This is a genomic window from Kitasatospora sp. NPDC052896, from assembly GCF_044547075.1.
GTDB lineage: Bacteria > Actinomycetota > Actinomycetes > Streptomycetales > Streptomycetaceae > Kitasatospora.
The window spans coordinates 75,433-133,103 of the sequence record NZ_JBITZU010000020.1 but is presented as its reverse complement, the minus strand read 5'-3'; the positions used below and the strand labels follow the sequence as shown (position 1 = coordinate 133,103).

Sequence of the window (57,671 nt, the reverse complement as noted above, 5' to 3'; positions counted from 1 at the left end):
CTGTACGTGGCGCCGAACACCGGCGGGGAGAGCTTCGGGATCATCCTGGTCGAGGCGATGTCGGCGGCCGCGCCGGTGCTGGCCAGCGATCTGGACGCGTTCGCGCAGGTGCTGGACGGGGGGCAGGCGGGCGAGCTGTTCCCGGTGGAGGACGCGGACGCGCTGGCGGCGGCGGCGATCCGGCTGCTGGGCGATCCGCAGCGGTTGGCCGAGCTGCGGGTGGCGGCCGCCCGGCACGTGCGGCGGTTCGACTGGAAGACGGTGGGCGCGGACATCCTCGCGGTCTACGAGACGGTGACGGACGGCACGGGCGTGTCCGGTGGGGTCCGCGAGGACGAGCGGACCGGCTGGCGCGGCCGGTTGGGGCTGGCCCGCGACCAGTCGGGAGCCCGGTAGCGTAGCGCCCCGTGACTGACTGGATCTGGGCCGCCGTGGCCGTGGTGCTCTTCGCCGTCTACCTGAGCTGGACGGCGGGCCGGCTCGACCGGCTGCACGCGCGGATCGACACCGCGCGGGCCGCGCTGGACGCCCAACTGCTGCGCCGGGCCTCGGTCGCGCAGGAGTTGGCCACCTCCTCGGTGCTCGACCCGGCGACCTCGATCGTGCTGTACCAGGCCTCGCACGCGGCCCGGCAGGCGGACGAGGAGCAGCGTGAGGTGGCCGAGAGCGAGTTGAGCCAGGCGCTGCGGGCGGTCTTCGCCGAGCCGGAGCAGGTGGCGGTGGTGCGGGCGGCGCCGGGCGGGGAGGAGGCGTTGCGCGATCTCACCTCGGCGGTGCGCCGGGTGCCGATGGCGCGGCGGTTCCACAACGACGCGGTGCGGGCGGCCCGCGCGGTGCGGATCCACCGGCTGGTGCGGTACTTCCGGCTGGCCGGTCGGGCACCGTTCCCGATGGCCTTCGAGATGGACGACGAGCCGCCGGCGGCCCTGGTGCCGCAGGGTTCGCCTGCGTAGTTCCGTTGGTTTCCGGCCTCTTTGTCGATTCCGGGCGGCCGGTCTGGACCGGGTGGCGCAACAATCGCCCAGATGTACGGCCTACGATAGGGCGATAGCACCGGTTCGTCTTCGAGTGAGGTCTTACGTGTCCACCACCACTCCCGCTTCCGCCGACCAGCCGCAGATCGGAACCGCCCGGGTCAAGCGCGGCATGGCCGAGCAGCTCAAGGGCGGTGTGATCATGGACGTGGTCAACGCCGAGCAGGCCAAGATCGCCGAGGATGCCGGTGCCGTCGCCGTCATGGCGCTCGAGCGCGTGCCGGCCGACATCCGCAAGGACGGCGGCGTGGCCCGGATGTCCGACCCGGACATGATCGACGGCATCATCAACGCGGTCTCCATCCCGGTGATGGCGAAGTCCCGGATCGGCCACTTCGTCGAGGCCCAGGTCCTGCAGGCGCTCGGCGTCGACTACATCGACGAGTCCGAGGTGCTGACCCCGGCCGACGAGGTCAACCACTCCGACAAGTGGGCGTTCACCACCCCCTTCGTCTGTGGCGCCACTAACCTGGGCGAGGCCCTGCGCCGGATCGCCGAGGGCGCGGCCATGATCCGCTCCAAGGGCGAGGCCGGCACCGGCAACGTGGTCGAGGCGGTCCGCCACATGCGCCAGATCAACGCCGACATCCGCCGCCTGACCACGCTCGACGAGAACGAGCTGTACGTCGCGGCCAAGAACCTGCAGGCCCCGTACGAGCTGGTCAAGGAGGTCGCGCAGCTGGGCAAGCTCCCGGTCGTGCTGTTCTCCGCCGGCGGCGTGGCCACCCCGGCCGACGCGGCCCTGATGATGCAGCTCGGCGCCGAGGGCGTCTTCGTCGGCTCCGGCATCTTCAAGTCCGGCGACCCGGCCAAGCGTGCCGCCGCCGTGGTGAAGGCCACCACCTTCTTCGACGACCCGAAGGTGATCGCGGACGTCTCCCGCGGTCTGGGTGAGGCCATGGTCGGCATCAACTGCGACACCCTGCCCGAGACCGAGCGCTACGCCAACCGCGGCTGGTAGTTCGCGCCCTCCGGTCCGCCGCGTGCGTCTGCGCGGCGGACCGTCGTGCGTGTTCCCGCGCGGGTGTCCCCGCGACGCCTCCGAAGATCCGAAGAAGCCGTAAGAAGGTAGTCACCGTGTCCACTCCAGTCATCGGCGTTCTGGCCCTGCAGGGCGATGTCCGCGAGCACCTGATCGCGCTCGCCGAGGCGGACGCCCTGGCCCGCCCGGTCCGCCGCCCCGAGGAGCTGGCCGAGGTCGACGCCGTGGTGATCCCCGGTGGCGAGTCCACCACCATGTCCAACCTGGCGCTGGCCTTCGGCCTGATGGAGCCGCTGCGCGAGCGGGTGGCCGCCGGGATGCCGGTCTACGGCTCCTGCGCGGGCATGATCATGCTGGCCGACAAGATCCTGGACGGCCGGGAGGACCAGCAGACCGTCGGCGGCATCGACATGACGGTGCGCCGCAACGCCTTCGGGCGGCAGAACGAGTCCTTCGAGTCCGAGATCGCCTTCAAGGGGTTCGAGGGCGCGCCGGTGCACGGCGTCTTCATCCGCGCGCCCTGGGTCGAGTCGGTCGGCGCGGGCGTCGAGGTGCTGGCCGAGCTGCCGGCCGCGGACGGTGCGGAGAGCCGGATCGTGGCGGTTCGCCAGGGCAACCTGCTGGCGACCTCGTTCCACCCGGAGCTGACCGGCGACCACCGGGTGCACGAGTTCTTCGTGCGTCTCGTGGAGAGCGCCGCGCTCTGACCGATGCCGGGTGTCCTGCCCGACACCGGTAAGATCTCCGTTGTTTCATTTCCCTTTGGCGACGTAAAGGAGCTGGTGATGTCCGGCCACTCTAAGTGGGCTACCACCAAGCACAAGAAGGCCGTGATCGACGCCAAGCGCGGCAAGCTCTTCGCCAAGATGATCAAGAACATCGAGGTGGCGGCGCGGACCGGTGGCGGCGACCCGGCCGGCAACCCGACGCTCTACGACGCCATCCAGAAGGCCAAGAAGAGCTCGGTCCCGATCGACAACATCAACCGGGCCGTCAAGCGCGGCTCGGGCGCCGAGGCCGGCGGGGCCGACTACTCGACGATCATGTACGAGGGTTACGGCCCGAACGGTGTCGCGGTGCTGATCGAGTGCCTCACCGACAACCGCAACCGCGCCGCCTCCGACGTGCGCGTCGCGATGACCCGCAACGGTGGCTCGATGGCCGACCCGGGCTCGGTGTCGTACATGTTCTCCCGCAAGGGCGTCGTGATCGTCCCGAAGAGCGACGGCGTGGACGAGGACAAGGTCCTCGAGGTCGTGCTGGAGGCCGGGGCCGACGTCGAGGAGGTCAACGACCTGGGCGACTCGCTGGAGGTGATCTCCGAGGCCGCCAACATGGTCGCGGTGCGCACCGCGCTGGTCGACGGCGGGCTCGACTACGACTCGGCGGACGCCAACTTCGTGCCCAGCGTGCAGGTCGAGCTGGACGTGGACGGCGCGCGCAAGATCCTCAAGCTGATCGACGCGCTGGAGGACAGCGACGACGTGCAGAACGTCTTCGCCAACTTCGACATCTCCGACGAGGTCGGCGCGCAGCTCGACGCCGAGTGACACAGGCGCCGAACCGGCCCGGTGGTCCCGTGGGACCGCCGGGCCGGTGTCGTTGGTGCCGCTGTCGGACCCGACCGCTAGCCTCGGGACCGGCGGAATCCGCCTGAGGGCGCGATGAAGGGTGGGAGTGTGCGGGTACTGGGTGTGGACCCGGGGCTGACCAGGTGCGGCGTCGGCGTGGTCGACGGCGCGCCGGGCCGTCCGCTGCGGATGGCCGGGGTCGGCGTGGTGCGCACCCCCGCCGAGGAGGAGATCCCGCGCCGGCTGCTGGCGATCGAGGCCGGGCTGGAGCAGTGGATCGACACCCACCGCCCGGACGTGGTCGCCATCGAGCGGGTCTTCGCCCAGCACAACGTGCGGACCGTGATGGGCACCGCGCAGGCCAGCGCGGTCGCCATGCTCTGCGCCACCCGGCGCGGGATACCGGTGGTACTGCACACCCCCAGCGAGGTCAAGGCCGCCGTCACCGGCTCCGGCCGCGCCGACAAGGCGCAGGTCACCGCCATGGTCACCCGGCTGCTGCGGTTGACCGAGGCGCCGAAGCCGGCGGACGCCGCCGACGCGCTGGCGCTGGCCATCTGTCACATCTGGCGCGGTACGGCGACCGACAAGATCGCCGCCGCGCTGGCCCGTACCACCGCAAGTCCCGCCGCCCGCAAGGAGTACCGCCCGTGATCGCGTTCGTCCAGGGCCCGGTCGCCGCCCTCACCGCCGGCACCGCCGTCGTCGAGGTCGGCGGGGTCGGCCTCGCCGTGCAGTGCACCCCCACCACCCTGGCGGGGCTGCGGCTGGGCGAGCCGGCCCGGCTGGCCACCTCGATGGTGGTCCGCGAGGACTCGCTCACCCTCTACGGCTTCGCCGACGACGACGAGCGCGCCACCTTCGAGGTGCTGCAGGCCGCGCCGGGGGTCGGTCCCCGGCTCGCACAGGCGATCCTCGGCGTGCACAGCCCCGACGCGCTGCGCCTGGCGGTGGCCGGTGGCGACGAGAAGGCGCTGATCGCGGTGCCCGGGATCGGCAAGGCCAAGGCGCAGAAACTGCTGCTGGAGTACAAGGACAAGCTCGGCGCGCCGCTCGGCGCGGTGCCGGCCCAGAAGCCGCTGGCCGCCAGCGGTCCGGCGCCCTGGAGCGAGCAGTTGCACGCGGCGCTGGTCGGCCTCGGCTACGCTCCGCGCGAGGCCGACGAGGCGGTCGCGGCGGTCACGCCGGAGGCCGAGGCGCAGTCGAGCACCGACGTCGGTGCGCTGCTGCGGCTGGCGCTGCGCGGCCTCAACCGCACCCGGTAGCCACCCCACCCCGTCACTCCGACGCTTCATCACTTTGTCGATTTGGAGCCCGCCCTGATGACCCCGTACGACTCCGACCCCGCCGAGCGGCTGGTCGCTTCCGCCGCCGACGGTGAGGACCAGGCGGTCGAGGCGGCGCTGCGCCCCCGGCAGCTCGACGAGTTCATCGGCCAGGAGCGGGTCCGCGAACAGCTCTCGCTGGTGCTGCAGGCCGCCCGGCAGCGTGGTTCGTCCCCGGACCACGTGCTGCTCAGCGGCCCGCCCGGGCTCGGCAAGACCACGCTCTCGATGATCATCGCGGCCGAGCTGAACGCACCGATCCGGATCACCTCCGGCCCGGCCATCCAGCACGCCGGCGACCTGGCGGCGATCCTCTCCTCGCTCAGCGAGGGGGAGGTGCTCTTCCTCGACGAGATCCACCGGATGTCCCGGCCGGCCGAGGAGATGCTCTACATGGCGATGGAGGACTTCCGGGTCGACGTGATCGTCGGCAAGGGTCCGGGGGCCACCGCGATCCCGCTGGACCTGCCGCGGTTCACCCTGGTCGGTGCCACCACCCGGGCCGGGCTGCTGCCGCCGCCGCTGCGCGACCGGTTCGGATTCACCGGGCACATGGAGTTCTACGCCGCCGCCGAGCTGCAGCGGGTGGTGCACCGCTCGGCCGCGCTGCTGGACGTCGAGATCGACCCGGCCGGCGCCGCGGAGATCGCCGGGCGCTCGCGCGGCACGCCGCGGATCGCCAACCGGCTGCTGCGCCGGGTCCGGGACTACGCCCAGGTCCGGCACGACGGCCAGGTCACCCGGGAGATCGCCGCGCAGGCGCTCGAGGTCTACGAGGTGGACGAGCGCGGTCTGGACCGGCTGGACCGGGCGGTGCTGGGCGCGCTGCTGCGACTGTTCGGCGGCGGCCCGGTGGGGCTGTCCACCCTGGCGGTCGCGGTGGGGGAGGAGGCCGAGACGGTCGAGGAGGTCGCCGAGCCGTTCCTGGTCCGGGAGGGTCTGCTGGCCCGTACTCCGCGCGGGCGAATCGCCACCGCCGCGGCCTGGCAGCACCTCGGGCTGACCCCGCCGACGCAGCAGCCGGCCGGCCGGACCGCGCTGCCCGGGCAGCCGGAGTTGTTCACTCCGGCCGCGGTGCCGGAACGACCCGCCGCAGAGTGAGCATGCCAAGGACTCGCCACCTTCGGCGGCAGGATGCGATGCTTGGCGTTGTCCGATCAGAGCGGGTCTCCTAGACTTCGCCGGACCGTCCCGTATCACCCGGCGGGTCGACCATCTCCGCTAGGCCGCTCCCCGGTGGCTTGTAAAGGACGCAGTCAGCTGTGAATTTCATCATTCTTCTCCTCCCCATCGCCGCGATTTTCCTGATGTTCCGGTCGCAGAAGAAGCGGCAGCAGCAGCAGCAGTCGATGCAGTCGGCCATGGAACCGGGTTCGGCGGTGCGCACCATCGGGGGCATGTACGCGCTGGTCAAGTCCGTCAATGACGCCACCGTGGAGCTGGAGATCGCGCCGGGCGTGGTGACCTACTTCACCAAGAGCGCGATCGCCGCGGTGATCGACCCGCAGGAGTACGACGAGATCATCAACGGCCGCCCCGAGGAGGGTGAGCCGGAGCTCGCCGACGCCGAGCTCGGTGAGGACGAGGAGCCGACCGACGAGCCGGTCAGCTTCGAAAAGGGCGAGAGCGACAAGCCCGCCGACAAGTAATCACGGATCGGAACACCATCCGCCCCGCGCGAGCGGGGTCATCCGTAGTACGGACGGTCTGCAGCACCTCACGGTTGTCCGCGGTTTACACTGCCGCTTGCCCCACCGGGTAGGCGGCAGTCGGCCGACGGCATGGGACAGGGAGAAACGAGCAAGGTGGCAACACCCAAGTCGCGTCCGCGCGACGGTTACCCCGGACGGGCACTGGCCCTCATCCTGGTGGTCACCGTCGGCCTGGTCGCCCTCATGTTCGGGACGGGCCACACCACGCCTCGCCTCGGGATCGACCTCGCGGGCGGTACCAGCATCACGCTGACCGCCAAGTCGAAGGACAAGGCCGCGATCAACCAGTCCAACATGGACATCGCGGTCGGGATCATCCAGAAGCGTGTCAACGGTATGGGCGTCTCCGAGGCGGAGGTCCAGACCCAGGGCAGCGACAACATCATCGTCAACATCCCCAAGGGCGGGGACCAGCAGTCGGCGGCCAACCAGGTCGGTACGACTGCCCAGCTGTACTTCCGCCCGGTGTTGGCGACGGCTCCCACGGGCGTGACCGCTCCTCCCGCCTCCAGCAGCCCGAGCCCCTCCGGCAAGCCGTCCGGTTCCGCCTCGCCCAGTGGCTCGGCGTCCCCCTCGGCCTCCGCGAGCGGCAGCCCCAGCGCGAGCGCCAGTGCCTCCGCCAGTGCCTCGAATGCCGGGCGGGCCGTCTCGCAGGGCCTGCTGGCCGCTGACGCGAGCAGCCCGTCGGCCGCCGCGAGCATCCCGCCGTCGGCCTCGGCCTCGTCCTCCCCCAGCGGGAGCGCCGCGCCGAGCCCGTCCGCCAGTGCCTCCGCCCCGAGCGCCGCGGACCTCTCCAACGCGATGACCCAGGGCACCCCGCCGCCGGACGTCGCGGCCAAGTTCGCCGCGCTGGACTGCTCGAACGCGGCGCAGCGGATCGACTACCAGACGGCCCCCAACCAGGACGCCGTGGCCTGCAGCTACGACAAGGAGCAGGGCACCTGGTACAAGTTCGCGCTCGGCCCGGTCGCCATCAACGGCTCGGACGTCAACAAGGCCACCGCCGGCTTCGACACCCAGAACGCCTCCGGCTGGGAGGTCCAGCTGGGCTTCAACGACGCGGGTTCCAAGGCCTTCGCCGCCACCACCGGCCAGCTGGCCACCCAGCAGTCCCCGGCCAACCAGTTCGCCATCGTGCTGGACGGCCAGGTCGTCTCGCACCCGTACGTGTCGAGCGCGATCGCCGGCGGCAACGCGGTGATCTCCGGCAGCTTCAGCCAGGACGAGGCCACCAGCCTGGCCAACGTGCTCAGCTACGGCGCCCTGCCGCTCAGCTTCGACAAGAGCGACCAGACCACGGTCTCCCCGCAGCTCGGCGGTGACCAGCTGCACGCCGGTCTGCTCGCCGGCGCGATCGGCCTGCTGCTGGTGGTGCTCTACTCGCTGATCTACTACCGCGGCCTCGGTCTGGTCAGCATCGCCGGCCTGGTGGTCTCGGCGATCCTCACCTACACGATCATGTGCCTGCTCGGTGCGGGGATCGGCTTCGCGCTGAACCTCCCGGCGGTCTGCGGCGCGATCGTGGCGATCGGTATCACAGCGGACTCGTTCATCGTGTACTTCGAACGCATCCGCGACGAGGTCCGCGACGGTGCCCAGCTGCGTCCGGCCGTGCAGCGTGCCTGGCCGCGCGCCCGCCGCACCATCCTGGTCTCCGACTTCGTGTCGTTCCTCTGTGCCACCGTGCTGTACGTGGTATCGGTGGGCAAGGTGCAGGGCTTCGCCTTCACCCTCGGCCTGACCACCGTGCTCGACATCGTGGTGATCTTCCTCTTCACCAAGCCGATGATCACCCTGCTGGCCCGGCGGAAGTTCTTCGCCAGCGGTCACCCGTGGTCCGGCCTGGACCCGAAGCGCCTGGGCGCCCGCCCGCCGGTGCGCGGCCGTCGCCGCACCGCCGCCACCACCGCCGCCGTGAAGGAGGCCTGACGCCATGTCACGCTTCGGCAACCTCGGCCACCGTCTCTACCAGGGCGAGGTCAGCTTCGACTTCGTCAACCGGCGCAAGCTCTGGTACAGCATCTCCGCGGTCATCGCGGCAGCCGCCATCTTCGGGCTCAGCGTGATCGGGCTGCACCTGAGCATCGACTTCAAGGGCGGCTCGGTCTACACCGTGCAGAAGCCCGGGCTGACCGTCGCCCAGGCGCAGGACGAGGCCAACAAGATCACCGGTGACTCGACCGCGGTCGTGCAGTCGACCGCCGACGGCCAGATCCGGATCCAGGTCAGCTCGACGGAGAAGGTCAGCACCGACTCCTTCGTCAACCAGCTCGCCGCTGACCTGAAGATCCCGAGCAACGACGTCAACGCCCAGGTGGTCGGCCCGAGCTGGGGCCAGCAGATCTCCCAGAAGGCGCTGCTCGGTCTGATCATCTTCATGGTGCTGGTGACCGCCTACCTGGCGATCGCCTTCGAGTGGCGGATGGCACTGGCCGCGCTGGTCGCGCTGATCCACGACCTGGTGATCACCATCGGCGTCTACGCGCTGGTCGGGTTCCAGGTCTCGCCCGGTACGGTGATCGGCTTCCTGACCATCCTCGGGTACTCGCTCTACGACACGGTCGTCGTCTTCGACACCGTGAAGGAGAACACCAAGAACCTGGAGAAGCAGAACAAGCTGACCTACAGCGAGGCGGCCAACCACGGCCTGAACCAGACCCTGGTGCGGTCCATCAACACCACCGTGGTCGCCCTGCTGCCGGTCACCGCGCTGCTCTTCATCGGTGGCGGCATCCTCGGTGCCGGCGACCTGAACGACATCTCGCTGGCGCTCTTCGTCGGCCTCGCCGCCGGTGCCTACTCCTCCATCTGCGTCGCCACCCCGCTGCTCGCGCAGCTCAAGGAGCAGTCGCCGGAGATGCGGGCGCTGGCCAAGCGGGTCGCCCAGCGGCGGGCCGCGGACGCCAAGGCGGCGGACGCCGCCGGGCAGCGTGACGAGTCGGCCGAGGACGAGGCCGGCGACGTGATCGAGGACAGTGTCGCGGCCGGCCTGGTCGGCCAGCGCAACCAGCCGGTCGGACGGGCCCGCGGCAAGGGCCGCCCGTCCGGCAAGCGCTGAGAACCGAAGGAAACCCGTGAACACCACTGACACCGCCCTCGCCGAGCTGCTGAACAGCAGGATCCGGGACGTCCCGGACTACCCGAAGCCGGGTGTGCTGTTCAAGGACATCGCTCCGCTGCTCGCCGACCCCGAGGCCTTCTCGGCGCTCACCCGGGCGCTGGCGGACCGGGCGAAGGAGCTGGGCGCGACCAAGGTGGTCGGCCTGGAGGCGCGCGGCTTCGTGCTGGCCGCCCCGGCCGCCTTCGCGGCGGGCCTCGGCTTCGTGCCGATCCGCAAGAAGGGCAAGCTGCCCGGCGAGGTCTTCGCCCAGACGTACGACCTGGAGTACGGCACCGCCACCCTGGAGGTGCAGTGCGACGCCTTCGAGCCGGGCGAGCGCGTCCTGGTGGTCGACGACGTGCTGGCCACCGGCGGCACCATCGCCGCCTCGCTGGACCTGGTCCAGCGCACCGGTGCCCAGCTGGTCGGCGTGGTCGTGCTGATGGAGCTGGGCTTCCTGGACGGCCGGGAGCGGCTCGTCCCGCACCTGGCCGGGGCGCCGCTGGAGACCCTGGTGACGGTCTGAACCGGTTCTGAACCACCCGAGGGCGGTGGCCGCACGGCGGCCACCGCCCTCGGCGCGTCTCGACGGCCGGGCGGCCGAACACCGGCGCGCCATGCTCGGTACCATGAAGGTTCATCCGGTGCGTACCGAGGAGTGTCCTTGCCCGACGAGGTAGTGCCCACGGCCGAGGCCGGCGCCCCCAGCAACCAGCCAGTGCCCACGGGGGCCACGCCGGTACGCCCAGCCCCGCCCTCGTCCGGCCCCTCCCGCGCGCTGACGCCGGCCCGCTCCTCCACCGGCGCGGGCGGCGTGCGGGCCCGACTGGCCCGTTTCGGCGGCCAGCGCGGCACGGTGCTCAACCCCGTCCTGGAGCCGCTCTTCCGGACCATCCGGGCCGGTGACCCCAAGGCGGACCCGGCGCTGCTGCGCGACATCGAGCGGGCCTACGCGGTGGCCGAGCGCTGGCACCGCGGCCAGAAGCGCAAGAGCGGCGACCCGTACATCACCCACCCGCTGGCCGTGGCGACCATCCTGGCCGAGCTGGGGATGGACGCGCCGACCCTGATGGCCGGGCTGCTGCACGACACCGTCGAGGACACCGACTACGGCCTGGAGACCCTGCGCCAGGACTTCGGCGACTCGGTCGCGCTGCTGGTCGACGGCGTCACCAAGCTGGACAAGGTCAAGTTCGGCGAGGCCGCACAGGCCGAGACGGTCCGCAAGATGGTCGTCGCGATGGCCAAGGACCCGCGGGTCCTGGTGATCAAGCTCGCCGACCGCCTGCACAACATGCGCACCATGCGGTACCTCAAGCGGGAGAAGCAGGAGAAGAAGGCCCGCGAGACGCTGGAGATCTACGCCCCGCTGGCGCACCGGCTGGGCATGAACACCATCAAGTGGGAGCTGGAGGACCTGGCCTTCGCCATCCTCTACCCCAAGATGTACGACGAGATCGTCCGGCTGGTCGCCGAGCGCGCCCCCAAGCGGGACGAGTACCTGGCCACCGTGATCGACCAGGTGCAGGGCGACCTGCGCGGCGCCCGGATCTCGGCCTCGGTCACCGGCCGGCCGAAGCACTACTACTCCGTGTACCAGAAGATGATCGTGCGCGGGCGCGACTTCGCGGAGATCTACGACCTGGTGGGCATCCGGGTCCTGGTGGACACCGTCCGCGACTGCTACGCGGCGCTCGGCACCATCCACGCGCGGTGGAACCCGGTCCCCGGCCGGTTCAAGGACTACATCGCGATGCCCAAGTTCAACATGTACCAGTCGCTGCACACCACGGTGATCGGTCCCGGCGGCAAGCCGGTCGAGCTGCAGATCCGCACCTTCGACATGCACCGGCGGGCCGAGTACGGCATCGCCGCGCACTGGAAGTACAAGCAGCGCGCGGTGGCCGGCGCCTCCAAGGTCCGCACCGACACGCCCGCCCAGGTCCGCAAGGAGGACAAGGCCGGCGCGGTCAACGAGATGGCCTGGCTGCGGCAGCTGCTGGACTGGCAGAAGGAGACCGAGGACCCGAGCGAGTTCCTGGAGTCGCTGCGCTTCGACCTCTCCAACAACGAGGTCTTCGTCTTCACCCCGAAGGGCGACGTGATAGCGCTGCCCGCGGGTGCCACGCCGGTGGACTTCGCCTTCGCGGTGCACACCGAGGTCGGCTACCGCTGCATAGGGGCCCGGGTCAACGGCCGGTTGGTGCCGCTGGAGTCGACCCTGGAGAACGGCGACCTGGTCGAGGTCTTCACCTCCAAGGCCGAGGGCGCCGGGCCGTCCCGCGACTGGCTCGGCTTCGTCAAGTCGCCGCGGGCCCGCAACAAGATCAAGGCCTGGTTCTCCAAGGAGCGCCGCGAGGAGGCGATCGAGCAGGGCAAGGACGCCATCGCCCGGGCCATGCGCAAGCAGGGCCTGCCGATCCAGCGGATCCTCACCGGCGACTCGTTGGTCACCCTGGCGCACGAGATGCGCTACCCCGACATCTCCTCGCTCTACGCGGCGATCGGCGAGGGGCACGTCTCCGCGCAGTCCATCGTGCAGAAGCTGGTGCAGGCGCTCGGCGGCGAGGAGGAGGCGGCCGAGGACCTGCTGGACACCACCGCCCCGAGCCCCGAGGGGCGGGCAGCCCGTCGGCGCCGGGCCAAGGGCGACCCCGGGGTGATCGTCAAGGGCGTGGACGACGTCTGGGTCAAGCTGTCGCGCTGCTGCACCCCGGTGCCCGGTGACCCGATCGTCGGCTTCGTGACCCGTGGCAACGGCGTCTCGGTGCACCGCGCGGACTGCGTCAACGTGGACTCGCTGACCCAGCAGCCGGAGCGGATGATCGAGGTCGAGTGGGCGCCGACCCAGTCCTCGGTCTTCCTGGTGGCCATCCAGGTCGAGGCGCTGGACCGTTCCCGGCTGCTCTCCGACGTCACCCGGGTGCTCTCCGACCAGCACGTCAACATCCTCTCGGCGGCCGTGCAGACCTCCCGGGACCGGGTGGCGATGAGCCGGTTCACCTTCGAGATGGGCGACCCGAAGCACCTGGGGCACGTGCTCAAGGCGGTCCGCGGCGTGGAGGGCGTCTACGACGTCTACCGGGTCACCTCGGCCCGCAAGTAGCCCGGCGACGCCAAAGCCCCGGTTCCCCGTCCAGGAGGCGGGGAACCGGGGCTTCGGCGTCGCTCGGCGGCGGGGTCAGCCGCTGAACTCCTCCAGGCTCTTCAGCGCCTGGTCGAGCAGCGCCTGCCGGCCCGCGAGCTCGGCCTCCAGCTTGGCGGCCTTGGCCTCGTTGCCGGCGGCCCGGGCCTTGTCCGCCTCGGCGCGCAGCTTGTCCACCGCACTCTGCAGCAGCCCGGTCATGCCGGCGGCGCGAGCCTTGGCCTCCGGGTTGGAACGCTTCCACTCGGCCTCCTCGGCCTCGCGGATCGCCCGCTCGACCGTGTTCAGCCGGGCATCCAGCTTCGGCCGGGCGTCGCGCGGCACGTGGCCGATCGCCTCCCAGCGCTCGCTGACGTCGCGCAGCGCCGCCTTGGCCGCCTTGAGGTCGGTGACCGGGAGGATCGCCTCGGCCTCCAGCAGCAGCGCCTCCTTGAGCTTCTGGTTCTCGCTCTGCTCGGCGTCCCGCTCGCTGAAGATCGCGGAGCGGGCCTGGAAGAAGACGTCCTGCGCGCCGCGGAACCGGGCCCACAGCTCGTCCTCGGTGTCCCGCTGGGCGCGGCCGGCCGCCTTCCACTGCGCCATCAGGTCGCGGTAGCGGGCCGCCGTCTCACCCCACTCGGTGGACGACGACAGCGCCTCGGCCTCGGCGACCAGCCGCTCCTTGACCACCCGAGCCTGGTCGCGCTCGGCGTCCAGCGCGGCGAAGTGCGCCTTGCGGTGCTTCGAGAAGACCGACCGGGCGTGCGAGAACCGGTGCCACAGCTCGTCGTCGCTCTTGCGGTCCAGCCGGGGCAGCCCCTTCCAGGTGTCCACCAGGGCGCGCAGCCGGTCGCCGGCCTCCCGCCACTGGGTGGACTGGGCGAGTTGCTCGGCCTCCGAGACCAGCGCCTCCTTGGCGGTCCGGGTCTCGTCAGCGGCCTTCGCCCGGGCCGCCTTCCGCTCCACCTGCCGGGACTCGATCTCCCCGGCCAGCGTGTCCAGCCGCTTGGCCAGCGCGTCCAGATCACCGACCGCGTGGGCCTCGACGACCTGCGCACGCAGGTGGTCGAGGGCGGTCTGGGCATCCTTGGCGGCCAGGTCGGTCTTGCGTACCCGGTGCTCCAGCAGGCCGATCTCGGCCGCCAGGCCCTGGTACTTGCGCTCGAAGTAGGCGAGGGCCTCCTCGGGGGAGCCCGCCTGCCAGGAACCGACGACGCGTTCGCCCTCGGCGGTCCTGACGTACACGGTCCCCTGCTCGTCGACACGGCCCCACGGGTCGCTGCTCACAGCGCCTCCTCCACATGACGTCCCGCCCACCAGCAGGTGGCGCGGCTCCGTCGTCCACAGTTGATGTGCGACGGACCGATGAGTCCGCCGTCCCCGCCCGTCCGTTCTGCTCAGCTGCCGAGGGTGACGGCGAGCGGGTCAGGGCACCCTATACAACAGCAACATAGGCGACCAGGCCCGGTGCTGTCCGCATCCGGGCCGGGCCAATTCGCGCGGCGGTGCCGCGCGGGGTTCAGCTCTTGGCGGTGGTCACCGAGTTGAGCACGACGTTCGCGTTCGGCGCACCGTCGCCGGGCTGGTTGGCGTCGTTCTCGCCGCCGGCCGCGATGTTGTTCAGCACGTCCATGCCACCGGTGATCTTGCCGAACGGGGTGTAGTTCGGCGGCAGCGGGGAGTCCTTGTAGACCAGGAAGAACTGGCTGCCGTTGGTGTTCGGGCCGGAGTTGGCCATCGCCACGGTGCCGGCCGGGTAGGTGGCGCCGCTCAGGTTCTCGTCGGTGAACTTGTAGCCGGGGCCGCCGGTGCCGGTGCCGGTCGGGTCGCCGCACTGCAGCACGTAGATGCCCTGGGTGACCAGGCGGTGGCACTTGGTGTGGTCGAAGAAGTTCTGACCGGCCAGGAAGACGAAGGAGTTGACCGTGTGCGGCGCCTTGGCGGCGTCCAGCTGCAGGGTCACCGCGCCGCAGCTGGTGTTCAGGGTCGCGGTGTAGGTGGCGTTGGTGTCGATCGTCATGGCCGGCTCGGTCTTCCACTGCTTGCCGTTCGGCGAGCCGGGGGCCGGCGTGGTGCAGCCCTTGACGTTCACCGGGGAGGCGGCCGAGCTCGGCGTCGTGCTGGTCGGAGCGGCGGCCGCGGTGCCGCTGCTCTTGGAATCGGACTTGAAGACCCCGCCCGCCCACAATCCGCCACCGGCCACCAGCACCACGGCGACCGCTGCGGCGCTCACCTGGAGGTTGCGGCGCTTGGACTTGGCCGCGGCCTCGGCGCGAGCCTTCTGCTGCCGCTCGTACTTCTCGCGGGCGAGCTGCCGCCGCCGCTGTTCGCTGCTGACCACCGGGGTGTGTCTCCTCAATCGTGGGGGCCGGGAATGCTCGACGGATCATCGCATCCACCGCCGCCCAAGTGTAGGGACCCCGTAGGTAAGCACGCGGTGAGCGCGACCACGTGCCGGCCGGGTACGGCACGACGACTACTGGTTCGCAACCGGTGCCTTCCCGCCGGTAGGCTGCACCGAGGACCTCTCCGCCCCGACTCGAGACCAAGGACTGCCGTGTTCATCGCCGGATTTCCCGCCGGAGCCTGGGGCACCAACTGCTACCTGGTCGCACCGGCCCCCGGTGAGGAGTGCGTGATCGTCGATCCCGGCCACCAGGCCGCGGCCGGGGTCGAGGAACTGGTCCGCGAGCACCGGCTGAAGCCGGTCGCCGTGCTGCTCACCCACGGCCACATCGACCACGTCGCCTCGGTGGTGCCGGTCTGCGGGGCGCGCGGCGTCCCGGCCTGGATCCACCCCGAGGACCGGTACATGATGACCGACCCGGAGAAGGCGCTGGGCCGTTCGATCGGGCAGCAGCTGATGGGCGAGCTGACCGTCGGCGAGCCGGACGAGGTCCGCGAGCTGACCGATGGCAGTGTGCTGGAGCTGGCAGGTCTGCGCCTCACCGTCGACCACGCGCCAGGCCATACCAAGGGGTCGGTGACGTTCCGGACGCCCGCCGCGCAGGACCTGCCTCCCGTCCTGTTCTCGGGTGACCTGCTGTTCGCCGGCTCCATCGGGCGCACGGACCTCCCGGGTGGCGACCATGCCGACATCATGCGGTCGCTGACCCGGGTCTGCCTGCCCCTCGACGACGCCACCGTGGTGCTGTCCGGCCACGGCAACCAGACCACCATCGGCCGCGAGCGCGCCACCAACCCCTACCTCAGGCAAGCGGCGGGGGCCCTGGAGAACCCCGCGGCCGTGCGACGAGGAATGTGACGGAAGACGAAGTTGAGCACCTTCACCGCCCCCAAGGGCACCTACGACCTGCTCCCACCGAGCTCGGCGACCTTCCTGGCGATCCGCCGTGAGCTCTCCGAGCCGCTGCGCCGGGCCGGCTACGGCTACGTCGAGACGCCGGTGTTCGAGGACACCAAGCTCTTCTCCCGGGGCGTCGGCGAGTCCACCGACATCGTCACCAAGGAGATGTTCTCGCTCACCAAGCGCGGCAGCGAGGACCTCGCGCTGCGCCCCGAGGGAACCGCCTCGGTGCTGCGCGCCGCCCTCCAGGCCAACCTGCACAAGCAGGGCAACCTCCCGGTCAAGCTCTGGTACTCGGGCTCCTTCTACCGCTACGAGCGCCCGCAGAAGGGCCGTTACCGGCAGTTCGCCCAGGTCGGTGCCGAGGCGATCGGTGCCGAGGACCCGGCGCTGGACGCCGAGCTGATCATCCTGGCCGACGACGCGTTCCGCGCGCTCGGCCTGCGCGACTACCGGCTGCTGCTGAACAGCCTCGGCGACCAGCAGTGCCGCCCGGTCTACCGGGCCGCCCTGCAGGACTTCCTGCGCGGCCTGGACCTGGACGAGGACACCCGCCGCCGGGCCGAGATCAACCCGCTGCGGGTGCTGGACGACAAGCGCGAGTCGGTGCAGGCCCAGCTGGACGGCGCGCCGATGCTGCGCGACTTCCTGTGCGAGGACTGCAAGGCCTACGACGTGCAGGTCCGCCGATTGCTGACCGAGGCCGGGGTCGCCTTCACCGACGACCCCAAGCTGGTCCGCGGTCTCGACTACTACACCCGCACGACCTTCGAGTTCGTGCACAACGGCCTCGGCGCGCAGTCCGCGATCGGCGGCGGCGGCCGGTACGACGGCCTCTCCGAGATGCTCGGCGGCCCGTCGCTGCCGTCGGTCGGCTGGGGTCTCGGCGTGGACCGCACCTACCTCGCCATGGAGGCCGAGGGCATCGTGCTCGACCTGCCCGCCAGCACCGCGGTCTACGCGGTGGCGCTCGGCGAGGAGGCCAAGAACGTCCTGTTCGCGAAGGTGACCGAGCTGCGCCGGGCCGGCGTGCCGACCGACCTCGCGTTCGGTGTGAAGGGCATCAAGAACGCCATGAAGTCCGCCGACCGTTCCGGTGCCCGCTGGGCCCTGGTCGCCGGCGACCGCGACCTGGCCGAAGGCGTCGTCCAGTTGAAGGACATGACCAGCGGCGAGCAGACCCCGGTCGCCCTCGACGCACTCGTCACCACCCTGAAGGAGAAGCAGCAGTGATCCGCACGCACGACGCGGGCACGCTCCGCGCGGAGCAGGCCGGCACCACCGTCACCCTGGCCGGTTGGGTGGCCCGCCGCCGCGACCACGGCGGAGTGGCCTTCATCGACCTGCGGGACGCCTCCGGCACGGTCCAGATCGTGGTGCGCGACCTGGACTCGGTGCACGGGCTGCGCGCCGAGTACTGCGTCAAGGTGGTCGGCGACGTCCGGGTCCGGCCCGAGGGCAACGAGAACCCCGACATCCCGACCGGTGCCGTCGAGGTCGTGGTCAGCTCGATCGAGGTGCTCTCCGAGGCCGCGCCGCTGCCGTTCCAGGTCGCCGAGTACGAGCCGGGCACGGTCAACGAGGAGGTCCGGCTCCGCTACCGCTACCTGGACCTGCGCCGCGAGGGCCCGGCCCGCGCGCTGCGGCTGCGCTCCAAGGTCAACCACATCATCCGCAACGTGATGGAGGAGAACGGCTACCTCGACATCGAGACGCCGTACCTCACCCGCTCCACCCCCGAGGGCGCCCGCGACTTCCTGGTCCCGGTCCGCCTGCAGCCCGGCCACTGGTACGCCCTGCCGCAGTCGCCGCAGCTCTTCAAGCAGCTGCTGATGGTGGCCGGCATGGAGCGCTACTACCAGATCGCCCGCTGCTTCCGCGACGAGGACTTCCGCGCCGACCGGCAGCCGGAGTTCACCCAGCTGGACATCGAGGCCTCGTTCGTCGACCAGGAGGACATCCTGGCGCTCGGCGAGAAGGTCATCGGGGCCATCTGGCGCGAGGTGCACGGGTACCAGATCCCCAACCCGCTGCCCCGGATGACCTACGCGGACGCCATGAACCGCTACGGCTCCGACAAGCCGGACGTCCGCTTCGGCCAGGAACTCACCGACCTCACCGAGTACTTCAAGGGCACCGAGTTCCGGGTCTTCCAGGCGCCGTACGTCGGCGCGGTGGTGATGCCCGGCGGCGCCTCGCAGCCGCGCAAGGCGCTGGACGCCTGGCAGGACTGGGCCAAGGCGCGCGGCGCCCGCGGCCTGGCCTACGTGGTCATCGACGCCGACACCGGCGAGCTGCGCGGCCCGGTGGCCAAGAACCTGAGCGCGGAGCACCTGGCCGGCCTGGCCGCCGCGGCGGGGGCCAAGAACGGCGACGCGATCTTCTTCGCGGCCGGCAAGAAGACCGCCTCCCAGGAGCTGCTCGGCGCCGCCCGACTGGAGATCGGCCGCCGCTGCGACCTGATCGACGAGTCGCAGTGGGCCTTCCTCTGGGTGGTCGACTTCCCGATGTTCGAGCCGATCGAGGACGACAAGGGCGAGTTCCAGGGCTGGCACGCGGTGCACCACCCGTTCACCGCGCCCACCGCCGAGTCGTTGGCCACCTTCGACACCGACCCGGGCACCGCCCTCTCCAACGCCTACGACCTGGTGCTCAACGGCTCCGAGCTGGGCGGCGGTTCGATCCGCATCCACCAGCGTGAGGTGCAGAAGCGGGCGTTCGACGCGATCGGCCTCTCCGAGGAGGAGGCCGCCTCGCAGTTCGGCTTCCTGCTGGACGCCTTCAACTACGGCCCGCCGCCGCACGGTGGGGTCGCCTTCGGCCTGGACCGGATCGTCACCCTGCTCGGCGGCTACGACACCATCCGCGACGTCATCGCGTTCCCGAAGACGTCCACCGGTGGTGACCCGCTGACCGGCGCGCCGACCCCGATCACCCCGGCCCAGCGCCGCGAGGCGGGCGTCGACGCCAAGCCCAAGGCGGAGACCGAGGCCTGAGCCGACGTCAACGACGAGGCCGGCCGGTGCGCACCCGCGCACCGGCCGGCCTCGGTCGTGTCGGGACCTGCCCGGGCATGCCCCCGTTCGCCGCTGCCGGACTGCGCCGCTCGGTGCGCGGCCCTACGGTGAGGGATCAGCAGACCCCGCCCCGGGAGGCCCGCCGTGACCGACCAGCCCGTTCACCAGCCGCGGCTGAAGAAGGAGCCCTACGAGAAGGAGCTGCTGCGCCTGCAGGCCGAGCTGGTGAGGCTCCAGGCCTGGGTGCGCGCCGAGGGGGTCCGGCTGGTGGTGCTCTTCGAGGGCCGGGACGCCGCCGGCAAGGGCGGCGTGATCAGGCGGGTGACCGAGTACCTCAATCCCCGCTTCGCCCGGATCGCCGCACTGCCCGCCCCGACCGAGCGCCAGCGCGGCCAGTGGTACTTCCAGCGCTACGTCGAGCAGCTGCCGGCCGCCGGCGAGATCGTGCTCTTCGACCGCAGCTGGTACAACCGGGCCGGCGTCGAGCGGGTGATGGGCTTCTGCACCGACGAGGAGTACTGGCAGTTCCTGCACCAGTGCCCGACCTTCGAGCGGATGCTGATCGAGGCGGGCATCCTGGTGCGCAAGTACTGGTTCTCGGTCAGCGACACCGAGCAGGAGCGCCGGTTCCGGGCCCGGCTGAACGACCCGATGCGCCGCTGGAAGCTCTCCCCGATGGACACCGAGTCGATCACCCGCTGGGAGGACTACTCGCGGGCCAAGGACGAGATGTTCATCCACACCGACCTCCCGGAATCGCCGTGGCACGTGGTGGAGAGCGACGACAAGCGACGGGCCCGGATCAACATGATCGCCCACCTGCTCTCCACGGTCGGGTACCAGGACGTCGCCGTGCCTCCGGTCGACCTGCCACCGAGGCCGCCCTCCAAGGGCTACCAGCGCCCGCCGCGCGACCTGCAGAAGTACGTCCCGGACCACGCGGCGGAGCTGCGCGAGCCGGAGAACCACCGGAAGAAGCCGGCGGCCCACCGGAAGAAGTAGGGCTGTCCGACCCCTCGCATAGGCTGACGGGGTGGACGAACCGGACCTCTTCACCGCCGCCGCCGAGGAACGCCAGAGCAGGGAGCCCGGCCGGGCGCCGCTGGCCGTCCGGATGCGCCCGCGCACCCTGGACGAGGTGGCCGGCCAGCGCCGCCTGCTGCAGGCCGGCTCACCGTTGCGCCGGCTGGTGTCCGGGGCCCACGGGCCGGCCGCGACCAGCTCGGTGATCCTCTGGGGGCCGCCCGGCACCGGCAAGACCACGTTGGCCCACGTGATCAGCCGGGCCGTCGAGGGCCGGTTCGTCGAACTCTCCGCGATCACCGCCGGGGTCAAGGAGGTCCGCGCGGTGATCGACGGCGCCCGCCGCGCGGTCGGCATGAGCGGCCAGGAGACGGTGCTCTTCCTGGACGAGATCCACCGCTTCTCCAAGGCCCAGCAGGACTCGTTGCTGCCCGCGGTGGAGAACCGCTGGGTCACCCTGATCGCGGCCACCACCGAGAACCCGTACTTCTCGGTGATCTCCCCGCTGCTCTCGCGCTCGTTGCTGCTCACCCTGGAGTCGCTGACCGACGACGACGTCCGCGCCCTGCTGCGCCGCGCGGTGCTGGACGAGCGTGGCCTGGAGGGGCGGCTGGAGCTCGGTGAGGAGGCCGAGGACCACCTGGTCCGGCTCGCCGGCGGGGACGCCCGGCGGGCGCTGACCACGCTGGAGGCGGCGGCCGGCGCGGCGCTGGAGCAGGGCGAGGCGGTGATCTCGCTGGCCAGCACCGAGACCGCGGTCGACCAGGCCGCCGTCCGGTACGACAAGGACGGTGACCAGCACTACGACGTGGCCAGCGCGCTGATCAAGTCGATCCGCGGCAGCGACGTGGACGCCACCCTGCACTACCTGGCCCGGATGATCGAGGCGGGGGAGGACCCACGGTTCATCGCCCGCCGGTTGATGATCTCGGCCAGCGAGGACATCGGCCTGGCCGACCCGACCGCGCTGCCCACCGCGGTGGCGGCGGCCCAGGCGGTGGCGCTGATCGGGTTCCCGGAGGCCCGGATCATCCTCTCCCAGGCCGCCATCGCGCTCGCCCTGGCGCCCAAGTCCAACGCCGCCTACCTGGCGATCGACGCGGCGCTGGCGGACGTCCGGCAGGGCCTGGCCGGCGCCGTCCCACCGCACCTGCGGGACGCGCACTACGGCGGTGCCGGCCGGCTCGGCCACGGCAAGGGCTACCAGTACCCGCACGACCTGCCCGGCGGCATCGCGGCCCAGCAGTACGCACCGGACACCGTGCACGGCCGGGAGTACTACCGGCCGACCCGGCACGGCGGCGAGGCCCGCTACGCGGACATCGTCGAGTGGACCCGCGGCAAGCTCAAGGGGGAGTGAACCCCGGCTCCCGGCGGCCGGTATACTTCGTCGAAGTGCCATGTCCCGGGCACGGCGGCGAGCGCGAGCCCGACCGACCGGCCGCACCAGCGGGACACCGGCCAGCGGCCCCCTGCGGGGTGCCGCCAGGAGCGTCGCGCACCGTTTCGGTGTCGCGGGCAGCCCACCACCTTCGCGGCGGTGGGCCACCCGTGTGCAAGCACGTCCGTGCCCGGCCCCGGAGAGCGGCTGATCACCCTCGGGTGGTTTCTCCGGACCGCGAGAGGCGACCTCCGTCAACACCTGGTGAAGCCGTATTCGCAACGTGAAAGAGGTAATGGTTCCATGGCGAACCAGAAGCGTCCCAAGGTCAAGATCGCTCGTGCCCTGGGCGTTCCGCTGACCCCGAAGTCCGTCAAGTACTTCGAGGCCCGCCCGTACCCGCCCGGCCAGCACGGCCGTGGCCGCAAGCAGAACTCGGACTACAAGGTCCGTCTGCTCGAGAAGCAGCGTCTGCGCGCCCAGTACGACCTGAGCGAGAAGCAGATGGCCCGCGCCTTCGACCGCGCCCGCAAGGCCGAGGGCAAGACCGGTGAGGTGCTGGTCGCCGAGCTCGAGACCCGTCTCGACTCGCTGGTGCTGCGCTCCGGCATCGCCCGGACCATCTACCAGGCCCGCCAGATGGTCGTGCACGGTCACATCCAGGTCAACGGCAGCAAGGTCAACAAGCCGTCGTTCCAGATGAAGCCGGGCTACGTCGTCACGGTCAAGGACAAGTCCAAGGAGAAGGTCCCGTTCCAGGTCGCCCGTGAGGGTGGCTACGCGGGTGAGGGCCAGACCCCGAAGTACCTCGAGGTCAACCTCAAGGCCCTGGCCTTCCGCCTGGACCGCCTGCCGCAGCGTCGTGAGGTCCCCGTGATCTGCGACGAGCAGCTGGTCGTCGAGTACTACTCGCGCTGACCCGCGAGGCCGGTACCCCGTACCGGCACTGGAGCCCCCGCCGCCTTCGGGCCGCGGGGGCTCCGCCCGTTCCGGCGCCCGGGGCCTTCAGCGCACCGCGCCGCAGTCCAGCACCCGGCGGACCGTCGCGTCCAGGTCGAGCCGGGCCCCCGTGGCGAACGCCTCGGCGAACTCCCGCTCGGTCAGTCCGGCCCGGGCCCGCGCCTCGCACTCCAGGTGGGGGGTGTTGAAGGTGGTGGAGCCGAACAGCGGGATCCCCACCGCCTGCCAGATCCGGTGCGCCGCGCCCTGGAGCAACCTGGCCTCCGCCAGGTCCGGAGCGTGCTCCGGCTCGGTCTCCAGCAGGGCCAGCAGCTCCAGGCCGAGCACGATCCCGACCAGGTCGCGGAAGAGGTGGTTGAGCCGCACGCATTCGACGGCGTGCGCCCGAGCCTGCCGGACGTCCCCGGCCAGCCACTGCGAGTAGGCCATCGCGTACAGTCCGTACGCGTACGCCCACTGCTCGCCGTGCTCCTCGCAGACCTCGCGCAACCGGCTCATCCACTGCTCGCCGCGCTCCTCGTCTCCCAACAGTAAGGCGGCCAGGCCGAGTTCGAACATCGCCATCAGAACGTTGCTGTTCAGCTCGCCGATCGTCTCGTAGTGCCACAGCGCGTCCTCGAACAGCTCGGCGGCGCGCGGCAGTTGGTCGCCGATCAGGGCGGCGCAGCCCATCCGGTGCAGCGCGTAGGCGAGCGCCCGGTCGTCGCCGGTGGCCAGTGCCTGGTGGCGACACTCCTCCAGCGCGGGCAGCGCCCGGCCCGGATCGCCCTGCAGGGTGGCCATGTAGCCGGTCACCCAGAGCGCCTTGGCCCGGGCCTCGGTCGGCGCCGGGGCCAGCGCCAGCGCCCGGTCCAGCCAGTGCCGGCCCTCGCCGAGGTGACCGGAGCCGACCCAGTAGTACCAGAGCGTCCCGGCCAGCAGCAGGGCGAGTTGCTCCTCGCCCGGCTCGCCGAGGCTGAACTCCAGCGCGGCCCGCAGGTTGCCGTGCGCCTGCCCGGTCCGCTCGGCGGTCTCCACCTGGCGCGGGCCGAACCACTCGGCCTCGCCCCAGACGGCCAGCCCGAGGTACCAGTCCCGGTGCCGGCGGCGCAGTCGGTGCTCCTCGCCACCGGCGCGCAGCCACTGCGCGCCGTACTCGCGCACGGTGTCCAGCAGGCGGTAGCCGGCCGCGCGGACGTCCTCCTCGCGCAGCACCACGGACTTCACCACCAGGCCGGCGAGCAGGTCGAAGACCGCCTCCGGGTCGATCCCGTCGCCGCCGCAGACGTACTCGGCGGCCTCCAGGTCGAAGCTGCCGGCGAAGACCGAGAGCCGGGCCCAGAGCAAACGTTCCTGCGGGTCGCAGAGCTCGTGACTCCACCCGATCGTGGTGCGCAACGTCTGGTGTCGCGGCAGCGCGCCGCGCTCGCCGCCGGTGAGCAGCCGGAACCGGTCGTCCAGGCGCAGCACGATCTGCTCCACCGGGAGCGCCCGCAGTCGCCCGGCGGCCAGCTCCACGGCCAGCGGGATGCCGTCCAGCCGGCGGCAGAGCAGGGCGACCTCGGCGCTGTTCCGCGGGGTCAGCGCGAAGCCGGGCAGCACGGCGGCGGCCCGGTCGGCGAAGAGCCGCACCGCCTCCGCCGGCTCGCCGTCCACGCCGTCCACGGCCAGCGGCGCCAGCGTGAGCAGGTGCTCGCCCGCGGTGCGCAGGCTCTCCCGGCTGGTGACGAGCACCCGCAACCGCGGCGCGGCCCGCAGCAGCGCGCCGACCAGGGCGGCACAGGCGTCCACCAGGTGCTCGCAGCCGTCCAGCAGGACCAGCAGCCGACGGTCCGCCAGCTGCTCGGTCAGCACCTCGACCGGTGGCCGGGCGGTCGAGTCGGTCAGCCGCAGCGCCTCCTGCACCGCGTGGCCGAGCATCCCCGGGTCCTGGACGTGGCCCAGCTCGACCAGGTGCGCACCGTCCGGGAAGTCCTCCGCGGCCCCGGCCGCGGCGCGCAGTGCCAGCCGGGTCTTGCCGACGCCGCCCGGACCGGTGACGGTGACCAGCCGCGCGGTGCCGAGCAGCCGGGCCAGCGCGGCCAGTTCCGCCTCGCGCCCGACGAAGCTGGTGACCTCGGCCGGAAGCTGCCCGCCAGGTCCTGGGGATTCCTCCGACACGGCCACCTCTCCTGCTGTTCCCGGGGTTTCCGGAACCCGGTCGGCCCAACGAGGTCCCCCGCCGCTCGGTTACGCCGCGGCGAGGGGCTTCGCCAGCGGTTATCCGGTCGGGACAAGCGGGTCGGGCGCGATAGGGTTCCCTCCTAGGGAGCGAAGGGAGCACGCAAGGTGTCCGTGGGAGAGCTGGCCGGCCTGATCGTGGCCGTGGGCTGGGCGGTCCTGGTCACCCTGCTCGCCGTGGTGCTGGTGCGGCTGTCCAAGGTGCTGCGGGAGGCCACCGTCCTGGTCTCCGCCGTCACCGAGCAGGCCGTGCCGCTGTTGTCCGACGCCAGCGACGCGGTGCGCAGCGCGCACCAGCAGCTGGAGCGGGTGGACGACATCACCGCCAACGTGCAGGACGCGGCCGCGAACGCCAACGCGCTCTCCTCCACCGTCGCCGCCACCCTCGGCGGTCCGCTGGTCAAGATGGCGGCCTTCAGCTACGGCGTCCGCAAGGCGGTCGGCAAGCAGCAGGCCGGTCTGACGCTGCCTCAGCAGAGTGCCGAGCACGAGGCACTGGCCCGGATGATCCGGGCCGAGGTGCGGGCCGCCACCGCTCCTCGCCGGGGCGGTCTGCTCTCCCGTGTCCGGCGAGCCGTGAAGGGCTGATCACCGTGGTTCGACGCATCTTCTGGATGACGGTCGGCGCCGGCGCCGCCGTCTGGGCCATGAACAAGGCCAACGAGGCGACCCGCCGGCTCACCCCCGACAGCCTCTCCGGCACCGCCGCGCGTGGTGCCCTCCAGCTCGGTGACGCCGCCAAGCGGTTCGCGCTGGACGTGCGGGCCGGCATGGCCGAGCGCGAGGAGCAGCTCCGCGCCGACCTGGGGCTGGACGGCACCGCCGTGCTGGAGCCGCCGCGCCGCCGGCTGTCCGGCCCGCGCGGCGGTGAGTACCGAGCTATCTCGGCGGCCCCAGGCACGCCTGCGGCCGCCGTGCCCCCGTCGCGCACCACCCCCCACGTCATCGCGTCAACACCCCGCCCGCTCGAACCGGGCCGGGGCAGTACCCAGAACCGGAAGGACCACTAATGGAGTCGGCAGAGATCCGCCGCCGCTGGCTGCGCTTCTTCGAGGAGCGCGGCCACACCGTCGTTCCGTCGGCGTCGCTGGTCGCCGACGACCCCACCCTGCTGCTGGTCAACGCCGGCATGGTGCCGTTCAAGCCGTACTTCCTGGGTGAGGTCAAGCCCACCTTCTCGACCGCCACCAGCGTGCAGAAGTGCGTGCGCACGCTGGACATCGAGGAGGTCGGCAAGACCACCCGGCACGGCTCGTTCTTCCAGATGTGCGGCAACTTCTCCTTCGGCGACTACTTCAAGGAAGGGGCCATCAAGTACGCGTGGGAGCTGCTCACCACTCCCGTCGCGGACGGTGGCTACGGCCTGGAGAAGGAGCGGCTCTGGATCACCGTCTACCAGGACGACGACGAGGCCGAGCGGATCTGGCGTGAGGTCATCGGCGTTCCGTCCGAGCGCATCCAGCGCCTGGGCATGAAGGACAACTTCTGGTCGATGGGCGTGCCCGGCCCGTGCGGCCCGTGCTCGGAGATCAACTACGACCGCGGCCCCGCCTACGGCGAGGAGGGCGGCCCGGCCGTCAACGGCGAGCGCTACCTGGAGATCTGGAACCTGGTCTTCATGCAGTACGAGCGCGGCCACGGCGACGGCAAGGACGGCTTCGAGATCCTCGGCGACCTGCCGAGCAAGAACATCGACACCGGCCTCGGCCTGGAGCGGCTGGCCGCGATCCTGCAGGGCGTCGACAACCTCTTCGAGATCGACACCAGCCGGATGATCCTGGACCGGGCCGCCGAGCTGACCGGTCACACCTACGGCGCCGACCACAAGTCCGACGTCTCGCTGCGCGTGGTCACCGACCACATCCGCACCGCGGTGATGCTGATCGGTGACGGTGTCACCCCCGGCAACGAGGGCCGCGGCTACGTGCTGCGCCGCATCCTGCGCCGCGCGATCCGCAACATGCGCCTGCTCGGCGCCACCGCTCCGGTGGCCAAGGAGCTCATCGACACCACCATCAAGGCGATGGCCCCGCAGTACTCGGAGCTGGAGAGCGACCGCAAGCGGATCGAGACGGTCGCCGTCGCCGAGGAGGTCTCCTTCCTGCAGACCCTGCGCACCGGCACCAACCTGCTGGACGCCGCGGTCACCGAGGCCAAGCAGGCCGGCCACCCCGCCCTCTCCGGCGAGAAGGCCTTCCAGCTGCACGACACCTACGGCTTCCCGATCGACCTCACCCTGGAGATGGCCGAGGAGCAGGGCCTGCAGGTGGACGAGGCCGGTTTCCGCCGTCTGATGCAGGAGCAGCGGGACCGCGCCAAGGCCGACGCCAAGGCCAAGAAGATGGGCCACGCCGACGTCGCCGCCTACCGCGAGGTGGCGGACAAGTCCGGCGCCAGCGTCTTCACCGGCTACAGCGCCACCGAGGGCGAGGCCACCGTGGTCGGCCTGCTGGTGGACGGCGTCCCGTCCCCGGCGGCCACCGAGGGCGACGAGGTCGAGCTGATCCTGGACCGCACCCCGTTCTACGCCGAGGGCGGCGGCCAGCTCGCCGACCACGGCCGGATCCGGCTGGACTCCGGCGCGGTGGTGGAGATCCGCGACGTCCAGCAGCCGGTGCCCGGCGTGATCGTGCACTCCGGCGGAGTGCTCTTCGGCGAGGTGGTGCTCGGTGCCTCGGCGTACGCGACGATCGACATCGAGCGCCGTCGCGCGGTCTCCCGTGCCCACAGCGCCACCCACCTGACCCACCAGGCGCTGCGCGACGCGCTCGGCCCCACGGCCGCGCAGGCCGGTTCGGAGAACGCCCCCGGCCGCTTCCGCTTCGACTTCGGCTCGCCCGCCGCCGTGCCCGGCACCGTGCTGACCGACGTCGAGCAGAAGATCAACGAGGTGCTGAGCCGCGAGCTGGACGTCACCGCCGAGGTCATGACGATGGACCAGGCCCGCAAGCAGGGCGCCATCGCGATGTTCGGCGAGAAGTACGGCGACTCGGTGCGCGTGGTCACCATCGGCGACTTCTCCAAGGAGCTGTGCGGTGGCACGCACGTCGGCAACACCGCCCAGCTGGGCCTGGTGAAGCTGCTCGGTGAGTCCTCGATCGGCTCCGGCGTGCGCCGGGTCGAGGCGCTGGTCGGCGTGGACGCCTACAAGTTCCTGGCCCGCGAGCACACCGTGGTCGCCCAGCTGACCGACCTGGTCAAGGGCCGCCCGGAGGAGCTGCCGGAGAAGATCTCCGGCATGCTCGCCAAGCTCAAGGACGCCGAGAAGGAGATCGAGCGGTTCCGTGCCGAGAAGGTGCTGGCCGCCGCCGCGGGGCTGGCCGACTCGGCCGAGGACGTCCGGGGCGTGGCGCTGGTCGCGGCCCGGGTCGCCGACGGGGTCGGCGCGGACGAGCTGCGCAAGCTGGTCCTCGACGTCCGCAACCGGCTGGGCTCGCGCCCGGCCGTGGTGGCCGCGTTCACCGTGGTGAACGACCGCCCGCTGACCGTGATCGCCACCAACGAGGACGCCCGCGGTCGTGGCGTCAAGGCCGGCGAGCTGGTCCGCACCGCGGCCAAGACGCTCGGCGGCGGCGGTGGCGGCAAGGACGACGTGGCGCAGGGCGGTGGCAGCAACCCGGCCGCCGTCGGCGAGGCGATCGACGCCGTGCGCGCCCTGGTCGCGGAGCGCGCCGCCTGATGGAGTCACCCGTGTCTGTCGGTTCTGAACCCAAGCCCTGGCGCCGGGGGCGGCGGATCGCCGTCGACGTCGGTGACGCCCGGATCGGGGTGGCGTCCTGCGACCCCGACGGGCTGATCGCCACGCCCGTGGAGACGGTCCCCGCCGGGGGCCGCTCCCAGGCGCGGCTCAAGGAGATCGTCGAGGAGTACGACGCCATCGAGGTGGTGGTCGGCCTGCCCCGCTCGCTGAGCGGCAAGGAGGGGCCGGCGGCGGAGAAGGTGCGCGGCTACGCCGGGCGGCTGGCCGCGCTGCTCGCCCCGGTGCCGGTCCGCCTGGTCGACGAGCGGATGACCACGGTCACCGCGGCCCAGGGCATGCGCGCCTCCGGCGTGAAGGCCAAGAAGGGCCGGGCGGCGATCGACCAGGCGGCGGCCGTGGTGATCCTGCAGAGCGCTCTGGAGGCCGAACGGGTGAGCGGTCGAGCGCCCGGTGAGAGCGTCGAGCCGGTCAGTTGATATTCCTGATCTAGCGTGCCTGTGGGGGCCCGTCCGGACGCGTCCGGACGGGCCCCTGACGTTTCTCATCCGACGTCCCATCGGCAGACGGGAGGCCCACCGGCATGGACCAGGACCTGGCGCCCGGGCTGACCCCGGGCCACCTCGGAGCCCCGGTGCACGAGCCGGAGCCCGAGCCGCTGCCGTGTGAGCGGTCGTCGGGGGAGCGGTCACCGGGGTCGGAGCCGCCCGAGCCGCCGTCCGGTCGGACCGGTCTGGCCTGTGGGATCACCGCGCTGCTGCTCTCGCTGCTGGCCGGCTCGACGGTGCTGGTGGGCCTGCAGTACTTCGGCTCGTTCGACTCCAGCCCGGCGGCCGACTACACCGGCGGCGGCACCGGAGCGGTGCAGATCTCGGTCCCGAAGGGGGCGAGCCTCACCAAGATCGGCCAAATTCTGGTGCAGAACCAGGTGGTGGCCAGTGTCAAGGCCTTCACAACCGCGGCCTCGCTCTCCTCGGGCCAGCGCATCCTGCCCGGCACCTACCCGCTCAAGCACGAGATGTCCGCGGCTGCCGCCCTGAACGTGCTGGACAATCCGTTCAACGCCAACGGCCTCACCGTGCCCGAGGGTTGGCGGGCGAGCCAGATCTACGCGGCGATCGACCAGCGGCTGCGGCTGCCGGCCGGCACCGCGCAGCGCACCGCCCAGGAGCACCAGGGCGACCTCGGCCTGCCGGACTTCGCCGGCGGCAACCTGGAGGGCCTGCTCTTCCCCGCCACCTACGGCGTCACCAGTGAGACCAGTGCGCTGGCCCTGCTTCAACAGATGGTCAAGCAGGCCGGCACCGAGTTCAACGGCGAGGGCCTGACCGGTGAGGCGAGCGCGCTCGGGATCACCCCCTACCAGGCGCTGGTGGTGGCCAGCCTGGTCCAGGGCGAGGCGGACAACCGCGACGACATGGCCAAGGTGGCCCGGGTGATCTACAACCGGCTGGGCCGGAAGATGCCGCTCCAACTCGATTCCACCATCAACTACGCACTCGGTCGCACCACTCTGCACACCACCGTCACCGACACCAACCTGAACTCGCCGTTCAACACGTACCAGCACAGCGGCCTGCCGCCGACCCCGATCGACAACCCCGGCCACGACGCGCTGGACGCCGCGCTCAACCCGGCGCCGGGCGACTGGCTCTACTTCGTGACGGTCAGCCCCGGGGACACCCGCTTCACGGACAGTGAGCAACAGCACAGAAAGAACGTCGCCGACTTCAACGCCTACCAGGCCCAGCACCCCTCGGAACCCAGTCCCAGCACGGGGTGACGGTCTCCAGGTGGCCCCCGGAAGTGACAGGTCGGGCACCAAGCGCCCGAAACGGGCGGTACCTTGCGGTACGGTAACGTCTCCCCCCAGATGTTGCGCTAGCACGCCGGTTCGAGATCGTGCCGGGACGCCGTCCCGGACGGTCGGTCCGATCCACCGTCCGTCTCCGTCGGCATAAGGGATTCGATGACTGATCAGGGTCGGGGCTACGGCTCCCAGCCGTGGCCCCCCGCCGAGCCCGGCTACCCGGAGCAACACTTCGGCGGAGCGGAGTACGCGGGGCAGGACTCCTACGCGCAGCCGCAGGACGTCTACGGCCAGGGGCAGTACGTACTGCAGGGGCAGGGCTACGCGCAGCAGCCGCAGGGCTACCCGTCGCAGGAGGCCTACGCGCAGCAGCCGGAGCAGTACGCGGCGTACCCAGGGCAGCAGCCGATGCCGCAGGATCCGTACGGCGGGCAACAGTGGCAGCAGCAGGCCCAGCCGGGTTTCCCGCAGCAGCAGACCGGCCAGCAGCAGGCCGGCTACCCGGCGCCGGGCGCGCCGCAGGGCTACCCGCAGCAGGTCCCCTTCCCGCAGCAGCACCAGCCGGTGCACGACCAGGTCCAGCGGCCGATGCCCGGACCGGCGCCGGTTCAGGCAGCTGTTCAGGCGCCGGTTCAGGCCCCGGCCGGGCCCGGGCCGGACGGCATCGACTGGGAGGCCGCGGCCGCGGCGCTGGACGATCCGCAGGCCGGGTACGTCGAGGGCTACGAGGACGGGCTGTACGAGGACGGCCTGTACGTCGAGGAGGGTGCCGAGGACGGGCACCTCGGCGAGGACTACGTCGGCGAGGACTACGTCGAGGGGGAGCTGCCGGAGGGCGAACTCCTCGACGGTGACGAGGCCGAACACGAGTCCTTCTTCGGCGCCGTCGAGGAGGACAACAGCCGCGAGGCGCAGCGCAAGCGCAAGGAGAAGGGCAAGAAGTCCGGCCGGCGCAACCGCGGCGCCTGCCTGGTGGTCGCTCTGGTGCTGCTGGGCGGCGTGGGCGGCGCGGGCTGGTTCGGCTACGGCTTCTACAAGAGCCACTTCGGCCCGCCGCCGGACTACATCGGCAACGGCACCGGTTCGGTCACCGTGACGATCGCCCCGGGAGCCGGCGGCGCCGACATGGCGCAGACGCTGCTGGCGGCCGGTGTGGTGAAGAGCGCGGGCGCGTTCACCGACGCCTACAACAAGAACCCGCAGGCGATGGGCATCCAGGCGGGCAGCTACACCTTGCACAGCCAGATGTCCGGCGCCGCGGCCGTGCAGCTGCTGGTCTCCGCGGCCGGTGGGAACGCGCTGATCGTGCCCGAGGGAAAGAAGGCCGTCGACATCTACGCGATGATCGACACCAAGCTCAAGCTGGCCGCCGGCACCACGGCCGGCGTGGCCAAGTCGCAGGTCGCCAACCTCGGTCTGCCGGCCTACGCGGGCAACAACCCCGAGGGCTTCCTCTGGCCGACCAAGTACTCGATCACTCCGGGCATGCAGCCGCTGGACCTGCTCAAGCAGATGGTCGCCAACGCCAACCAGGAGTACTCGCAGGTGATCACGCCCGCGCTGATCCAGCAGGCGGGCCTGAAGACCACCTACGACGTGATCACCGAGGCGAGCATCCTGCAGGCCGAGGGCAACAACTCGCAGGACTTCGGCAAGATGGCCCGGGTCATCTACAACCGCCTGAACACCGACGTCACCCACCACACCCTGGGCATGGACACCACGCTGCAGTACTCGGTGGGCTCGACCGCGCTGACCAAGGCGCAGATCAACGACGGCTCGAACAAGTACAACACCTACATCAACCCGGGCCTGCCGCCGACGCCGATCTCCAACCCCGGCGACGAGGCGATCCAGGCGGTGCTCAACCCGACGCCGGGCACCTGGGCGTACTTCATCGCGATGAGTCCGACCGAGACGCTGTTCTCGACTTCGTCGACCGACTTCGCGGCGAACGTCAAGCAGTACTGCACCTCGCACGGCCAGGCCTTTGACGCACAGGCCGTGCACTGCGAGTGACCGAGCGTCGGGTGTCACGGGCGGGCGGTGGCCGTCCTGAGCGATAGGAGTGCCGAACAGTCATGACCAGCCAGCAGCCGACCACCGGCGGGCAGTTGATGACGGGTGGGCAGTCGACGGCCGGTGGGCGGTCGACCGCCGGCGGACGGTCGGTGACCGGTCGGCGCCACCGGGCCGCCGTGCTCGGCTCGCCGATCGCCCACTCGCTCTCGCCGGTGCTGCACACCGCCGCCTACCGGGCGCTCGGGCTCGACGACTGGGAGTACGGCCGGTTCGAGCTGGGCGAGGACGACCTGGCGGGGTTCCTGGCCGGACTGGAGCCGGGCCTCTGGGCGGGCTTCTCACTGACCATGCCGCTCAAGCGGGCGGTGATCCCGTTGCTGGACGAGGTGAGCCCGACCGCGCTGGCGGTGGAGGCGGTGAACACCCTGGTGTTCGAGGCCGACGGGCGGCGCACCGGGGACAACACCGACGTGCCCGGGCTGGTCGCGGCGCTGCGCGAGCGGGGGATCGGGCAGGTCCCGGCGGCGGCGGTGCTGGGAGCCGGGGCCACCGCCTCGTCCGCGCTGGCCGCACTGGCCCAGCTGTGCACGGGCGAGGTCACGGTGTACGTGCGCAGCGCCGAGCGGGCGCGCGAGATGCGGGTGCTCGGCGATCGGCTCGGGGTGCCGGTGCGGACGGCGGACTGGGCGCGCGGGGCCGAGGCCCTGGCCGGGCCGCTGACCGTGTCGACCACCCCGGTCGGGGCGACGGACGGGTTCGCGGCCGGCCTGACGGGCGCGCCCGGCGCGCTCTTCGACGTGCTGTACCACCCGTGGCCGACCGTACTGGCCGCGGCCTGCGCCGAGCGTGGCGGGATCGTGCTGGGCGGGCTGGACCTGTTGGTCCATCAGGCGGTGCTGCAGTGCGAGCGGTTCACCGGGATCACCCCGGGACCGCTGGCGGCGATGCGGGCGGCCGGCGAGATCGCGCTGGCTGAGCGGGAGCACTGAGCCGGTATCGCGAGAGCGGTGCTCACTGGTGTGAGCGGCGCTCATCAGTGAGAGCGGTGCTCACAGGTGAAGGCAGTGCTCCGATACGAGAGCGGCGCTCTGCCCTGGTGCCGGTCTCTGCTCGGTGGCGCGAGTGGCGCGAGTGGCGCGAGCAGTGTGCGGGCGTGAGCTTGCTGCGCGGGGTCGAGAGCAGTGCTCAGTGCTGAGAGCGTTGCTCGGGTGCGAGAGCGATGCTCGACGACGAGAGCAGTGCTCCATGGTGAGAGTATCGCCCAGATGTGAGAGCGGCGATCACCGTCGAGAGCGGTGCTCCACAATGAGAGCACCGCTCCACCCTGCCCCGCCGGTGCGAGAGTGGCGATCACCGACGAGAGCGGTGCTCCAAAACGCGATCAGTGCTCAGCGGCCCGTGGTTCGCGCCCACGCAGTACGGTCACCAACCCGGCCAGCGACACCAGCGCCCAGACACCCTCCAGCAACAGGAAGCCCCACTGCGCGGTGACCGCGGCCTGGGCCGCCAGCACGCCCGAGCCGGCCAGGTTCAGCACCAGATAGCCGCGGGACTTCGTGTTCAGCCGGCCGCGCTGGGCCAGCGCGAATGGGATCAGCACCAGGATCGACCCGATGATCTGGATCAGCTGCTCCATGACGGCACCCTCCAAGGGCTGCGTCGTCTTGTCCCTCCGGGTACGGCGCGTCTCGTCCGGTGGCCGCTGGAGCGCGGTCCACGTCCATTGTGCCCGACCGCCCCGGCTGTCCGTCCCGGTGTCCGCCACGCGGACCTCGACCCGATCCCGCCCCCGGACGTGAAAGGATTCGGCAGAGGGCCCACCGCAAACGGGCCCGCTCGGGAAACCCGGCCGGAACCGCGCCCAGCAGCCGCGGCCGGACCGCTGACGAAGGAGCACCGTTGGGTACGTTGCGCTGGCTGACCGCGGGGGAGTCGCACGGCCCCGCACTGGTCGCGACGCTGGAGGGCCTGCCCGCGGGCGTGCCCGTGACCACCGCGATGGTGGCGGACGCGCTGGCGCGGCGGCGGCTGGGTTACGGGCGCGGCGCGCGGATGAAGTTCGAGCAGGACGAGGTGACCTTCCTCGGCGGGGTCCGGCACGGCCTGACCATGGGGAGCCCGGTCGCGGTGATGGTCGGCAACACCGAGTGGCCGAAGTGGCAGCAGGTGATGGCGGCCGACCCGGTCGACCCCGAGGTGCTCGCGGGCCTGGCCCGCAACGAGGCACTCACCCGCCCCCGGCCCGGCCACGCCGATCTGGCCGGCATGCAGAAGTACAGCATCGACGAGGCCCGTCCGATCCTGGAGCGGGCCAGCGCGCGGGAGACCGCGGCTCGGGTCGCGCTCGGTACGGTGGCCCGTTCCTACCTGCGGGAGACCTGCGGCATCGAGCTGGTCTCGCACGTGGTGGAGCTGGGCGCGGCCAAGGCACCGGCCGGCGTGCTGCCGCTGCCCGCGGACGAGGCGCGGTTGGACGAGGACCCGGTGCGCTGCCTGGACGCGGACGCCTCGAAGCGGATGGTCGCCGAGATCGACCAGGCCCACAAGGACGGCGACACGCTGGGGGGCGTGGTCGAGGTGCTGGCGTACGGCGTGCCGGTGGGTCTGGGTTCGCACGTGCACTGGGACCGCCGGCTGGACGCCCGGCTGGCGGCCGCGCTGATGGGCATCCAGGCGATCAAGGGCGTGGAGGTCGGCGACGGCTTCGAACTGGCCCGGGTCCCGGGCTCGCAGGCGCACGACGAGATCGTGCCGACCGAGGACGGCGTCCGGCGCACCTCGGGCCGTTCGGGTGGCACCGAGGGCGGGCTCTCCACCGGCGAGCTGCTGCGGGTCCGCGCGGCGATGAAGCCGATCGCCACCGTGCCGCGGGCGCTGCGGACCCTGGACGTGCGGACCGGTGAGCCGGCCAAGGCGCACCACCAGCGTTCGGACGTCTGCGCGGTGCCGGCGGCCGGGATCGTCGCGGAGGCGATGGTGGCGCTGGTCCTGGCGGACGCGGTCAGCGAGAAGTTCGGCGGCGACCACGTGGCCGAGACCCGCCGCAACGTGCAGAGCTACCTCGACCACCTGATCATCCGATGAGCGAGCGAGTCGGGCGTACGGCCGGCCCGGTCGTGGTGCTGGTCGGTCCGCCCGGGGCCGGGAAGAGCACGGTGGGCCGGCTGCTCGCCGAGCGCCTCGGCACCACGTTCCGTGACACCGACACGGACATCGAGGCGCTGGCCGGCAAGCCGATCCCGGAGATCTTCGTCGACGACGGCGAGCCGCACTTCCGCGCCCTGGAGGCGCGGGCCGTCCGCGCCGCGCTGGAGGAGCACGAGGGCGTGCTGGCGCTCGGCGGCGGCGCGGTCATGGCCGAGGCCACCCGCGCGCTGCTGGCCGCCCGCCCGGTGGTCTTCCTGGAGGTCGCCCTGCACGACGCGGTCAGGCGGGTCGGTCTGGACGCCCCGCGCCCGCTGCTCGCGGTCAACCCGCGGGCGGCCTGGCGCGAGTTGATGGCGGCCCGCCGGCCGCTGTACCTGGAGGTCGCCGCGGCCGTGATCAGCACCGAGGGGCGCACCCCGGAGCAGGTCGCGGACGCGGTGCTGGAATCCCTGGAGTTGAAGGAAGCATGAGCAGCAGCACGGTCACCATCCAGGTCGGCGGCTCGGCCGGCCACGCGCCGTACGACGTGCTGGTCGGGCAGCAGCTGCTGGGCGAACTCGCCGGGCTGATCGGCGCCCGGGCCCGGCGGGTGGCGGTGATCCACCCGGAGGCGCTGGCCGCCACCGGTGACGCGATCCGCGAGGACCTGGCCGCCGAGGGGTACGAGGCGATCGCGCTCCAGGTGCCGAACGCCGAGGAGGCCAAGAGCGCCGAGGTCGCCGCGTACTGCTGGTCGGTGCTCGGGCAGACCGGCTTCACCCGCTCCGACGTGATCGTCGGCCTGGGCGGCGGCGCCACCACCGACCTGGCCGGCTTCGTCGCCGCGACCTGGCTGCGCGGGGTGCGCTGGATCGCCATGCCCACCACCTTGCTCGGGATGGTGGACGCGGCGGTCGGCGGCAAGACCGGGATCAACATCGCCGAGGGCAAGAACCTGGTCGGCGCCTTCCACCCGCCGGCCGGGGTGCTGGCCGACCTGGCCACCCTGGAGACCGTGCCCAAGCACGACTACGTCTCCGGCCTGGCCGAGGTGATCAAGTGCGGCTTCATCGCCGACCCGGTCATCCTCGACCTGGTGGAGGCCGACCCGCAGGGCGCCACCACGCCGGCCGGCCCGCACACCGTGGAGCTGATCCGACGGGCCATCCAGGTCAAGGCCGACGTGGTCTCCGGCGACCTCAAGGAGGCCGGGCTGCGCGAGATCCTCAACTACGGCCACACGCTGGCGCACGCCATCGAGCGCAACGAACGCTACAAGTGGCGGCACGGCGCGGCGGTCTCGGTCGGCATGGTGTTCGCCGCCGAACTCGGCCGTCTGGCCGGGCGGTTGGACGACGCGACGGCGGACCGGCACCGCTCGGTGCTGGCCTCGGTCGGCCTGCCGCTGAGCTACCGGGCGGACGCCTGGCCGAAGTTGCTGGACGCGATGAAGATCGACAAGAAGTCGCGCGGTGACCTGCTGCGCTTCATCGTGCTGGACGGCCTGGCCAAGACCTCGGTACTGGAGGGCCCGGACCCGTCGCTGCTGGTCGCCGCGTACGCGGAGGTCGCCAAGTGACCACCGTACTGGTGCTCAACGGCCCCAACCTCGGGCGGCTGGGCAGCCGGGAGCCGGACGTCTACGGCGCCACCTCGTACGCCGGCCTGGTCGAGCGTTGCACCGCGCTCGGCAAGGAACTGGGCTTCGAGGTCGAGGTCCACGAGACCAACTCCGAGCGGCAGATGATCGAGTGGCTGCACCGGGCGGCCGACGAGCGGCTCCCGGTGGTCATCAACCCCGGCGCGTTCACGCACTACTCGTACGCGATGCGCGACGCCGCCGCTCAGCGCACCGCGCCGCTGATCGAGGTGCACATCTCCAACCCGTACGCCCGCGAGGAGTTCCGGCACACCTCGGTGATCGCCGCGATCGCCTCCGGCACCATCGCGGGCTTCGGTCTCGGCTCGTACGAACTGGCCCTGCGCGCCCTGGCCGAGCAGCTCACCACCCGGTAGCGGCGGTCGGCGGCCCGGTGGCGGACTGGGCCCGCCACCGGGCCGCCGTGTAATCTCCCCGGCAGGGAGGTGTGTCCATGACGCAGTACGCAGGGGGTGGGCCGCTGCCCCCACGACCGCTGACGCCGCCCCCGCCGGTGCCGCCCCGGCAGACCGTGCAGCCGTGCCCGGCCGCGGAGGGGGACCAGCCCGCGCTGCCACCGGCGCCGTCGCGTCCGCCCGCGCCGCGACCCGCGCCCGGGCCGGTGCTGTCCGCCGCCGTGCAGCCGGGCGCCACCGGGCACTTCGTGATGCCCACCGGCACGCCGGTGCAGCTGCCCGCCGGGGTCCCGGCGAGCCACCCCGGCCCGCTCGCGGTGCTGCTGATCGGTCCGGCCGGCGCCGGCAAGACCACGGTCGCCCGGCACTGGGCCGAGCGGCGGCCGACCACCACCGCGCACATCAGCCTGGACGACGTCCGCGAGTGGGTGCAGTCCGGCTTCGCCAACCCGCAGTCCGGCTGGAACAGCTCCTCCGAGGCCCAGTACCGGCTGGCTCGCCGGACCTGCGGCTTCGCGTGCCGCAACTACCTCGCCAACGACATCTCCTGCATCATCGACGACGCGGTCTTCCCGGACCGCCCGGCGATCGGGCTGGGTGGCTGGAAACGGCACATCGGCCCCGGCATGATCCCGGTGGTGCTGCTGCCGGGACTGGACTCGGTGCTGGCGCGCAACGCCCGGCGCAGCGGCAACCGCCGGCTCAGCGACGAGGAGGTGGCCCGGATCCACGGCCGGATGGCCGGCTGGTACAACTCCGGGTTGCCCATCATCGACAACTCCCAACTCGACGTGGCGGCCACCGCCGACGCCCTGGACCGGGTCATCGCGGCCCGCCTGGCCGGCCGCCCGAGTCGCTGAACCACCGTTCCCCGCAAGAGAGTTGATTCACCATGCCCGAAGGCCACATCCTGCACCGGCTCGCCGCGGAACACCTGCGGGCGTTCGGCGGCGAGGCGGTCGCGGTGGCCAGCCCGCAGGGCCGGTTCGCCGCCGGCGCGGCGCTGCTGGACGGGCGCGTCCTGGAGACGGCCGAGGCGGACGGCAAGCACCTCTTCCTCGGCTTCGGTGACTCCTGGCTGCACGTCCACCTCGGCCTGTACGGCGTGTTCGGCTTCGGCGTGGCCCCCGCGCCGGCCCCGGTCGGCCTGGTCCGGCTGCGGCTGGAGAACTCCGCGCACTTCGCCGACCTGCGCGGCCCGACCACCTGCGAGGTGCTCACCCCGGGCGAGAAGGACGCGGTGCACGCCCGGCTCGGCCCCGACCCGCTGCGCGCCGACGCCGATCCGGACCGCGCCTGGTCGCGGATCTCGCGCAGCCGCAGCACCGTCGCGGCGCTGTTGATGGACCAGAAGGTGCTGGCCGGCGTGGGCAACGTCTACCGGGCCGAGGTGCTCTTCCGGCACGGCATCAGCCCGCACCGGGCCGGCCGCGACCTCACCCGGACCGAGTGGGACGCCATCTGGGCCGACCTGGTCGCCCTGATGCGCGAGGGCGCGGCGATCGGCCGGATCGACACCGTCCGCCCCGAACACACCCCCGAGGCGATGAACCGCCCGCCCCGGGTCGACGACCACGGCGGCGAGGTCTACGTCTACCGCCGTGCCGCCCAGCCCTGCCTGGTCTGTGCCACCGAGGTCCGCACCGAACCCCACGCCGCCCGCAACCTCTTCTGGTGCCCCAACTGCCAACAGCACTGACGGCGGGATCCCCGGCCGACGGAGGCGAGCGCGGGAGGCGGGAGGATCATCGGGCTCGCACCCCACCGGCGCGACCCGTCAGCCGTCGACCTGGATCAACTTCCTGACCAGCCGCAGCAGTTGGTCCCGTTCGTCGGCCTCCAGCGGCGCCAGCAGCTCCGCGTTGGCCTGGTCGCCCAACTCCTGTAGCCGGGCCAGCAGTTCGGCTCCGGCGGGGGAGAGGGTGATCGCGTTCTTCCGGGCGTCCCGCGGGTCCTTGCCGCGTACCACCAGCCCCTTGGCCTGCAGGTCGTTCAGCACGCCGACCATGTCCTTGGGGTCGATCCGCACCGTGCGCGACAGCTCCGCCTGGGCGACCGGGCCCAGCTCGGCGACCGCGCAGAGCACGGCGTGGTGACCCATCCGGAAGCCCTCGCGGCCCAGGTGCTCGGTCACCAGGCGATGGGCGAGCGCGCCGGCCCGGCCGAGCAGCCAGCTGGGCAGGGTCTGCAGGCGGGAGAGCGGAGCATCGGTCATGGCCGTCATGCTAGCCGAGAAGCCGTTGGGTCTACCAATGATCCCGCTCTATCGTTGGGCCTGCCAACGATCGTCCGGCGAGGGGAGACGCAGCCATGCGCAAGGTCAGGTTCCACACCCACGGCGGCCCCGGGGCGCTGCGGCTCGACGAGGTGCCCGAGCCCGTTCCCGGCGCCGGTGAGGTGCTGCTCCGCACCGAGGTCGCCGGGGTCAGCCGGACGGTGCTGCCGGTGCTGCGCGGGGTCGGCGAGGTGCCGCTGCCCGCATCGCCCGGCGGGGGCGTGGTCGGCCGGGTCGTCGCGCTCGGCCCCGGCGTGGACGGGCTACGGGTGGGGCAGCGGGTCGGCGGCATCGCGGCCGAGCCGTACGCCGAGCTGGCGGTGGCCTCGCCCGCGCTGCTCACCCCGGTACCGGAGCAGGTCGGCGCGGCCGACGCGCTCGGGCTGGTGCACGGCGGCCTGGTCGCGCTGGCCGCGCTGCGGGTCGGACGGTGCGAGGAAGGCGAGTCCGTGCTGGTCACCGCCGCGGCCGGTGGGGTGGGCCACCTGATCGTCCAACTGGCGAAGACGCTCGGCGCGGCCCGGGTGGTGGCCGCCGTCGGCTCGCCGGAGAAGGCCGGGTTCCTGCGTTCCCTGGGCGCCGACGAGGTGGTGAGTTACCAGGACACCGACTGGGGAGGCCCGGTCGACCTGGTGCTGGAGGGGGCCGGCGGCGAGATCCTGCCGCGGGCGCTGGCCGCGCTGGTGCCGTTCGGCCGGTTGGTCACCCTGGCCGGGTCCGGCGGCACGCTGGACGCCGGGGCGGTCCTCCGCTCGGCGGCCACGGTGACCGGCCTCTCGATGGGACGGCTGGCCCGGCACCGGCCCGCCGTGCTGGCGGAGATCCGGGCCGAGCTGTGGCGGCTGCTGGCCGACGGGCGGGTGCGGCCGGTCAGCACGGTGCACCCGCTGGAACGGGCGGCGGAGGCGGTGGCCCTGCTGGAGTCCCGGGCCAACCTGGGCAAGGTGGTGCTCGCCACCGCGCCCACCACCCCCGCGCTCACCCCCGCCTGACCGGCGCCAGGTACTCGCGCAACCGGCGCCGCTCCCACCACGCGCCGGAGCGGCGCAGCTCGCGCCAGTCGGTGTAGCGGTAGTGGTACAGCACCGCCCGGACGTGGGTCGGCGGCTCGTCGGGGAAGGGGTTGTGGCGCAGCAGCCGCAGCGTCGCCGGGTCGTTGACCAGCAGCCGGGCGACGAACGGGCGGAACCACGGCCGGGCGTAGCCGGGGGAGATCGCGGCGAACCACATCAGCCAGTCCAGCCTCAGGTGGTAGGGCGCGAACTGGCGCGGCAGCCGGCGCACGTCCCCCGGCTTTCCCCGGAAGCCGTACTCCCGCCAGAGCGTCTCCCGGGTGATCAGCGGCTCGTCGGTACCCTCCACCACCACCTCGTAGCGGACCCGGTTGATGCTGCCGAAGGCGCCGTAGGTGTTGACCAGGTGCAGCCGGTTGAACGACATGTTCATCGCCTGGTGCCGGGAGAGCAGGTTGCGGGCCGGCCAGTAGCTGAGCACCACCACCAGCGCGGTGACCGCCAGCACCAGCACCTCGAACCAGGGCGGCGCGCCGGCGGTGGTCACCGTGCCGTGCGGCAGCCGCACCGCGGACCACGCCAGCGCGATGGTCAGCCAGTTGAGCCAGGCGAAGTTGCCGGAGCAGACCAGCCAGAGCTGGGTGACGATCACCACCGAGCCCGCCACGGTGGCCACCGGCTGCGGCAGGAAGAGGCCGACCGGCACCAGCAGCTGGGCGACGTGGTTGGCGGCCGTCTCCACCCGGTGCACCGGGCCGGGCAGGTGGTGGAAGAACCAGCTGAGCGGGCCGGGCATCGGCTGGGTCTCGTGGTGGTACTTGAGGCAGGTGAGGTCGCGCCAGCAGGAGTCGCCGCGCAGCTTGATCAGCCCGGCGCCGAACTCGACCCGGAACAGCAGCCAGCGCATCAGCACCAGCACCGGCAGCGGCGGCGCCACCGTGGCGTTGCCCAGGAAGGTGGCCAGGAACCCGGCCTCCAGCAGCAGCGACTCCCAGCCGAAGGAGTACCAGACCTGCCCGACGTTGACGATCGACAGGTAGAGCACCCAGAGCACGGCCCACCAGAGCATCGAGGTCCAGAGCGGTACCAGGTCGCCGGCGCCGGCCACCAGGGCCGCCGCGAGCACCGCGCCGGTCCAGGCCACGGTCGCGAATCGGCGGTCCGAGTAGCCGTAGTGGAAGAGGCTGGGGGAGTGCCGGAACGGGACGGCGGCCAGGAACCGCGGCACCGGGAGCATCCCGTGCTCGCCGATCAACGCCCGGAACTGCCGGGCCGCCGCCAGGAACCCGATCAGGTAGACCGCGGCCAGCAGCCGCAGCAGGACCAGCCTGCTCAGTCCGTACCCCGGCGCGTTGAACCACTCCACGCGCCCCATCCCTACCACCCCCGCCGGCGCCGCCCGGGGCCGGCGCGCCTGCCCGGGCCCCGGACGGCCGAGCCGCCCGGCGGAGCCGGCTCAGGGCTTGCGGGCCACCGCGGCGTAGTAGTAAGCGGAGTCGACGTCCACGCCCTCGGCCGCGCCGCCCCAGGCCAGCACCGGGACCACGCCCGGCGCGACCGGCTCCAGCCCGTCCAGGAAGCGGGTCACCTCGGCCCGGCCGCGCGGGGTGAGCGGGACGTGCGCGTGCTCGGCGGCCCGCACCGCCACGGCCACCTCCTCGGGCGCGAAGTCGCCGCTCGGATGGGTCAGCGCCAGGCAGCTGCCCGCGGGCAGCGCGTCCACCAGGGTGCGCACCATCGCCCACGGGTCCTCGGCGTCCCGGAACAGCATCAGCACCGCGACCAGCAGCAGCCCGACCGGCTGTGCCCGGTCGATGATCTGCGCGAAGACCGGGTGCTCCAGGATCCCGGCGGGCTCGCGCAGGTCGCCCAGGATGAACGAGGTCCGCCCGGCCGGGTGGCTGGAGATCATCGCCCGGGCGTGCGCCAGCACGATCGGGTCGTTGTCCACGTAGAGCACCCGGGACTCCGGCGCCAGCGCCTGGGCCACCTCGTAGGTGTTGCCGGCGGTCGGGATCCCGGTGCCGATGTCCAGGAACTGCCGGATGCCCTGCTCGACCACCAGGTGGCGGACCGCCCGGCCCAGGAAGTCCCGGTTGGCCCGGGCCATGGCCCGCATGTTCGGCACCGCGGCGATGATCTGCTCGGCCAGCTCGCGGTCGGCCGGAAAGTTGTCCTTGCCACCCAACCAGTAGTCGTAGACCCGGGCCGAGTGGGCGACGCTGGTGTCGATCTCGACGGGCTCCCAGGTGCCCGGCGTGCGGGACTCGGTCACGGCGCTCTCCTCCGCAGGCGGTCGGCCGTCCGGCCGTGCCGCGCAGCCTATCTGACGATCAGTCAGCATGGCGCCCGCTCGCCCGGACCAGCAGAACGGACCAGCTGAACAGGCGGTCCGACGGGTCCCCTCATAGGCTTCGGGCATGTCCGATGCGCACGCGGTCCGCCGAGAGCGGCTCCGGGAGCACTGCAGCACGGCCGGTGTGGACGCGGCGCTGATCAGCAGCCCCGCGAACGTCCGGTACCTGACGGGCTGCGCACCGTGCGGCGCGACGCTGCTGCTGACCCGCGACCGCGCGCTGCTCGCGCTGCCCGCGGACCTGCCACCGGACGACACCGGCGAGCACCCCTACGCCGTCGAGCTGGCCCACCTGGTCACCGCCCCGGACGAGGACACCGCGACGGCCGCCGCCGCGGCGGCCGCCCGGCTGCGCGTGCGCGACCTCGCGGTCGAGGAGGGCGACCTGACCGTCACCCGGCACCGCGCGATCACCGCGTTGGCCCCCGGCATCCGGCTGGCCGACCTGGACGGCGCGGTCGAGCGGCTGCGGGTGGTCAAGGACGAGTACGAGATCGCCGACCTGCGGATCGCCGCCGAGATCGCCGACCAGGCACTGGGCGAGCTGCTGGAGTCGATCCTGGTCGGGCGGACCGAGCGGCACCTGGCGATGGAGCTGGAGCGCCGGATGATCGACCACGGCGCGGACGGGGCCGCCTTCCCGGTCTCGGTCGCCACCGGCACCCACTCCGGCCGGGCCAACCACCTGCCCACCGACCGCAGGGTCGAGGAGGGCGACTTCCTGACCGTCGCGCTGGGCGCCCGGTACCGCGGCTACGCCGTCTGCGCCACCCGCACCTTCGTGATCGGCGCGGCGCCCGCGGCCTGGCAGGTGGAGCTGCACCGGCTGGTCTTCGAGGCGCAGCGGGCCGGTCGGGAGGCGCTCGGCCCGGGCGTGCCGGGCAACGCACCCGACCGCGCGGCCCGTGACATCCTGCAGGCGGCGGGCCACGTGGAGAACCCGCCGCGCCCGCTCGGGCACGGCGTCGGGCTGGAGGTGCGGGAGGCGCCGGGCCTCGGACCCGCCGACATGGGTAAACTGGACAACCGCGTGCCGGTCACCGTCGGTCCAGGGGTTCACCTCCCGGGCCGCGGCGGAGTCCGGATCGAGGACACGCTCGTCGTGCGCCCTCCGGAGGAGGGCGGGCCCGAGCTGCTCACCATCACCACCAAGGAGCTCCTCGCCCTGTGACCGCCCCTGCGGGTGGGACAGGCCGCACCCCTTGGTTCCTTGACAGTTATATCCAGGAGTAAGTGCGCCCGTGGCTTCCACGAACGATCTCAAGAACGGCATGGTCCTCAACCTGGACGGCAAGCTCTGGTCTGTCGTCGAGTTCCAGCACGTCAAGCCCGGCAAGGGCCCGGCCTTCGTGCGCACCAAGCTCAAGGAGGTGCTGAGCGGCAAGGTCGTCGACAAGACCTTCAACGCGGGCGTCAAGGTCGAGACCGCCAACGTCGACAAGCGCACCATGCAGTTCTCGTACAAGGACGGCGAGCAGTTCGTGTTCATGGACATGGACACCTACGACCAGATCCACATCACCCCGGACGTGGTCGGCGACGCCGCCAAGTACCTGCTGGAGGGCTTCGAGGCCCTGGTCGCGCAGCACGACGGCGCGCCGCTGTACGTCGAGCTGCCGGCCGCGGTCGAGCTGGTCATCGCCGAGACCGAGCCGGGCGTCCAGGGCGACCGCTCGACCGGTGGCACCAAGCCGGCCACCCTGGAGACCGGTGCCGAGGTGCAGGTCCCGCTGTTCATCACGACCGGTGAGAAGATCAAGGTCGACACCCGCGACGGCAGCTACCTCGGTCGGGTCAAGTAACTGTGTCTGCCGCACGTAGCAAGGCCCGTACCCGCGCCTTCCAGATCCTCTTCGAGGCCGACCACCGGGGCGTCGACCCGCTGTCGGTGCTCGCCGGCTGGGTGGCCCGCGCCCGGGAACCCAAGCCGGACGAGGGCGTCCCGCAGGTCGCCGAGTACACCATGCAGCTGGTCGAGGGCTACGCCAAGCACGCCCGCCGGATCGACGAGCTGATCGCCACCTACGCGGTGGGCTGGACGCTGGACCGGATGCCGATCGCGGACCGCAACGTCCTGCGGCTCGGCGCCTACGAGCTGATCTGGGAGGACGGCGTCCCGGACGCGGTCGTCCTGGACGAGGCGGTGGAGATCGCCAAGGAGTACTCCACCGACGACTCGCCGGCCTTCGTGAACGGCCTGCTGGCCCGTTTCATGGAGCTCAAGCCGACCATCAAGCGCTGAGACCATCCGGTCACGACGATGGCCGCCGGACCCCCGTGGTCCGGCGGCCATCGTGCGTTCACGACGGGGGCGTATCTTTGCTACCGACCAGTAGCAAGGCCGAAGGGGGCGCCACTCCATGACCACCGTGACCGCGACCAGCAGCGAGTTCGACCAGGCCATCGCCCTGGACCCCGGCCCGGACGGCCGCCACCGCGGCGAGCTGGGCGCCGGCTGGCAGATCGGCGGCGGGATCAACGGCGGCCTGCTGCTGGCCGTCGCCGCCAACGCGCTCTCCCGCGAGCTGCCCGGCCACCCCGACCCGGTGTCGATCAGCGGCTACTACCTCTCCGCCTCCCGCCCGGGCCCGGCCGAGGTCCGCACCGAGTTGGTCCGCCGCGGCGGTTCGCTCTCCACCGGCACCGCCTCGCTCTACCAGGACGACGAGGACGGCACCCCGGTCGAGCGACTCAGCGTGCTGGCGACCTACGGCGACCTGGCCGCCCAGGCCGGCGAGGTGCACACCTCGGCGACCCCGCCCGCGCTGCCGCCACGCGAGAGCTGCGTCGGCATGGAGCACGCCCCGCCCGCGCTGATCGAGCAGGCCGCCCTGCTGGAGCGGTTCGACCTGCGGCTGGACCCCGCCACGGTGGGCTGGGCGGTCGGGCAGCCCTCCCGGCAGGGCCGGATCCAGGGCTGGTTCCGGCTCGCCGACGGCCGCGAGCCCGACCCGCTGGCGCTGCTGCTGGTGGCCGACGCGCTGCCGCCGGTCACCTTCGACCTCGGCCTGCCCGGCTGGGCGCCGACCATCGAGCTGACCGTCCACCTGCGGGCCAAGCCGGCGCCCGGCTGGCTGCGGGTCAGCCACGCCACCCGCAACCTGGCCGGGGGCTACTTCGAGGAGGACGCCGAGATCTGGGACGAGACCGGCCGGCTGGTCGCCCAGTCCCGCCAGCTGGCCCGGGCGCCGCGCCCGCGCTGACCTGCGGAATCAAAATTCTCACGCTCGGTTACCAATATGTGACGTGAGGTGCGTGTGTCGGGCGGGTTGCGGGGGAGGACGTGGCGTAGGCCAGCCGCCCCTCGCAACCTCTCGGGAGCCCGATGTCCAGGCATCTCCACCCACGCCGTCCGCCCCGCTGCCGCCCCACCGGCGCCCGTCAGGCGCCGGCGCAGCGGGTCTTCGTGACCGGGGTGCTGGCCTCGCCGGAGGACTTCGAGCGGGCCCGCCCCTGGGGGCTGACCGCGGCGCCGGACCACCGGCGCTACCTGGCCGGCACGGCCACCCTGCTGGCGCACGCCCGGCGCCGCTTCGAGTCGGTCCGGGTGCGCCGATTCCACCCGGACGACTTCGCCGAGTTCTGCCTGCTGCGCCGCCTCGACCCGGCCGACCGGGCTGCGCAGCAGCGCTACCTGGCCAATCCGGCGCTGCTCGGGCAGCTGCTCGACTACCAGGGGGAGGAGCTGGTGGAGGACTTCCTGCCGAGGCTGGTCCGGGCCCGGGAGAACGGACTGACGATGCGCCACGCCGAGCTGCTGCTGGCCGAGGGCGGCGCCCTGCCGGCCGTCGAGCGCTGCTACCGGGAGGCGGCCGAGCTGTTCGCGCGGCTGCTGGGGGAGGCCGGGCCGGGGACGTACGAGTTCCGCTGCGTGATCCGGGCGTCGGAGGGACCGCTGGTGGCGGAGGCCCGGGTGGTGCTCTGGGAGGACGGGCTGGTGCGGATCCACGACGAGGAGCTGGACCTGGTCCGCGCGGTGCTCTGCGCCGCGCTGGCCCGGCGGCTGCCCGGCCGGCTGGAGCTGAGCGGACTGCGCGGCTCGGCGGCGGGCTGCGGCGAGTACCAGCAGGCGGCCTGGAGCTGGCAGAGCGCCGGCACGGGCTTCACGGCGGTGCGCTGAGGGGGTCGTGCCGGGGCGGTGCGCCGAAGCGGTGCACCGAAACCGCCGACGGCGCGGTCCCCCGGGACCGCGCCGTGACGTTTCTGCAGGTAGTGGCCGAGGCCGTGGGTCAGCCGGCGTCCTCGTCGCGCACCGCGCGACGGGCGTCGGAGTTGAGCACGCCCCAGCTGATCAGCTGCTCGGTGAGGATCGACGGTGACTGGTCGTAGATCACCGCGAGGGTGCGCAGGTCGTCCTGGCGGATCGAGAGGACCTTGCCGTTGTAGTCACCGCGCTGGGACTGGATGGTCGCCGCGTACCGCTGCAGCGGGCCGGCCTTCTCGGACGGGACCTGGGTCAGTCTCTCCAGGTCCAGCACCAGGCGCGGCGGCGGCTCGGCCGCACCGCCCGGGGTGCCGCCCGGGAGCAGCTCCTGCACCGGGACGCCGTAGAACTCGGCGAGCTCGGCCAGTCGCTGCACGGTGACCGCTCGGTCGCCACGCTCGTAGGAGCCGACGACGACCGCCTTCCAGCGCCCCTGGGACTTCTCCTCGACGCCGTGCAGGGAGAGCCCCTGCTGTGTGCGGATAGCGCGGAGTTTGCCCCCGAGCTGCTTCGCGTAGTCGCTGGACATTGGTCTCCCCGGACAAGAATTGCTTCGCGTTCAGAAACGGTCACGGGGGAGCGAGGGGCCCCTCGCCTCCCAGGCGTTCTACCAGTGGGTTCGACGTCTGTTCCGTAACTCACTGTGAGGTTACGTAGAGTAAGGTAGCTGCGTCAAGCCGAATGGGGCAGTCGTGCGAATGGTCTGCTACCTCTGCGTGAACACGACATAAAGCGTGGCGGGGATCATCTTGATCGCCCTGCTAGCATGGACGAGGCTTCCGGCACGGTCCGGCAGCCACCCCCCAGACATCCTTTAAGGCCCGTCCCGTGAGGCGGGGAAGGAGGTCGGCTTCGGCATGACCGCACACATCGACACGCCGCGTCCGCCGCACCAGGTGCTGGACGGCGCGGACATCTCCCGCGTGATCACCCGGATCGCCCACGAGATCGTGGAGCGCGCGAAGGGCGCGGAGGACATCGTCCTCCTCGGCATCCACACCCGCGGCGTCCACCTCGCCCGCCGGCTGCACGCCAAGCTGACGCAGATCACCGGCCGCGAGATCCCGCTCGGCACGCTCGACATCACCATGTACCGGGACGACCTGCGGCTCAAGCCCGCCCGCGCTCTGGAGCACACCGAGATCCCGTCCGGCGGGATCGAGGGCAAGCTGGTCATCCTCGTCGACGACGTGCTCTTCTCCGGCCGCACGGTCCGCGCCGCGCTCGACGCGCTGGGCGACATCGGCCGCCCGCGCGCCGTGCAGCTCGCCGTCCTGGTCGACCGCGGCCACCGCGAGCTGCCCATCCGCGCCGACTACGTGGGCAAGAACCTGCCCACCTCGCTGCGCGAGGCCGTCCAGGTCCGGCTCGCCGACACCGACGGCCAGGACGCCGTCCTGGTCGGTGACCGCGACTTCGCCGCCCGTTCCTCCCAGGCGCTCGCCGCCGACCCCAACCTGCCGGAGTAGCACCGTGAAGCGCCACCTCGTCTCCGCCGCAGATCTCAGCCGCGAGGACGCGCTGCTGATCCTGGACACCGCCGAGGAGCTGGCCCAGCTCTCCGGGCGGGCCGTCAAGAAGCTCCCCACGCTGCGCGGCCGTACCGTCGTCAACCTCTTCTTCGAGGACTCGACCCGCACCAAGACCTCCTTCGAGGTCGCCGAGAAGCGGCTCAGCGCCGACGTCATCAACTTCGCCGCCAAGGGCTCCTCGGTCTCCAAGGGCGAGAGCCTCAAGGACACCGCGCTGACCCTGCAGGCGATGGGAGCGGACGCGGTCGTCATCCGGCACCACGCCTCGGGCGCGCCGGCCCGGCTGGCCCAGTCCGACTGGCTGCACGGCAGTGTGATCAACGCCGGTGACGGCACCCACGAGCACCCGACCCAGGCCCTGCTGGACGCCTTCACCATGCGCCGGCACCTCAACCCGGGCCTGGGCAACGACCTCGCGGGCCGCCGGATCACCATCGTCGGTGACGTGCTGCACAGCCGGGTCGCCCGCTCCAACGTGCTGCTGCTGAACACCCTGGGCGCGCACGTCACCTTCGTGGCCCCGCCCACCCTGCTGCCGCTCGGCATCGAGAGCTGGCCCTGCGAGGTGAGCTACGACCTGGACGCCGCGCTCGCCAAGACCGACGCGCTGATGATGCTGCGGGTCCAGCGCGAGCGGATGAACGCCGCGTTCTTCCCCACCGAGCGCGAGTACTCCCGCCGCTACGGCATGCACGCCGGCCGGCTGGCCCGGCTGCCCGGGCACGCCATCGTGATGCACCCCGGCCCGATGGTCCGCGGCATGGAGATCACCGCCGAGGTGGCCGACTCGCCGCGCTGCACCGCGATCGAGCAGGTCGCCAACGGCGTCTCGGTCCGGATGGCCGTCCTCTACCTGCTGCTCGGCGGCGCCGTCCACGCCGACGGGCCCGCCGACTCCCCCCGCACCGAAACCCAGGAGACCGCCCAGTGACGAGCTACCTGATCCGCAACGCCCAGCTGCTCGGCGGCGACCCGCAGGACATCCTGATCGTCGACGGGGTGATCCGGGAGATCGGTGCCGGCCTGACCGCCGACGCCGACGTGGACATCGACGCGCACGGCCTGATCGCCCTGCCCGGTCTGGTCGACCTGCACACCCACCTGCGCGAGCCGGGCCGCGAGGACGCCGAGACCGTGCTGACCGGCACCCAGGCCGCCGCCAAGGGCGGCTACACCGCCGTGCACGCGATGGCCAACACCTTCCCGGTGGCCGACACGGCCGGCGTGGTCGAGCAGGTCTGGCGGCTCGGGCAGGCCTCCGGCTACTGCGACGTGCGGCCGGTCGGCGCCGTCACGGTCGGCCTGGAGGGCAGGAAGCTCGCCGAGCTGGGCGCGATGCACGAGTCCGCGGCCGAGGTCCGGGTCTTCTCCGACGACGGCAAGTGCGTGGACGACGCGGTGATCATGCGCCGCGCGCTGGAGTACGTGAAGGCCTTCGACGGGGTGGTCGCCCAGCACGCCCAGGAACCGCGGCTCACCGAGGGCGCCCAGATGAACGAGGGCCAGGTCTCCGGCGAGCTCGGGCTCGGCGGCTGGCCGGCGGTCGCCGAGGAGGCGATCATCGCCCGCGACGTGCTGCTCGCCGCGCACGTCGGCTCCCGGCTGCACGTCTGCCACGTCTCCACGGCCGGCTCGGTGGAGATCATCCGCTGGGCCAAGGGCAAGGGCTGGGACGTCACCGCCGAGGTCACCCCGCACCACCTGCTGCTGACCGACGAGCTGGTCCGCTCCTACGACCCGGTCTACAAGGTCAACCCGCCGCTGCGCACCGCCGCCGACGTGCACGCGCTGCGCGAGGCGCTGGCCGACGGCACCATCGACGCGGTCGCCACCGACCACGCCCCGCACCCCGCGGAGGACAAGGACTGCGAGTGGGCGGCCGCCGCGATGGGCATGGTCGGCCTGGAGACCGCGCTCTCGGTGGTGCAGCAGGCGATGGTCGAGACCGGCCTGCTGAACTGGGAGGGCGTCGCCGACCGGATGTCGCACCGCCCGGCCCGGATCGGCCGGCTGGCCGGCCACGGGCGGCCCATCTCGGTCGGTGAGCCGGCCAACCTGGTGCTCTTCGATCCCGCGTACCGTGGCACCGTGAATCCCGAGAGCTTTGCCACCCGCAGCCGAAACACCCCCTACCGAGGCCTCGACCTGCCGGGACGGGTGCACGCCACGTTCCTGCGTGGGGTGCCCACCGTGCTGGCCGGCGAGCTGGTCGAGCCGGGCGAGCTCGGATGAGCCCCGCTCCGCTGGCGATGCAGCAGGCCAAGGTCCACGACTGGGCCGGCCACATCGGCTGGGCGGTCGGCCTGGTGATCCTGATCGGGCTGATCTACTGGCTGATGCGCCAGGGCTGGAACTGGCGGCGCACCCTCCAGGCGGACCTGCCGGAGCTGCCCGCCGTGCCGGACGACCCGGGCCCGGCGATCCTGGAGAGCGGCGGCCGCTACCACGGCAGCACCACCGCCGGGAACTGGCTGGACCGGGTGGTGGCGCACGGCCTGGGCAACCGCAGCCTGGCCGAGCTGACCCTCACCGGGCGCGGGCTGCTGGTCCGCCGCCCGGGTGCCGAGGACCTCTGGATCCCGGTCGAGGACCTCACCGGTGCCCGGCTGGAGTCCGGGATCGCGGGCAAGGTCGTCCCGGCCGGCCTGCTGGTGGTCGGCTGGACGCTCCAGGGCCGCGCGTTGGACTCCGGCTTCCGGCTGGACCGCGCGGACGACCACGCGGCCTGGGCCGCCGAGGTCGAGCAACTCGCAACAGGTACGACCGCAACACGTACGACGAAGACGGAAGGCGTAACACCATGACCGCTCCTGCCCTCACCACCACGAGGCAGCCGCGCGCCGCCCGCCGGGAGCGGGTCCCCGCCGTGCTCGTCCTGGAGGACGGTCGGACCTTCCGTGGCCAGGCGTACGGCGCGATCGGCGAGACCTTCGGCGAGGCGGTCTTCAACACCGGCATGTCCGGCTACCAGGAGACCCTGACCGACCCCTCCTACCACCGCCAGGTGGTGGTCATGACGGCCCCGCAGATCGGCAACACCGGCTGGAACGACGAGGACGACGAGTCCAAGCAGATCTGGGTGGCCGGCTACGTGGTCCGCGACCCCGCCCGGGTGCCGTCCAACTGGCGCTCCCAGCGTTCGCTCGACGAGGAGCTGGCCGCCCAGGGCGTGGTCGGCATCAGCGGGATCGACACCCGCGCGCTCACCCGTCACCTGCGCGAGCGCGGCGCGATGCGGGTCGGCATCTTCTCCGGCCCGGAGCTGGCCGAGCCGGCCGAGCTGCTCTCCCGGGTGCTGCAGGCGCCCGAGATGAAGGGCGCCGACCTGTGCGCCGAGGTGGCCACCACCGAGCCGTACGTCGTGCCGGCGATCGGTGCGAAGCGCTTCACGGTCGCCGCCGTGGACCTCGGCATCAAGGCGATGACCCCGCACCGGATGGCCGAGCGCGGCATCGAGGTGCACGTGCTGCCCGCCAACGCCACCGCCGAGGACATCTACTCGGTCAACCCGGACGGCGTCTTCTTCTCCAACGGCCCGGGCGACCCGGCCACCGCCGACCACCAGGTCGCGGTGCTGCGCGAGGTGCTGGAGCGCGGGACCCCGTTCTTCGGGATCTGCTTCGGCAACCAGATCCTCGGCCGGGCGCTGGGCTTCGGCACCTACAAGCTCAAGTACGGCCACCGGGGGATCAACCAGCCGGTGCAGGACCGCACCACCGGCAAGGTCGAGGTCACCGCGCACAACCACGGCTTCGCCGTCCAGGCCCCGCTGGACAAGGTCAGCGACACGCCGTTCGGCCGCGCCGAGGTCTCGCACGTCTGCCTGAACGACGACGTCGTGGAGGGCCTGCAGTGCCTGGACACCCCGGCGTTCAGCGTGCAGTACCACCCGGAGGCCGCCGCCGGCCCGCACGACGCCGCGTACCTGTTCGACCGCTTCGTCGAGCTGATCGCCGCCACGACTCGTACCACCGCAGGGAGCTGACCCGTGCCGAAGCGCACTGACATCAAGTCCGTCCTGGTCATCGGCTCGGGTCCGATCGTGATCGGGCAGGCGGCCGAGTTCGACTACTCCGGCACCCAGGCGTGCCGGGTGCTGCGGGCCGAGGGCCTGCGGGTGGTGCTGGTGAACTCCAACCCGGCCACCATCATGACCGACCCGGAGATCGCCGACGCCACCTACGTCGAGCCGATCACGCCGGAGTTCGTCGAGAAGATCATCGCCAAGGAGCGGCCCGACGTGCTGCTGCCCACCCTGGGCGGGCAGACCGCGCTGAACGCCGCGATCGAGCTGCACAAGGCCGGCACGCTGGCCAAGTACGGCGTGGAGCTGATCGGCGCCAACGTCGAGGCGATCAACAAGGGCGAGGACCGCGAGCTGTTCAAGCAGGTCGTGGAGGCCGTCCGGGCGAAGATCGGGCACGGCGAGTCGGCCCGCTCGGTGATCTGCCACTCGATGGAGGAGGTCCTGGCCGGCGTCGACACCCTCGGCGGCTACCCGGTCGTGGTCCGCCCGTCCTTCACCATGGGCGGCGCCGGCTCCGGCTTCGCGCACGACGAGGAGGACCTGCGCCGGATCGCCGGTCAGGGGCTGACCCTCTCGCCGACCACCGAGGTGCTCCTGGAGGAGTCCATCCTCGGCTGGAAGGAGTACGAGCTGGAGCTGATGCGGGACCGCAACGACAACGTCGTGGTGGTCTGCTCGATCGAGAACTTCGACCCGATGGGCGTGCACACCGGTGACTCGATCACCGTCGCCCCGGCGATGACGCTGACCGACCGCGAGTACCAGATCCTGCGTGACATCGGCATCGCGGTGATCCGCGAGGTCGGCGTCGACACCGGCGGCTGCAACATCCAGTTCGCGGTCAACCCGGAGGACGGCCGGGTGATCGTGATCGAGATGAACCCGCGGGTGTCGCGCTCCTCCGCGCTGGCCTCCAAGGCGACCGGCTTCCCGATCGCCAAGATCGCCGCCAAGCTGGCGGTCGGCTACACGCTGGACGAGATCCCCAACGACATCACCGAACAGACCCCGGCCTCCTTCGAGCCGACCCTCGACTACGTCGTGGTGAAGGTGCCGCGGTTCGCCTTCGAGAAGTTCCCCTCCGCCGACCCCGCGCTGACCACCACCATGAAGTCGGTGGGCGAGGCGATGGCGATGGGCCGCAACTTCCCCGAGGCGCTCAACAAGGCGCTGCGCTCGCTGGAGAAGAAGGGCTCGCAGTTCTCCTGGGCCGGCCCGATCGGTGACAAGGACGAGCTGCTCGCCAAGGCGAAGGTGCCGACCGACGGCCGGATCAACACCGTGATGGAGGCGATCCGGGCCGGCGCCACGCCGGACGAGGTCTTCGAGGCGACCCGGATCGACCCCTGGTTCGTCGACCAGCTCTTCCTGCTGGACGAGATCGCGGCCGAGCTGGGCGAGGCGGAGAAGCTGACCCCGGAGCTGCTGCGGCACGCCAAGCGGCACGGCTTCTCCGACCAGCAGATCGGCGAGATCCGCGGCCTGAAGGCGGACGTGGTCCGCGAGGTCCGGCACGCGCTCGGCATCCGGCCGGTCTTCAAGACGGTGGACACCTGCGCGGCCGAGTTCGCCGCCCGCACCCCGTACTTCTACTCGTCCTACGACGAGGAGAGCGAGGTCGCGCCGCGGACCAAGCCCGCGGTGATCATCCTCGGCTCCGGCCCGAACCGGATCGGGCAGGGCATCGAGTTCGACTACTCGTGCGTGCACGCCTCCTTCGCGCTCGCCGAGGCCGGCTACGAGACCGTCATGGTCAACTGCAACCCGGAGACCGTCTCCACCGACTACGACACCTCCGACCGGCTGTACTTCGAGCCGCTCACCCTGGAGGACGTGCTGGAGATCGTGCACGCCGAGCAGCAGGCCGGTCCGCTGGCCGGCGTGATCGTGCAGCTCGGCGGCCAGACCCCGCTCGGCCTGGCGCAGGCGCTGAAGGACAACGGCGTGCCGATCGTGGGCACCCAGCCGGAGGCGATCGACCTGGCGGAGGAGCGCGGCGCGTTCGGCCGGGTGCTGCGCGAGGCCGGCCTGCCGGCGCCCAAGCACGGCACCGCCTTCTCCTTCGAGGAGGCCAAGGCGATCGCGGACGAGATCGGCTACCCGGTGTTGGCCCGCCCCTCCTACGTGCTCGGCGGGCGCGGCATGGAGATCGTCTACGACGAGGTGTCGCTCGCCTCCTACCTGGAGCGGCACGCCGGCCTGATCTCCGAGCACCCGGTGCTGATCGACCGGTTCCTGGACGACGCGGTCGAGATCGACGTGGACGCGCTCTTCGACGGCACCGAGCTCTACCTCGGCGGCGTGATGGAGCACATCGAGGAGGCCGGCATCCACTCCGGCGACTCGGCCTGCGCGCTGCCGCCGATCACGCTGGGCGGCTTCGACATCAAGCGGCTGCGGACCTCGACCGAGGCGATCGCCCGCGGGGTGGGGGTGCGCGGTCTGATCAACATCCAGTTCGCGCTGGCCGGTGACATCCTCTACGTGCTGGAGGCCAACCCGCGCGCCTCGCGGACCGTGCCGTTCACCTCCAAGGCCACCGCCGTCCCGCTGGCCAAGGCCGCCGCCCGGATCTCACTCGGTGCCACCATCGCCGAGCTGCGCGCGGAGGGCCTGCTCCCGGGCGAGGGCGACGGCGGCACGCTGCCGGCCGACTGCCCGATCTCGGTCAAGGAGGCGGTGATGCCGTGGAGCCGCTTCCGGGACGTGCACGGGCGCGGCGTGGACACCGTCCTCGGCCCGGAGATGCGCTCGACCGGCGAGGTGATGGGCATCGACCGGGTGTTCGGCACCGCCTACGCCAAGTCGCAGTCGGGCGCGTACGGCGCGCTGCCGACCAAGGGCCGGGTCTTCGTGTCGGTCGCCAACCGGGACAAGCGGAACCTGGTGTTCCCGGCCCGGGCCCTGGTCGAGCTGGGCTTCGAGCTGCTGGCCACCGCGGGCACCGCGGAGGTGCTGCAGCGCGGCGGGATCCCGGCGACCGTGGTGCGCAAGCACAGCGAGGGCCCCGGCCCGGCCGGCGAGCGGACCATCGTGCAGCTGATCCACGACGGTGACGTCGATCTGATCATCAACACCCCGTACGGCACCGGCGGCCGCCTCGACGGCTACGAGATCCGCACCGCCGCCGTCTCCCGCGGCGTGCCGTGCCTGACCACCGTGCAGGCCATGGGCGCCGCCGTGCAGGGCATCGACGCCCTGGCCCGCGGCGAGGTCGGCGTGATGTCGCTGCAGGAGCACGCGGCGCTGATCAACTCCACCCGCAAGTAGCACCACCCGAGTGGGGGGCACCGGACCGCCGGCGCCCCCCACTCCCATGCGAGGAAGGCGCAACGTGTACAAGCTGCTCTTCAACCTGGTCTTCCGGAAGATGGACCCCGAGAAGGCCCACCACCTGGCCTTCTTCTGGATCCGGCTGGCCGCGTCCGTCCCCGGGCTGCGCCGGCTGGTGAGCCTGCTGCTGGCGCCGCGCGACCCGGCGCTGCGGACCCGCGCGCTCGGGCTCGACCTGCCCGGCCCGTTCGGCCTGGGCGCCGGCTTCGACAAGAACGCGATCGGCGTCGACGGCCTGGCCATGCTCGGCTTCGACTACGTCGAGATCGGCACCGTCACCGGCGAGCCGCAGCCCGGCAATCCGGCCCCGCGGCTGTTCCGGCTGGTCGAGGACCGGGCGCTGATCAACCGGATGGGCTTCAACAACCAGGGCTCGGCCCGGATCGCCGCCCGGTTGGCGGCCCGGCCGCGGACCTCGCTGACCCCGGTGATCGGCGTCAACATCGGCAAGACCAAGGTGGTCGAGGAGGCCGACGCGGTCGCCGACTACGTCAAGAGCACCGAGCGGCTGGCCGGACACGCCGACTACCTGGTGGTCAACGTCAGCTCGCCGAACACCCCCGGACTGCGCAACCTGCAGGCCGTCTCGCACCTGCGCCCGCTGCTGACGGCCGTCCGCGAGGCCGCCGACCGGACCACCCGGCAGCACGTCCCGCTGCTGGTCAAGATCGCCCCCGACCTGGCCGACGAGGACGTCGACGCGGTCGCCGACCTGGCCCTGGAGCTGGGCCTGGACGGCATCATCGCCACCAACACCACGATCGGCCGCGAGGGGCTGCGCGCCCCGGCCGCCCAGGTCGAGGCGATCGGGATGGGCGGGCTCTCCGGCGCGCCGCTCAAGGACCGCTCGCTGGAGGTGCTCAGGCGGCTGCGGAAGCGGACCCAGGGCCGGCTGGTACTGGTCTCGGTCGGCGGCATCGAGACCGCCGAGGACGCCTGGCAGCGCATCGTGGCCGGCGCCGACCTGGTGCAGGGCTACAGCGCCTTCATCTACGAGGGCCCGTTCTGGATGCGCCGGGTGCACCGGGGCCTGTCGGCGCGGCTGCGCCGCAGCGGGTTCCGCAGCCTCGCCGAGGCGGTCGGCAGCTCCGCCTGACCCGGGCTGACGGTTCGTCGGATATCGGGGGAAGTGACAGGGGGCGGGCGGATTTGGGAGAGTTCGGGTACCGCCCAGCCACCGCGCAGTCGAAAGGTGCCCCGCATGGCCAACCCCCTGCAGCTGCGGGCCGAGGTGCTCGCCAACCACGTCGAGGGCGAGTACCGCCGGCTGGTGCTGCGCGCGCCCGGTGTGCCGGAGCGGGTCCGGCCCGGTCACTTCGCCACCCTGGCGGTCGGCGGCCCGAACTCCGCGCTGCTGCTGCGCCGCCCGTTCGCGATCCACCGGGCCGACCCGCGGGCCGGCACGGTGGAGCTGGTGGTCGCCGTGCGCGGCGCCGGCAGCGCCGAGCTGGCCGACAGCCGGCCGGGTGAGCTGCTGGACCTGATC

Annotated in this window: 54 protein-coding genes and 1 riboswitch (2 of these 55 only partly in view); of the genes, 46 read left to right on the top strand and 8 right to left on the bottom strand. The window is 72.1% G+C overall.

The features are described 5' to 3' along the window. The 13 genes from ACIGXM_RS29015 to ACIGXM_RS28955 all read left to right on the top strand — a co-directional run. Nucleotides 1–396: the end of a glycosyltransferase family 4 protein gene (locus ACIGXM_RS29015; RefSeq protein ID WP_396565960.1), read on the top strand. The gene continues 789 nt to the left of window position 1, outside the view; the window shows 396 of its 1,185 coding nt (coding positions 790–1,185); the start codon falls outside the window, past its left edge; it ends in the stop codon at nt 394–396. A gap of 11 nt (nt 397–407) precedes the next feature. After that, complete coding sequence (locus tag ACIGXM_RS29010) at nt 408–953, top strand: hypothetical protein (protein ID WP_396565958.1); 546 nt, start codon at nt 408–410, stop codon at nt 951–953. A 127-nt stretch (nt 954–1,080) separates the two neighbouring features. Further along, entirely contained in the window at nt 1,081–1,995 is a 915-nt protein-coding gene (gene pdxS / locus ACIGXM_RS29005; protein ID WP_396565956.1) for a pyridoxal 5'-phosphate synthase lyase subunit PdxS, read from the top strand. Nucleotides 1,996–2,111: 116 nt separating this feature from the next. Further along, entirely contained in the window at nt 2,112–2,723 is a 612-nt protein-coding gene (gene pdxT, locus ACIGXM_RS29000; protein ID WP_396565954.1) for a pyridoxal 5'-phosphate synthase glutaminase subunit PdxT, read from the top strand. Nucleotides 2,724–2,801: 78 nt separating this feature from the next. Further along, on the top strand, nt 2,802–3,566 hold the full coding sequence (locus ACIGXM_RS28995; protein ID WP_396565952.1) for a YebC/PmpR family DNA-binding transcriptional regulator: 765 nt from the start codon (nt 2,802–2,804) through the stop codon (nt 3,564–3,566). A 129-nt stretch (nt 3,567–3,695) separates the two neighbouring features. Then, complete coding sequence (gene ruvC / locus ACIGXM_RS28990; RefSeq protein ID WP_396565950.1) at nt 3,696–4,241, top strand: crossover junction endodeoxyribonuclease RuvC; 546 nt, start codon at nt 3,696–3,698, stop codon at nt 4,239–4,241. Further along, entirely contained in the window at nt 4,238–4,852 is a 615-nt protein-coding gene (gene ruvA / locus ACIGXM_RS28985) for a Holliday junction branch migration protein RuvA (RefSeq protein WP_396565948.1), read from the top strand. Before ruvC ends, ruvA begins: the two co-directional genes overlap by 4 nt. A gap of 57 nt (nt 4,853–4,909) precedes the next feature. Continuing rightward, the gene (gene ruvB, locus ACIGXM_RS28980) at nt 4,910–6,013 is read left to right on the top strand and encodes a Holliday junction branch migration DNA helicase RuvB (RefSeq protein ID WP_396565946.1); all 1,104 of its coding nucleotides are present in this window, start codon (nt 4,910–4,912) and stop codon (nt 6,011–6,013) included. 161 nt (nt 6,014–6,174) lie between these two features. Beyond that, complete coding sequence (gene yajC / locus ACIGXM_RS28975; RefSeq protein ID WP_396565944.1) at nt 6,175–6,561, top strand: preprotein translocase subunit YajC; 387 nt, start codon at nt 6,175–6,177, stop codon at nt 6,559–6,561. 156 nt (nt 6,562–6,717) lie between these two features. Further along, nucleotides 6,718–8,553, top strand: coding sequence for a protein translocase subunit SecD (secD, locus tag ACIGXM_RS28970; RefSeq protein ID WP_396565942.1), 1,836 nt, complete (start codon nt 6,718–6,720; stop codon nt 8,551–8,553). Nucleotides 8,554–8,557: 4 nt separating this feature from the next. After that, on the top strand, nt 8,558–9,682 hold the full coding sequence (gene secF / locus ACIGXM_RS28965) for a protein translocase subunit SecF (protein ID WP_396565940.1): 1,125 nt from the start codon (nt 8,558–8,560) through the stop codon (nt 9,680–9,682). A 16-nt stretch (nt 9,683–9,698) separates the two neighbouring features. After that, nucleotides 9,699–10,250 (top strand): adenine phosphoribosyltransferase, encoded by a 552-nt coding sequence (locus ACIGXM_RS28960; RefSeq protein ID WP_396565938.1) that lies wholly within the window; start codon nt 9,699–9,701, stop codon nt 10,248–10,250. A gap of 132 nt (nt 10,251–10,382) precedes the next feature. Next, nucleotides 10,383–12,830 (top strand): RelA/SpoT family protein, encoded by a 2,448-nt coding sequence (locus tag ACIGXM_RS28955; protein ID WP_396565936.1) that lies wholly within the window; start codon nt 10,383–10,385, stop codon nt 12,828–12,830. A 75-nt stretch (nt 12,831–12,905) separates the two neighbouring features. Here the strand turns inward: ACIGXM_RS28955 and ACIGXM_RS28950 are convergent, their stop codons facing one another. Beyond that, complete coding sequence (locus tag ACIGXM_RS28950; RefSeq protein ID WP_396565934.1) at nt 12,906–14,135, bottom strand: DUF349 domain-containing protein; 1,230 nt, start codon at nt 14,133–14,135, stop codon at nt 12,906–12,908. A gap of 232 nt (nt 14,136–14,367) precedes the next feature. After that, entirely contained in the window at nt 14,368–15,189 is an 822-nt protein-coding gene (locus ACIGXM_RS28945) for a peptidylprolyl isomerase (RefSeq protein WP_396565932.1), read from the bottom strand. A gap of 216 nt (nt 15,190–15,405) precedes the next feature. Here ACIGXM_RS28945 and ACIGXM_RS28940 point away from each other — a divergent pair, with 216 nt between their 5' ends. The 6 genes from ACIGXM_RS28940 (at nt 15,406) to rpsD (ending at nt 22,494) form a co-directional block, all read left to right on the top strand. Continuing rightward, nucleotides 15,406–16,113, top strand: coding sequence for an MBL fold metallo-hydrolase (locus ACIGXM_RS28940; protein ID WP_396565930.1), 708 nt, complete (start codon nt 15,406–15,408; stop codon nt 16,111–16,113). 12 nt (nt 16,114–16,125) lie between these two features. Further along, complete coding sequence (gene hisS, locus ACIGXM_RS28935) at nt 16,126–17,388, top strand: histidine--tRNA ligase (RefSeq protein WP_396565928.1); 1,263 nt, start codon at nt 16,126–16,128, stop codon at nt 17,386–17,388. Further along, nucleotides 17,385–19,151: an aspartate--tRNA ligase gene (gene aspS / locus ACIGXM_RS28930; RefSeq protein ID WP_396565926.1), complete on the top strand. Its 1,767-nt coding sequence runs from the start codon at nt 17,385–17,387 to the stop codon at nt 19,149–19,151. Before hisS ends, aspS begins: the two co-directional genes overlap by 4 nt. A 165-nt stretch (nt 19,152–19,316) precedes the next feature. After that, nucleotides 19,317–20,174, top strand: coding sequence for a polyphosphate kinase 2 (ppk2, locus tag ACIGXM_RS28925; RefSeq protein WP_396565924.1), 858 nt, complete (start codon nt 19,317–19,319; stop codon nt 20,172–20,174). A 31-nt stretch (nt 20,175–20,205) separates the two neighbouring features. Then, on the top strand, nt 20,206–21,555 hold the full coding sequence (locus tag ACIGXM_RS28920) for a replication-associated recombination protein A (RefSeq protein ID WP_396565922.1): 1,350 nt from the start codon (nt 20,206–20,208) through the stop codon (nt 21,553–21,555). A gap of 324 nt (nt 21,556–21,879) precedes the next feature. Further along, a complete protein-coding gene (rpsD, locus tag ACIGXM_RS28915) occupies nt 21,880–22,494 on the top strand; it encodes a 30S ribosomal protein S4 (RefSeq protein WP_396565920.1) in 615 nt (204 codons plus the stop codon). Between the two features lie 87 nt (nt 22,495–22,581). Here rpsD and ACIGXM_RS28910 read toward each other — a convergent pair whose 3' ends face one another. Further along, complete coding sequence (locus ACIGXM_RS28910) at nt 22,582–24,675, bottom strand: ATP-binding protein (protein WP_396565918.1); 2,094 nt, start codon at nt 24,673–24,675, stop codon at nt 22,582–22,584. A gap of 168 nt (nt 24,676–24,843) precedes the next feature. Between ACIGXM_RS28910 and ACIGXM_RS28905 the strand changes: the two genes are divergently transcribed. The 7 genes from ACIGXM_RS28905 (at nt 24,844) to ACIGXM_RS28875 (ending at nt 33,253) form a co-directional block, all read left to right on the top strand. After that, nucleotides 24,844–25,323 (top strand): DUF948 domain-containing protein, encoded by a 480-nt coding sequence (locus ACIGXM_RS28905; RefSeq protein ID WP_396565916.1) that lies wholly within the window; start codon nt 24,844–24,846, stop codon nt 25,321–25,323. A gap of 5 nt (nt 25,324–25,328) precedes the next feature. Further along, nucleotides 25,329–25,745 (top strand): DUF6167 family protein, encoded by a 417-nt coding sequence (locus ACIGXM_RS28900; RefSeq protein ID WP_396565914.1) that lies wholly within the window; start codon nt 25,329–25,331, stop codon nt 25,743–25,745. Then, nucleotides 25,745–28,414, top strand: a complete 2,670-nt coding sequence (gene alaS, locus ACIGXM_RS28895; protein WP_396565912.1) for an alanine--tRNA ligase — start codon at nt 25,745–25,747, stop codon at nt 28,412–28,414. The genes ACIGXM_RS28900 and alaS overlap by 1 nt, the downstream gene beginning before the upstream one ends. Before the next feature lie 11 nt (nt 28,415–28,425). Continuing rightward, nucleotides 28,426–28,911, top strand: a complete 486-nt coding sequence (gene ruvX / locus ACIGXM_RS28890; protein ID WP_396565910.1) for a Holliday junction resolvase RuvX — start codon at nt 28,426–28,428, stop codon at nt 28,909–28,911. A gap of 104 nt (nt 28,912–29,015) precedes the next feature. Next, nucleotides 29,016–30,215 (top strand): endolytic transglycosylase MltG, encoded by a 1,200-nt coding sequence (gene mltG / locus ACIGXM_RS28885; protein WP_396565908.1) that lies wholly within the window; start codon nt 29,016–29,018, stop codon nt 30,213–30,215. A gap of 186 nt (nt 30,216–30,401) precedes the next feature. Next, complete coding sequence (mltG, locus tag ACIGXM_RS28880) at nt 30,402–32,261, top strand: endolytic transglycosylase MltG (RefSeq protein WP_396565906.1); 1,860 nt, start codon at nt 30,402–30,404, stop codon at nt 32,259–32,261. A 98-nt stretch (nt 32,262–32,359) separates the two neighbouring features. Then, complete coding sequence (locus tag ACIGXM_RS28875) at nt 32,360–33,253, top strand: shikimate dehydrogenase (RefSeq protein WP_396565968.1); 894 nt, start codon at nt 32,360–32,362, stop codon at nt 33,251–33,253. 392 nt (nt 33,254–33,645) lie between these two features. Here the strand turns inward: ACIGXM_RS28875 and ACIGXM_RS28870 are convergent, their stop codons facing one another. Next, nucleotides 33,646–33,900 (bottom strand): hypothetical protein, encoded by a 255-nt coding sequence (locus ACIGXM_RS28870; protein ID WP_396565904.1) that lies wholly within the window; start codon nt 33,898–33,900, stop codon nt 33,646–33,648. 17 nt (nt 33,901–33,917) lie between these two features. Then, nucleotides 33,918–33,982: riboswitch (guanidine-III (ykkC-III) riboswitch) on the bottom strand. A gap of 181 nt (nt 33,983–34,163) precedes the next feature. On the opposite strand from ACIGXM_RS28870, the gene aroC reads away from it, so the two are divergent. From aroC to ACIGXM_RS28840, 6 genes are all read left to right on the top strand, one after another. Then, the gene (gene aroC, locus ACIGXM_RS28865) at nt 34,164–35,348 is read left to right on the top strand and encodes a chorismate synthase (protein WP_396565903.1); all 1,185 of its coding nucleotides are present in this window, start codon (nt 34,164–34,166) and stop codon (nt 35,346–35,348) included. After that, nucleotides 35,345–35,881, top strand: a complete 537-nt coding sequence (locus ACIGXM_RS28860; protein WP_396565901.1) for a shikimate kinase — start codon at nt 35,345–35,347, stop codon at nt 35,879–35,881. The genes aroC and ACIGXM_RS28860 overlap by 4 nt, the downstream gene beginning before the upstream one ends. Next, entirely contained in the window at nt 35,878–36,969 is a 1,092-nt protein-coding gene (aroB, locus tag ACIGXM_RS28855; RefSeq protein WP_396565899.1) for a 3-dehydroquinate synthase, read from the top strand. The genes ACIGXM_RS28860 and aroB overlap by 4 nt, the downstream gene beginning before the upstream one ends. Further along, nucleotides 36,966–37,406: a type II 3-dehydroquinate dehydratase gene (aroQ, locus tag ACIGXM_RS28850; RefSeq protein ID WP_396565897.1), complete on the top strand. Its 441-nt coding sequence runs from the start codon at nt 36,966–36,968 to the stop codon at nt 37,404–37,406. Before aroB ends, aroQ begins: the two co-directional genes overlap by 4 nt. Nucleotides 37,407–37,483: 77 nt before the next feature. Next, nucleotides 37,484–38,305 (top strand): AAA family ATPase, encoded by an 822-nt coding sequence (locus ACIGXM_RS28845; protein ID WP_396565895.1) that lies wholly within the window; start codon nt 37,484–37,486, stop codon nt 38,303–38,305. A gap of 32 nt (nt 38,306–38,337) precedes the next feature. Further along, complete coding sequence (locus ACIGXM_RS28840; RefSeq protein WP_396565893.1) at nt 38,338–39,144, top strand: Fpg/Nei family DNA glycosylase; 807 nt, start codon at nt 38,338–38,340, stop codon at nt 39,142–39,144. Nucleotides 39,145–39,222: 78 nt separating this feature from the next. Here ACIGXM_RS28840 and ACIGXM_RS28835 read toward each other — a convergent pair whose 3' ends face one another. Next, on the bottom strand, nt 39,223–39,660 hold the full coding sequence (locus ACIGXM_RS28835; RefSeq protein WP_396565891.1) for a MarR family winged helix-turn-helix transcriptional regulator: 438 nt from the start codon (nt 39,658–39,660) through the stop codon (nt 39,223–39,225). Nucleotides 39,661–39,755: 95 nt separating this feature from the next. Between ACIGXM_RS28835 and ACIGXM_RS28830 the strand changes: the two genes are divergently transcribed. Beyond that, entirely contained in the window at nt 39,756–40,712 is a 957-nt protein-coding gene (locus ACIGXM_RS28830) for a zinc-binding alcohol dehydrogenase family protein (RefSeq protein WP_396565889.1), read from the top strand. Here the strand turns inward: ACIGXM_RS28830 and ACIGXM_RS28825 are convergent. Beyond that, complete coding sequence (locus ACIGXM_RS28825; RefSeq protein WP_396565887.1) at nt 40,699–42,099, bottom strand: lipase maturation factor family protein; 1,401 nt, start codon at nt 42,097–42,099, stop codon at nt 40,699–40,701. The genes ACIGXM_RS28830 and ACIGXM_RS28825 overlap by 14 nt on opposite strands. Nucleotides 42,100–42,189: 90 nt before the next feature. Further along, complete coding sequence (locus tag ACIGXM_RS28820; protein ID WP_396565885.1) at nt 42,190–43,008, bottom strand: SAM-dependent methyltransferase; 819 nt, start codon at nt 43,006–43,008, stop codon at nt 42,190–42,192. 145 nt (nt 43,009–43,153) lie between these two features. Between ACIGXM_RS28820 and ACIGXM_RS28815 the strand changes: the two genes are divergently transcribed. The 5 genes from ACIGXM_RS28815 (at nt 43,154) to ACIGXM_RS28795 (ending at nt 47,209) form a co-directional block, all read left to right on the top strand. Further along, the gene (locus ACIGXM_RS28815; RefSeq protein ID WP_396565883.1) at nt 43,154–44,260 is read left to right on the top strand and encodes a M24 family metallopeptidase; all 1,107 of its coding nucleotides are present in this window, start codon (nt 43,154–43,156) and stop codon (nt 44,258–44,260) included. A 70-nt stretch (nt 44,261–44,330) separates the two neighbouring features. Then, nucleotides 44,331–44,891 carry an elongation factor P gene (gene efp / locus ACIGXM_RS28810; RefSeq protein ID WP_396565882.1) on the top strand — a complete coding sequence of 187 codons (561 nt, stop codon included), beginning with the start codon at nt 44,331–44,333 and terminating at the stop codon, nt 44,889–44,891. A gap of 2 nt (nt 44,892–44,893) precedes the next feature. Next, the gene (gene nusB / locus ACIGXM_RS28805) at nt 44,894–45,331 is read left to right on the top strand and encodes a transcription antitermination factor NusB (RefSeq protein ID WP_396565880.1); all 438 of its coding nucleotides are present in this window, start codon (nt 44,894–44,896) and stop codon (nt 45,329–45,331) included. A gap of 118 nt (nt 45,332–45,449) precedes the next feature. Then, the gene (locus tag ACIGXM_RS28800; RefSeq protein WP_396565878.1) at nt 45,450–46,292 is read left to right on the top strand and encodes a thioesterase family protein; all 843 of its coding nucleotides are present in this window, start codon (nt 45,450–45,452) and stop codon (nt 46,290–46,292) included. 122 nt (nt 46,293–46,414) lie between these two features. Beyond that, nucleotides 46,415–47,209, top strand: coding sequence for a hypothetical protein (locus ACIGXM_RS28795; RefSeq protein ID WP_396565876.1), 795 nt, complete (start codon nt 46,415–46,417; stop codon nt 47,207–47,209). 109 nt (nt 47,210–47,318) lie between these two features. On the opposite strand, the gene ACIGXM_RS28790 is transcribed toward ACIGXM_RS28795, so the two are convergent. Next, complete coding sequence (locus ACIGXM_RS28790) at nt 47,319–47,822, bottom strand: transcriptional regulator (protein ID WP_280669675.1); 504 nt, start codon at nt 47,820–47,822, stop codon at nt 47,319–47,321. 328 nt (nt 47,823–48,150) lie between these two features. Between ACIGXM_RS28790 and pyrR the strand changes: the two genes are divergently transcribed. The 8 genes from pyrR to ACIGXM_RS28750 form a co-directional block, all read left to right on the top strand. Next, on the top strand, nt 48,151–48,762 hold the full coding sequence (gene pyrR / locus ACIGXM_RS28785; RefSeq protein ID WP_396565874.1) for a bifunctional pyr operon transcriptional regulator/uracil phosphoribosyltransferase PyrR: 612 nt from the start codon (nt 48,151–48,153) through the stop codon (nt 48,760–48,762). A gap of 4 nt (nt 48,763–48,766) precedes the next feature. Continuing rightward, nucleotides 48,767–49,756: an aspartate carbamoyltransferase catalytic subunit gene (locus ACIGXM_RS28780; protein ID WP_396565872.1), complete on the top strand. Its 990-nt coding sequence runs from the start codon at nt 48,767–48,769 to the stop codon at nt 49,754–49,756. Further along, complete coding sequence (locus tag ACIGXM_RS28775) at nt 49,753–51,057, top strand: dihydroorotase (RefSeq protein WP_396565870.1); 1,305 nt, start codon at nt 49,753–49,755, stop codon at nt 51,055–51,057. The genes ACIGXM_RS28780 and ACIGXM_RS28775 overlap by 4 nt, the downstream gene beginning before the upstream one ends. Further along, complete coding sequence (locus ACIGXM_RS28770) at nt 51,054–51,629, top strand: hypothetical protein (protein ID WP_396565869.1); 576 nt, start codon at nt 51,054–51,056, stop codon at nt 51,627–51,629. Before ACIGXM_RS28775 ends, ACIGXM_RS28770 begins: the two co-directional genes overlap by 4 nt. After that, a complete protein-coding gene (gene carA / locus ACIGXM_RS28765; RefSeq protein WP_396565867.1) occupies nt 51,626–52,810 on the top strand; it encodes a glutamine-hydrolyzing carbamoyl-phosphate synthase small subunit in 1,185 nt (394 codons plus the stop codon). The genes ACIGXM_RS28770 and carA overlap by 4 nt, the downstream gene beginning before the upstream one ends. Nucleotides 52,811–52,813: 3 nt before the next feature. Next, on the top strand, nt 52,814–56,122 hold the full coding sequence (carB, locus tag ACIGXM_RS28760) for a carbamoyl-phosphate synthase large subunit (RefSeq protein WP_396565865.1): 3,309 nt from the start codon (nt 52,814–52,816) through the stop codon (nt 56,120–56,122). 64 nt (nt 56,123–56,186) lie between these two features. Continuing rightward, entirely contained in the window at nt 56,187–57,281 is a 1,095-nt protein-coding gene (locus ACIGXM_RS28755; protein WP_396565863.1) for a quinone-dependent dihydroorotate dehydrogenase, read from the top strand. A 105-nt stretch (nt 57,282–57,386) separates the two neighbouring features. Continuing rightward, a protein-coding gene (locus ACIGXM_RS28750; RefSeq protein WP_396565861.1) for a dihydroorotate dehydrogenase electron transfer subunit crosses the window boundary here: on the top strand, nt 57,387–57,671 show its 5' portion. 573 nt of this gene lie beyond the right edge of the window; only the first 285 of its 858 coding nucleotides appear in the window; its start codon is at nt 57,387–57,389; its stop codon lies off the right edge, out of view.

What these genes read in the sequence shown, in the direction of transcription:
- ACIGXM_RS28995 (WP_396565952.1), top strand. Translation starts at nt 2,802, where the DNA reads ATGTCCGGCCACTCTAAGTGGGCTACCACCAAGCACAAGAAGGCCGTG.
- ruvB (WP_396565946.1), top strand. Translation starts at nt 4,910, where the DNA reads ATGACCCCGTACGACTCCGACCCCGCCGAGCGGCTGGTCGCTTCCGCC.
- secF (WP_396565940.1), top strand. Translation starts at nt 8,558, where the DNA reads ATGTCACGCTTCGGCAACCTCGGCCACCGTCTCTACCAGGGCGAGGTC.
- rpsD (WP_396565920.1), top strand. Translation starts at nt 21,880, where the DNA reads ATGGCGAACCAGAAGCGTCCCAAGGTCAAGATCGCTCGTGCCCTGGGC.
- alaS (WP_396565912.1), top strand. Translation starts at nt 25,745, where the DNA reads ATGGAGTCGGCAGAGATCCGCCGCCGCTGGCTGCGCTTCTTCGAGGAG.
- mltG (WP_396565908.1), top strand. Translation starts at nt 29,016, where the DNA reads ATGGACCAGGACCTGGCGCCCGGGCTGACCCCGGGCCACCTCGGAGCC.
- mltG (WP_396565906.1), top strand. Translation starts at nt 30,402, where the DNA reads ATGACTGATCAGGGTCGGGGCTACGGCTCCCAGCCGTGGCCCCCCGCC.
- ACIGXM_RS28875 (WP_396565968.1), top strand. Translation starts at nt 32,360, where the DNA reads ATGACGGGTGGGCAGTCGACGGCCGGTGGGCGGTCGACCGCCGGCGGA.
- ACIGXM_RS28870 (WP_396565904.1), bottom strand. Translation starts at nt 33,900, where the DNA reads ATGGAGCAGCTGATCCAGATCATCGGGTCGATCCTGGTGCTGATCCCA.
- ACIGXM_RS28860 (WP_396565901.1), top strand. Translation starts at nt 35,345, where the DNA reads ATGAGCGAGCGAGTCGGGCGTACGGCCGGCCCGGTCGTGGTGCTGGTC.
- aroB (WP_396565899.1), top strand. Translation starts at nt 35,878, where the DNA reads ATGAGCAGCAGCACGGTCACCATCCAGGTCGGCGGCTCGGCCGGCCAC.
- ACIGXM_RS28845 (WP_396565895.1), top strand. Translation starts at nt 37,484, where the DNA reads ATGACGCAGTACGCAGGGGGTGGGCCGCTGCCCCCACGACCGCTGACG.
- ACIGXM_RS28840 (WP_396565893.1), top strand. Translation starts at nt 38,338, where the DNA reads ATGCCCGAAGGCCACATCCTGCACCGGCTCGCCGCGGAACACCTGCGG.
- ACIGXM_RS28835 (WP_396565891.1), bottom strand. Translation starts at nt 39,660, where the DNA reads ATGACCGATGCTCCGCTCTCCCGCCTGCAGACCCTGCCCAGCTGGCTG.
- ACIGXM_RS28830 (WP_396565889.1), top strand. Translation starts at nt 39,756, where the DNA reads ATGCGCAAGGTCAGGTTCCACACCCACGGCGGCCCCGGGGCGCTGCGG.
- ACIGXM_RS28815 (WP_396565883.1), top strand. Translation starts at nt 43,154, where the DNA reads ATGTCCGATGCGCACGCGGTCCGCCGAGAGCGGCTCCGGGAGCACTGC.
- ACIGXM_RS28800 (WP_396565878.1), top strand. Translation starts at nt 45,450, where the DNA reads ATGACCACCGTGACCGCGACCAGCAGCGAGTTCGACCAGGCCATCGCC.
- ACIGXM_RS28795 (WP_396565876.1), top strand. Translation starts at nt 46,415, where the DNA reads ATGTCCAGGCATCTCCACCCACGCCGTCCGCCCCGCTGCCGCCCCACC.
- ACIGXM_RS28790 (WP_280669675.1), bottom strand. Translation starts at nt 47,822, where the DNA reads ATGTCCAGCGACTACGCGAAGCAGCTCGGGGGCAAACTCCGCGCTATC.
- pyrR (WP_396565874.1), top strand. Translation starts at nt 48,151, where the DNA reads ATGACCGCACACATCGACACGCCGCGTCCGCCGCACCAGGTGCTGGAC.
- ACIGXM_RS28770 (WP_396565869.1), top strand. Translation starts at nt 51,054, where the DNA reads ATGAGCCCCGCTCCGCTGGCGATGCAGCAGGCCAAGGTCCACGACTGG.
- carA (WP_396565867.1), top strand. Translation starts at nt 51,626, where the DNA reads ATGACCGCTCCTGCCCTCACCACCACGAGGCAGCCGCGCGCCGCCCGC.